The sequence below is a fragment of the Microbacterium sp. EB106-03-03-XG65 genome, from assembly GCF_058791955.1.
Genome location: NZ_JBYTEB010000001.1, coordinates 86,656 through 142,550 on the forward strand (window position 1 = coordinate 86,656; position 55,895 = coordinate 142,550).

Annotated in this window: 55 protein-coding genes and 1 riboswitch (1 of these 56 running past the window's edge); of the genes, 25 read left to right on the forward strand and 30 right to left on the reverse strand. The window is 69.0% G+C overall.

Going from position 1 to position 55,895, the window contains the following annotated elements; all coding sequences use genetic code 11:
- From AC3WS6_RS00365 to AC3WS6_RS00380, 4 genes are all read left to right on the forward strand, one after another.
- Nucleotides 1-581, forward strand: the 3' portion of a protein-coding gene (locus AC3WS6_RS00365; protein WP_492499088.1) for a carbohydrate ABC transporter permease. It extends 325 nt beyond the left edge of the window; the window shows 581 of its 906 coding nt (coding positions 326-906); its start codon lies off the left edge, out of view; its stop codon occupies nt 579-581.
- A gap of 38 nt (nt 582-619) precedes the next feature.
- Complete coding sequence (locus tag AC3WS6_RS00370; protein WP_492499089.1) at nt 620-1,942, forward strand: extracellular solute-binding protein; 1,323 nt, start codon at nt 620-622, stop codon at nt 1,940-1,942.
- A 53-nt stretch (nt 1,943-1,995) separates the two neighbouring features.
- Nucleotides 1,996-4,248, forward strand: a complete 2,253-nt coding sequence (locus AC3WS6_RS00375; protein ID WP_492499090.1) for an FAD-dependent oxidoreductase — start codon at nt 1,996-1,998, stop codon at nt 4,246-4,248.
- A 68-nt stretch (nt 4,249-4,316) separates the two neighbouring features.
- Complete coding sequence (locus AC3WS6_RS00380) at nt 4,317-5,207, forward strand: LacI family DNA-binding transcriptional regulator (protein WP_492499091.1); 891 nt, start codon at nt 4,317-4,319, stop codon at nt 5,205-5,207.
- Nucleotides 5,208-5,218: 11 nt separating this feature from the next.
- On the opposite strand, the gene AC3WS6_RS00385 is transcribed toward AC3WS6_RS00380, so the two are convergent.
- A complete protein-coding gene (locus tag AC3WS6_RS00385) occupies nt 5,219-6,013 on the reverse strand; it encodes a DeoR/GlpR family DNA-binding transcription regulator (RefSeq protein WP_492499092.1) in 795 nt (264 codons plus the stop codon).
- A gap of 101 nt (nt 6,014-6,114) precedes the next feature.
- On the opposite strand from AC3WS6_RS00385, the gene AC3WS6_RS00390 reads away from it, so the two are divergent.
- Entirely contained in the window at nt 6,115-7,089 is a 975-nt protein-coding gene (locus AC3WS6_RS00390; RefSeq protein ID WP_492499093.1) for an acetylxylan esterase, read from the forward strand.
- A gap of 43 nt (nt 7,090-7,132) precedes the next feature.
- Here the strand turns inward: AC3WS6_RS00390 and AC3WS6_RS00395 are convergent, their stop codons facing one another.
- A complete protein-coding gene (locus AC3WS6_RS00395) occupies nt 7,133-8,119 on the reverse strand; it encodes an aldo/keto reductase (protein ID WP_492501428.1) in 987 nt (328 codons plus the stop codon).
- Nucleotides 8,106-9,401, reverse strand: coding sequence for an L-fuconate dehydratase (locus AC3WS6_RS00400; RefSeq protein WP_492499094.1), 1,296 nt, complete (start codon nt 9,399-9,401; stop codon nt 8,106-8,108). Before AC3WS6_RS00400 ends, AC3WS6_RS00395 begins: the two co-directional genes overlap by 14 nt.
- 134 nt (nt 9,402-9,535) lie before the next feature.
- Between AC3WS6_RS00400 and AC3WS6_RS00405 the strand changes: the two genes are divergently transcribed.
- Together AC3WS6_RS00405 and AC3WS6_RS00410 are read left to right on the forward strand one after the other, a co-directional pair.
- Complete coding sequence (locus AC3WS6_RS00405) at nt 9,536-10,396, forward strand: fumarylacetoacetate hydrolase family protein (protein WP_492499095.1); 861 nt, start codon at nt 9,536-9,538, stop codon at nt 10,394-10,396.
- Nucleotides 10,378-11,148, forward strand: a complete 771-nt coding sequence (locus AC3WS6_RS00410) for an SDR family NAD(P)-dependent oxidoreductase (RefSeq protein ID WP_492499096.1) — start codon at nt 10,378-10,380, stop codon at nt 11,146-11,148. Before AC3WS6_RS00405 ends, AC3WS6_RS00410 begins: the two co-directional genes overlap by 19 nt.
- Before the next feature lie 175 nt (nt 11,149-11,323).
- Here the strand turns inward: AC3WS6_RS00410 and AC3WS6_RS00415 are convergent, their stop codons facing one another.
- Complete coding sequence (locus AC3WS6_RS00415; protein ID WP_492499097.1) at nt 11,324-12,304, reverse strand: amidohydrolase family protein; 981 nt, start codon at nt 12,302-12,304, stop codon at nt 11,324-11,326.
- A 46-nt stretch (nt 12,305-12,350) separates the two neighbouring features.
- Between AC3WS6_RS00415 and AC3WS6_RS00420 the strand changes: the two genes are divergently transcribed.
- The 3 genes from AC3WS6_RS00420 to AC3WS6_RS00430 are packed head-to-tail and all read left to right on the forward strand — an operon-like array spanning nt 12,351 to nt 15,103.
- The gene (locus AC3WS6_RS00420) at nt 12,351-13,076 is read left to right on the forward strand and encodes a FadR/GntR family transcriptional regulator (RefSeq protein ID WP_492499098.1); all 726 of its coding nucleotides are present in this window, start codon (nt 12,351-12,353) and stop codon (nt 13,074-13,076) included.
- Between the two features lie 48 nt (nt 13,077-13,124).
- A complete protein-coding gene (locus AC3WS6_RS00425; protein ID WP_492499099.1) occupies nt 13,125-14,024 on the forward strand; it encodes a hypothetical protein in 900 nt (299 codons plus the stop codon).
- A 20-nt stretch (nt 14,025-14,044) separates the two neighbouring features.
- Complete coding sequence (locus AC3WS6_RS00430) at nt 14,045-15,103, forward strand: PLP-dependent cysteine synthase family protein (protein ID WP_492499100.1); 1,059 nt, start codon at nt 14,045-14,047, stop codon at nt 15,101-15,103.
- Nucleotides 15,104-15,110: 7 nt separating this feature from the next.
- On the opposite strand, the gene AC3WS6_RS00435 is transcribed toward AC3WS6_RS00430, so the two are convergent.
- A complete protein-coding gene (locus tag AC3WS6_RS00435) occupies nt 15,111-15,518 on the reverse strand; it encodes a hypothetical protein (RefSeq protein WP_492499101.1) in 408 nt (135 codons plus the stop codon).
- Nucleotides 15,519-15,691: 173 nt separating this feature from the next.
- Here AC3WS6_RS00435 and AC3WS6_RS00440 point away from each other — a divergent pair, with 173 nt between their 5' ends.
- Nucleotides 15,692-16,207 (forward strand): glycine cleavage system transcriptional repressor, encoded by a 516-nt coding sequence (locus AC3WS6_RS00440; protein ID WP_492499102.1) that lies wholly within the window; start codon nt 15,692-15,694, stop codon nt 16,205-16,207.
- Between the two features lie 131 nt (nt 16,208-16,338).
- Complete coding sequence (locus AC3WS6_RS00445; RefSeq protein WP_492499103.1) at nt 16,339-16,473, forward strand: hypothetical protein; 135 nt, start codon at nt 16,339-16,341, stop codon at nt 16,471-16,473.
- 22 nt (nt 16,474-16,495) lie between these two features.
- On the opposite strand, the gene AC3WS6_RS00450 is transcribed toward AC3WS6_RS00445, so the two are convergent.
- Nucleotides 16,496-17,185, reverse strand: a complete 690-nt coding sequence (locus tag AC3WS6_RS00450) for a FadR/GntR family transcriptional regulator (RefSeq protein WP_492499105.1) — start codon at nt 17,183-17,185, stop codon at nt 16,496-16,498.
- 178 nt (nt 17,186-17,363) lie between these two features.
- Between AC3WS6_RS00450 and AC3WS6_RS00455 the strand changes: the two genes are divergently transcribed.
- The 4 genes from AC3WS6_RS00455 to AC3WS6_RS00470 all read left to right on the forward strand — a co-directional run bounded on the left by AC3WS6_RS00455 (nt 17,364) and on the right by AC3WS6_RS00470 (nt 21,832).
- Complete coding sequence (locus tag AC3WS6_RS00455; RefSeq protein ID WP_492499106.1) at nt 17,364-18,599, forward strand: aminotransferase class V-fold PLP-dependent enzyme; 1,236 nt, start codon at nt 17,364-17,366, stop codon at nt 18,597-18,599.
- 63 nt (nt 18,600-18,662) lie between these two features.
- Nucleotides 18,663-19,976, forward strand: a complete 1,314-nt coding sequence (locus AC3WS6_RS00460; RefSeq protein WP_492499108.1) for an ABC transporter substrate-binding protein — start codon at nt 18,663-18,665, stop codon at nt 19,974-19,976.
- 3 nt (nt 19,977-19,979) lie between these two features.
- Nucleotides 19,980-20,930, forward strand: coding sequence for a carbohydrate ABC transporter permease (locus AC3WS6_RS00465; RefSeq protein ID WP_492499109.1), 951 nt, complete (start codon nt 19,980-19,982; stop codon nt 20,928-20,930).
- Nucleotides 20,927-21,832 (forward strand): carbohydrate ABC transporter permease, encoded by a 906-nt coding sequence (locus tag AC3WS6_RS00470; protein ID WP_492499110.1) that lies wholly within the window; start codon nt 20,927-20,929, stop codon nt 21,830-21,832. The genes AC3WS6_RS00465 and AC3WS6_RS00470 overlap by 4 nt, the downstream gene beginning before the upstream one ends.
- Before the next feature lie 126 nt (nt 21,833-21,958).
- On the opposite strand, the gene AC3WS6_RS00475 is transcribed toward AC3WS6_RS00470, so the two are convergent.
- The 3 genes from AC3WS6_RS00475 to AC3WS6_RS00485 form a co-directional block, all read right to left on the reverse strand.
- Nucleotides 21,959-22,972 carry an aldo/keto reductase family protein gene (locus AC3WS6_RS00475; protein ID WP_492499111.1) on the reverse strand — a complete coding sequence of 338 codons (1,014 nt, stop codon included), beginning with the start codon at nt 22,970-22,972 and terminating at the stop codon, nt 21,959-21,961.
- 80 nt (nt 22,973-23,052) lie between these two features.
- Entirely contained in the window at nt 23,053-24,687 is a 1,635-nt protein-coding gene (locus AC3WS6_RS00480) for a DUF4407 domain-containing protein (protein ID WP_492499112.1), read from the reverse strand.
- A 77-nt stretch (nt 24,688-24,764) separates the two neighbouring features.
- Complete coding sequence (locus AC3WS6_RS00485) at nt 24,765-25,331, reverse strand: TetR/AcrR family transcriptional regulator (protein ID WP_492499113.1); 567 nt, start codon at nt 25,329-25,331, stop codon at nt 24,765-24,767.
- 66 nt (nt 25,332-25,397) lie between these two features.
- Here AC3WS6_RS00485 and AC3WS6_RS00490 point away from each other — a divergent pair, with 66 nt between their 5' ends.
- On the forward strand, nt 25,398-26,036 hold the full coding sequence (locus tag AC3WS6_RS00490; protein ID WP_492499114.1) for an NAD(P)H-dependent oxidoreductase: 639 nt from the start codon (nt 25,398-25,400) through the stop codon (nt 26,034-26,036).
- Here the strand turns inward: AC3WS6_RS00490 and rlmN are convergent.
- Nucleotides 25,985-27,274, reverse strand: coding sequence for a dual-specificity RNA methyltransferase RlmN (rlmN, locus tag AC3WS6_RS00495; protein ID WP_492499115.1), 1,290 nt, complete (start codon nt 27,272-27,274; stop codon nt 25,985-25,987). The two genes, AC3WS6_RS00490 and rlmN, sit on opposite strands and share 52 nt — an antisense overlap.
- Before the next feature lie 71 nt (nt 27,275-27,345).
- On the opposite strand from rlmN, the gene AC3WS6_RS00500 reads away from it, so the two are divergent.
- From AC3WS6_RS00500 to AC3WS6_RS00510, 3 genes are read left to right on the forward strand one after another with little or no spacing between them, the layout of a single operon-like run.
- Nucleotides 27,346-27,897 carry a ribosomal protein L7/L12 gene (locus AC3WS6_RS00500; RefSeq protein WP_492499117.1) on the forward strand — a complete coding sequence of 184 codons (552 nt, stop codon included), beginning with the start codon at nt 27,346-27,348 and terminating at the stop codon, nt 27,895-27,897.
- 56 nt (nt 27,898-27,953) lie between these two features.
- The gene (locus tag AC3WS6_RS00505) at nt 27,954-28,604 is read left to right on the forward strand and encodes a bifunctional 4-hydroxy-2-oxoglutarate aldolase/2-dehydro-3-deoxy-phosphogluconate aldolase (RefSeq protein ID WP_492499118.1); all 651 of its coding nucleotides are present in this window, start codon (nt 27,954-27,956) and stop codon (nt 28,602-28,604) included.
- Nucleotides 28,601-29,350: a sulfite exporter TauE/SafE family protein gene (locus tag AC3WS6_RS00510; RefSeq protein WP_492499119.1), complete on the forward strand. Its 750-nt coding sequence runs from the start codon at nt 28,601-28,603 to the stop codon at nt 29,348-29,350. Before AC3WS6_RS00505 ends, AC3WS6_RS00510 begins: the two co-directional genes overlap by 4 nt.
- 16 nt (nt 29,351-29,366) lie before the next feature.
- Here AC3WS6_RS00510 and AC3WS6_RS00515 read toward each other — a convergent pair whose 3' ends face one another.
- From AC3WS6_RS00515 to AC3WS6_RS00525, 3 genes are all read right to left on the reverse strand, one after another.
- The gene (locus AC3WS6_RS00515; protein WP_492499120.1) at nt 29,367-30,200 is read right to left on the reverse strand and encodes an SDR family oxidoreductase; all 834 of its coding nucleotides are present in this window, start codon (nt 30,198-30,200) and stop codon (nt 29,367-29,369) included.
- A gap of 85 nt (nt 30,201-30,285) precedes the next feature.
- Nucleotides 30,286-31,047, reverse strand: coding sequence for an SDR family NAD(P)-dependent oxidoreductase (locus tag AC3WS6_RS00520; protein WP_492499121.1), 762 nt, complete (start codon nt 31,045-31,047; stop codon nt 30,286-30,288).
- Between the two features lie 199 nt (nt 31,048-31,246).
- Nucleotides 31,247-31,813, reverse strand: a complete 567-nt coding sequence (locus AC3WS6_RS00525) for a hypothetical protein (RefSeq protein ID WP_492499122.1) — start codon at nt 31,811-31,813, stop codon at nt 31,247-31,249.
- A 139-nt stretch (nt 31,814-31,952) separates the two neighbouring features.
- On the opposite strand from AC3WS6_RS00525, the gene AC3WS6_RS00530 reads away from it, so the two are divergent.
- A complete protein-coding gene (locus AC3WS6_RS00530) occupies nt 31,953-32,693 on the forward strand; it encodes a phosphotransferase (RefSeq protein WP_492499124.1) in 741 nt (246 codons plus the stop codon).
- 9 nt (nt 32,694-32,702) lie between these two features.
- Here AC3WS6_RS00530 and AC3WS6_RS00535 read toward each other — a convergent pair whose 3' ends face one another.
- The 5 genes from AC3WS6_RS00535 to AC3WS6_RS00555 all read right to left on the reverse strand — a co-directional run bounded on the left by AC3WS6_RS00535 (nt 32,703) and on the right by AC3WS6_RS00555 (nt 38,250).
- On the reverse strand, nt 32,703-34,001 hold the full coding sequence (locus AC3WS6_RS00535; RefSeq protein WP_492499126.1) for a hemolysin family protein: 1,299 nt from the start codon (nt 33,999-34,001) through the stop codon (nt 32,703-32,705).
- A gap of 94 nt (nt 34,002-34,095) precedes the next feature.
- Complete coding sequence (locus tag AC3WS6_RS00540) at nt 34,096-35,127, reverse strand: TerC family protein (protein WP_492499128.1); 1,032 nt, start codon at nt 35,125-35,127, stop codon at nt 34,096-34,098.
- Between the two features lie 200 nt (nt 35,128-35,327).
- Complete coding sequence (locus tag AC3WS6_RS00545) at nt 35,328-36,125, reverse strand: energy-coupling factor transporter transmembrane component T family protein (protein ID WP_492499130.1); 798 nt, start codon at nt 36,123-36,125, stop codon at nt 35,328-35,330.
- A complete protein-coding gene (locus AC3WS6_RS00550) occupies nt 36,122-37,504 on the reverse strand; it encodes an ABC transporter ATP-binding protein (protein WP_492501429.1) in 1,383 nt (460 codons plus the stop codon). Before AC3WS6_RS00550 ends, AC3WS6_RS00545 begins: the two co-directional genes overlap by 4 nt.
- A gap of 74 nt (nt 37,505-37,578) precedes the next feature.
- The gene (locus AC3WS6_RS00555; protein WP_492499131.1) at nt 37,579-38,250 is read right to left on the reverse strand and encodes an ECF transporter S component; all 672 of its coding nucleotides are present in this window, start codon (nt 38,248-38,250) and stop codon (nt 37,579-37,581) included.
- A riboswitch (TPP riboswitch) is annotated at nt 38,244-38,353 on the reverse strand. Its footprint overlaps the gene before it by 7 nt.
- An 82-nt stretch (nt 38,354-38,435) precedes the next feature.
- On the opposite strand from AC3WS6_RS00555, the gene AC3WS6_RS00560 reads away from it, so the two are divergent.
- The gene (locus AC3WS6_RS00560; RefSeq protein WP_492499132.1) at nt 38,436-40,016 is read left to right on the forward strand and encodes a D-alanyl-D-alanine carboxypeptidase family protein; all 1,581 of its coding nucleotides are present in this window, start codon (nt 38,436-38,438) and stop codon (nt 40,014-40,016) included.
- Nucleotides 40,017-40,124: 108 nt separating this feature from the next.
- On the opposite strand, the gene AC3WS6_RS00565 is transcribed toward AC3WS6_RS00560, so the two are convergent.
- The gene (locus AC3WS6_RS00565; protein ID WP_492499133.1) at nt 40,125-42,362 is read right to left on the reverse strand and encodes an ABC transporter ATP-binding protein; all 2,238 of its coding nucleotides are present in this window, start codon (nt 42,360-42,362) and stop codon (nt 40,125-40,127) included.
- A complete protein-coding gene (locus tag AC3WS6_RS00570; protein ID WP_492499134.1) occupies nt 42,359-44,086 on the reverse strand; it encodes an ABC transporter ATP-binding protein in 1,728 nt (575 codons plus the stop codon). Before AC3WS6_RS00570 ends, AC3WS6_RS00565 begins: the two co-directional genes overlap by 4 nt.
- Nucleotides 44,087-44,360: 274 nt before the next feature.
- Between AC3WS6_RS00570 and AC3WS6_RS00575 the strand changes: the two genes are divergently transcribed.
- Together AC3WS6_RS00575 and AC3WS6_RS00580 are read left to right on the forward strand one after the other, a co-directional pair.
- Entirely contained in the window at nt 44,361-45,410 is a 1,050-nt protein-coding gene (locus tag AC3WS6_RS00575; protein WP_492499135.1) for a hypothetical protein, read from the forward strand.
- Entirely contained in the window at nt 45,407-45,808 is a 402-nt protein-coding gene (locus AC3WS6_RS00580) for a GntR family transcriptional regulator (protein WP_492499136.1), read from the forward strand. The genes AC3WS6_RS00575 and AC3WS6_RS00580 overlap by 4 nt, the downstream gene beginning before the upstream one ends.
- Nucleotides 45,809-45,847: 39 nt before the next feature.
- Here AC3WS6_RS00580 and AC3WS6_RS00585 read toward each other — a convergent pair whose 3' ends face one another.
- Nucleotides 45,848-46,909 (reverse strand): enoyl-CoA hydratase/isomerase family protein, encoded by a 1,062-nt coding sequence (locus AC3WS6_RS00585; RefSeq protein ID WP_492499138.1) that lies wholly within the window; start codon nt 46,907-46,909, stop codon nt 45,848-45,850.
- Between the two features lie 123 nt (nt 46,910-47,032).
- Between AC3WS6_RS00585 and AC3WS6_RS00590 the strand changes: the two genes are divergently transcribed.
- Nucleotides 47,033-48,661, forward strand: coding sequence for an ATP-binding cassette domain-containing protein (locus AC3WS6_RS00590; protein WP_492499140.1), 1,629 nt, complete (start codon nt 47,033-47,035; stop codon nt 48,659-48,661).
- Between the two features lie 79 nt (nt 48,662-48,740).
- Here AC3WS6_RS00590 and AC3WS6_RS00595 read toward each other — a convergent pair whose 3' ends face one another.
- The 9 genes from AC3WS6_RS00595 to AC3WS6_RS00635 all read right to left on the reverse strand — a co-directional run bounded on the left by AC3WS6_RS00595 (nt 48,741) and on the right by AC3WS6_RS00635 (nt 55,864).
- The gene (locus tag AC3WS6_RS00595) at nt 48,741-49,190 is read right to left on the reverse strand and encodes a hypothetical protein (RefSeq protein WP_492499141.1); all 450 of its coding nucleotides are present in this window, start codon (nt 49,188-49,190) and stop codon (nt 48,741-48,743) included.
- Between the two features lie 606 nt (nt 49,191-49,796).
- Entirely contained in the window at nt 49,797-51,122 is a 1,326-nt protein-coding gene (hemL, locus tag AC3WS6_RS00600) for a glutamate-1-semialdehyde 2,1-aminomutase (RefSeq protein WP_492499142.1), read from the reverse strand.
- Nucleotides 51,123-51,154: 32 nt separating this feature from the next.
- The gene (hemB, locus tag AC3WS6_RS00605; RefSeq protein WP_492499143.1) at nt 51,155-52,132 is read right to left on the reverse strand and encodes a porphobilinogen synthase; all 978 of its coding nucleotides are present in this window, start codon (nt 52,130-52,132) and stop codon (nt 51,155-51,157) included.
- On the reverse strand, nt 52,129-52,923 hold the full coding sequence (locus AC3WS6_RS00610; protein WP_492499144.1) for a uroporphyrinogen-III synthase: 795 nt from the start codon (nt 52,921-52,923) through the stop codon (nt 52,129-52,131). Before AC3WS6_RS00610 ends, hemB begins: the two co-directional genes overlap by 4 nt.
- Nucleotides 52,920-53,933 (reverse strand): hydroxymethylbilane synthase, encoded by a 1,014-nt coding sequence (gene hemC, locus AC3WS6_RS00615; protein ID WP_492499146.1) that lies wholly within the window; start codon nt 53,931-53,933, stop codon nt 52,920-52,922. The genes AC3WS6_RS00610 and hemC overlap by 4 nt, the downstream gene beginning before the upstream one ends.
- An 8-nt stretch (nt 53,934-53,941) precedes the next feature.
- Nucleotides 53,942-54,619, reverse strand: a complete 678-nt coding sequence (gene hemQ, locus AC3WS6_RS00620; protein ID WP_492499148.1) for a hydrogen peroxide-dependent heme synthase — start codon at nt 54,617-54,619, stop codon at nt 53,942-53,944.
- A 91-nt stretch (nt 54,620-54,710) separates the two neighbouring features.
- Nucleotides 54,711-55,016, reverse strand: coding sequence for a hypothetical protein (locus AC3WS6_RS00625; protein WP_492499150.1), 306 nt, complete (start codon nt 55,014-55,016; stop codon nt 54,711-54,713).
- Complete coding sequence (locus tag AC3WS6_RS00630) at nt 55,003-55,410, reverse strand: phage holin family protein (RefSeq protein WP_492499152.1); 408 nt, start codon at nt 55,408-55,410, stop codon at nt 55,003-55,005. The genes AC3WS6_RS00625 and AC3WS6_RS00630 overlap by 14 nt, the downstream gene beginning before the upstream one ends.
- A 1-nt stretch (nt 55,411) precedes the next feature.
- On the reverse strand, nt 55,412-55,864 hold the full coding sequence (locus tag AC3WS6_RS00635) for a hypothetical protein (RefSeq protein ID WP_492499154.1): 453 nt from the start codon (nt 55,862-55,864) through the stop codon (nt 55,412-55,414).
- Nucleotides 55,865-55,895: the final 31 nt, after the last annotated feature.

Genomic DNA, 55,895 nt, shown 5'->3' on the forward strand with positions numbered 1-55,895 from the left:
CGGTGGTCGTGTCGGCGTACATGGGGTACGCGTTCTCGAAGTTCCGCTACCGCGGACGCCGCAGCCTGATGTACTTCGTGCTCGCCTCGCAGATGTTCCCGCAGGCGCTGCTGCTCATCACGCTGTACGCGGTGTTCTCGGCCTACGGTCTCCTCAACACGTACACGGCGCTGGTGCTGTCGTTCACGACGTTCACCCTGCCTCTGTGCGTGTGGATGCTGAAGGGCTTCTTCGACACCATCCCCGACGAGCTCATCGAGGCGGCACGAGTCGACGGCGCATCCCGGATGCGCATCATCCACTCGATCGTGATGCCGCTCGCAGGACCGGGACTCATCGCCGCCGGTCTGTTCGCGTTCGTGCGCGGATGGAACGACTTCATCTTCGCCCTCACGCTCGCAGGCCCCGACAAGCAGACACTGCCTCCGGGACTCGTCAACACGTTCATCGGCGAGGCCTCCACAGCATGGCCCGAGCTGATGGCGGCATCCCTCGCGGTGTCGCTGCCGGTGGCCATCGCCTTCATCGCCCTGCAGCGCTTCCTCGTCGGCGGTCTCACCGCCGGTGCGGTCAAGGGCTGAATCCCCCCGATAGTCCCTCGAAGAAGAGAGAGCACACCATGTCCGAGAACTCCGTCTCCGTCTCCCGCCGTCAGCTGCTGCAGTTCGCCGGTCTCGGCGCCGCCGGCCTGCTGTTGACGGCCTGCATGCCGTCGGGCGGCGGCACCGCGAGCCCCTCCAGCTCCCCGGGCGGGGGGCTGTCAGCGGGCGACTTCCCCGCCGCCGACTTCTCCTTCGCGAGTTGGTCGCTCACCGAAGAGGCCGCCGCACCCGCGATCCGCGCGCTGCTCGACGGCTACAAGAAGAAGAACGACGTCGGCATCACCGAGGTCTCGTTCCCGTACAACGAATACTTCAAGCAGCTCATGCTGCAGGTGCGGGGCGGACAGTTCTCGGGTGCCGCGCACGTCGATGTCGCGTGGTTGGCATCGCTCGCGGCCCTCGGCAAGCTCGAGGACGTCTCGGCTCTCACGAAGGGTCGCGGCTACACCGCATCCGCGCTCGAGGCGGCGCAGCTGGGCGGAGTGCAGTACGCGTTCCCGTGGACGATCGGCGCGATCGGGCTGGTCACCAACTCCGAGATCATGGACAAGGCCGGAGTCTCGGAGTTCCCCACCACGGTCGACGACTTCGAGAAGGCGCTCAAGAAGGTCAAGGGGCTCGGCAACGGACTCATCCCCTACGCCGCGTCGACCAAGGCGGCCCAGCTCAAGGACGTCCTCATCTGGATGCAGACCTTCGGCTGCGACCTCGTCAAGAACGACAAGGTGACGATCGGCGACGACGCGAGCATCGAGGCCGTCACCTGGTACAAGTCGCTCTACGACCAGGGCCTGATCGCCGCCGACGTCGACCGCTTCGACGCCCGGTCGCTGTTCGCGCAGGGGCGCACCGCCATGTACGACGACGCTCCCGTCGGTCGCACCTCGGTGACCAAGGACTCCCCCGATCCCGAGCTCGACTCCAAGCTGCTGCCCCAGTCGCGTCCGGTGCTGAAGAAGGGCGACACCCCCCGCGCGCTCGTCTGGGGTGGAGCGATCGTGATCGTCGGCGGCGGCGACGGCACGCGCACGGCCGCGGACTTCGCCCAGTGGTCGACGAGCGACATCGACGCCGTGACCGCCGACTACGAGCTGCGCGGCCTGCCGCCGGTCACCGAGAAGGCTCAGGCGTCGTCGGCGGTCGCAGCGGATGCCTTCGGCTCGCGCTTCGCCGAGAAGATCACCGCCACGGCCACGACGAACCCGTTCTGGCAGTACCCCGAGTACGCCCAGATCGAGACCACGATCGCCGACCGCGTGCAGGCCGTGCTCGTGGGCCAGCAGAGCGCGAAGGACGCGATGTCGCAGGCGGGCGAAGAGGCGCAGAAGCTCCTCGCCTGACCCCGCCGCCGCACTCGCACCTGCACTCGCACTCCCCTTCTGGAAGGACCCCCATGCGCACCCAGACCGTCGAAGCCGACATCATCGTCGTCGGCGGCGGCCTCGCCGGGGTGAGCGCCGCCGTCGCGGCCGCTCGCCTCGGTCGTCGTACCGTGCTGATCAACAACCGACCGGTGCTGGGCGGCAACTCGTCGTCGGAGGTGCGGGTGTGGGTGTGCGGGGCGACCGCGCACGGCAACCAGCGATGGGCCCGAGAGACCGGCATCATCGGCGAGCTCTATCGGGAGAATCAGTTCCGGAACCCCGAGGGCAATCCGATCTACTGGGACGACGTGGTGCTCGACACGGTGCGACGTGAACCGAACCTGACCCTGTTCCTCAACACCGAGGTGATCGAGGCGGCCGCCGACGGTCCCGACGATGCTCGCCGCATCCGCTCGGTGACCGGCTGGACCATGGGGTCGGAGATCCGCACGGAGTTCCGCGCACCGATCTTCCTCGACTGCACGGGCGACGGACTGGTCGGCGCATTGGTCGGGGCACGGCACCGGCTCGGCAAGGAGGGGCGCGACGAGTTCGGCGAGGACTGGGCCCCCGAGGAGCCGATCCGGGAGTTCCTCGGCTCGACGCTGCTGTTCTACACGAAGGATCTCGGACACCCGGTCAAGTTCGTGGCTCCCGAGAGCGCCAAGGACATCACGACCACCCCGATTCCGGCATCCCGCATCATCCGCAGCGGAGACAGCGGTGCGCACTACTGGTGGATCGAGTGGGGCGGCCAGCTCGACATCGTCGACGACAACGAGCAGATCCGCGACGAGCTGCGCTCGGTGATCCTCGGCATCTGGGACCACATCAAGAACTCGGGCGAGTTCGACGCCGACAACCTCACGCTCGAGTGGATCGGCAACATCCCCGGCAAGCGCGAGTACCGGCGGTTCGTCGGCGATCACACGCTGCGGCAGCAGGACATCATCGAGCAGACCTCGTTCGACGACGGAGTGGCGTTCGGCGGATGGTCGATCGACCTGCATCCGGCCGAGGGCATGTACTCCACGGGCGCCGGAGCCGTGCAGCGGTTCTCGGACGGGGTCTTCGAGATCCCGTTCCGCTCGCTCTACTCCGCCAACGTCGAGAACCTCCTGATGGCGGGGCGCAACGTCTCGGCCACCCACATCGCGTTCGGAGCGGCGCGAGTCATGGCCACGTGTGCGGCGATGGGCGAGGCCGCCGGCACCGCCGCCGCGCTCTGCCTCACCCACGATGCGAGCCCGAGAGAGCTGTACGAGCATCACCGCGCGGACCTGCGGCAGACGCTGCTGCGCGCCGACGCCTCACTCGTCGGTGTCGCCAACGACGACGCCGACGATCTCGCCCGCGTCGCCACGGCGAGTGCATCGAGCTCTCTGCGCACGATCGGCGCGTGGGCATCCGATGCCGAGAGCCATCGCCTGGTCGAAGACCTCGGCATCGTCATACCGGTCCACCCCGCTCTCGAGACCACAGAGCTGCTCGTCTCCGCCACGGCCGCGACGACCCTGACCGTCGAAGTGTGGTCCACCGGAAAGCGGCAGAACGTCGTGCCGTTCCGTCTCGAGCACGAGGCCGTCGTCGATGTTCCCGCCGGTGACCGGGAGTGGGTGCGCGTCGCGACCCCCTTCGCTCCGGATGCTCCGCAGAACGCGATCGTCGTCGTGCGCGCCAATCCGGAGGTGAGCGTGCACCTGACCTCCCCGCTGCCGCCCGGCGTCCTGACCCTGGTGCACCGCGTCGACAACGACGACCAGAACGTCGAGGTCGATCGCGACGGCCTGTTGGTGCGGTGGCCCACCAAACCGCTGCGCGGTCGGAGCGTGGTGTTCCGCACGACCCCCGAATCCGAGGCCCTCGCCCCCGAGCGCGCGATCTCGGGCTACAACCGCCCCCACGGCGGGCCGCACATGTGGGCGTCGGATCCGCGGGCGTCGGGCGAGCCCTGGCTGCGCCTGGACTGGCAGACGCCGATCACGGCATCCGAGATCAGGCTCGTGTTCGATGACGACCTCGACCTCGAGCTCAACACGCTGCATCACCACCGCAGCCCCGACGAGGTGCTGCCCCAGCTCGTGCGCGACTACCGCGTCGAGGTGCTCGCCCCCGGGTCGGCGCAGTGGCGAGTCGTCGCGCACGAGACCGACAACCGCCACCGCCTGCGCGTGCATGCGCTGCCCGACGACCTCGGTGCGTTCACCGGGGCCCGCCTGACCGTCGAGCGCACCAATGGAGCCCCCGAGACGCGGGTCGTCGCGTTCCGGGTGCAATCATGACCGGGGGCGCTAACGTGAAGGGGACTCGTCGGCCCGCCGGCGATCACCGTCCCACCAGGAGGCCGCAGGTGACCACCCCGTCGACAGGCCGTGCCGTGCCGGTCGCCCGGGCCACGCGCACAGGGCTCATCGCGCTGGCGGTCCCGCACCTCGAAGAGCCCTACTTCGCCGAGCTCGGGTCACGACTCGTGCGCGGGGCCGACGAGCGCGGGCTCGCGGTGCTGATCGTGCAGACCGAGGGCGATCACGGCCGCGAGATCGATGTGGCGAACGGTGTCGGTCTTCCCCCGATCGACGGGCTCATCCACATCCCGCGGTCGCTGACGGTGGCCGATCTCACACGCCGCACGGCACCTGGCCCGCTGGTGCTGCTCGGCGAACACATCCAGGTCAGTCCGTTCACGCACATCACGATCGACAACCGGGCAGCGGCGCGCACCGCGACCGAGCATCTCGTCGAGGTCGGATGTCGCCGCATCGCGTACGTCGGCCGACGCGACTCACGCCCGTCGGATGCGGCCGACCGCCGCCACGTCGGCTACGTCGAGGCGCTCACCGCGGCGGGCGACGCGCCCGATCCTGCCCTGACCGCGCAGGTCGACGCATTCACCGCGGACGAGGGCGAGCGCGCCACCGCGGCGATCCTCGCCACGGCCCCCGATCTCGACGGCATCGTGTGCTCGAACGACTCGCTGGCGTTGGGCGCCCTGGCGGCGCTGTCGGCGTCGGGGCGGCGTGTGCCCGACGATGTGGCGGTGATCGGCATCGACGACATCCGCGCCACGCGCTTCTCGGTGCCTGCGCTCAGCACCATCGCTCCCGATCACGAGAAGCTCGTCGACGCGGCCTTCACCGAGCTGCAGCGACAGCTGACCTCTCCCCCGGGCGCCGACCTGCCGGTGCGCCACGTCACGATCCCGGCCGCGCTCGTGCGCCGCGCGAGCACCGCGAGGCGATGACGCTGCAGCTGTCAGGCGTCCGTCGCCGTCGTCTCGTCGGCGAGCTGCGCCACGAGCAGGGTGCCGACGTGCGTCGCGAGCTGCTCACGAGCGTCGACGTCGAGACCGTCATCCGTGACGAGTCGATCGATGTCGGCGAGATCTGCGATCGTCGTGAGCCCGACCACGCCCCAGCGGGTGTGATCGGCGAGCACGACCACCTCGCGTGCCGCCGCCATGAAGGCGCGGTTCGTCTCGGCCTCGAGCAGGTTCATGGTGGTGATGCCGGCCTGCACGTCGAGCCCGTGCACATCGAGGAAGACCAGGTCGCAGTGCAGATGCTCGAGCGCGCGCACCGCCACCGGGCCGACGAGCGACTGCGCAGGCGTGCGCACACCGCCGGTGAGGACCACGGTCTGCGAGTAGGGCGCGTCGGCGCGCTCGGGGGGCGAGAAGAGATCGGCCACCGTCAGCGAGTTCGTGACGACTGTGAGGTCGGCGACATCACGCATCGCGCGTGCGAGCGCGAGCCCGGTCGCCCCGCCCGAGATGCCGACCGCCATCCCGGGTTCGACCAGCGCGGCCGCCGTCTGCGCGATCGCCTGCCGCTCGGGCGACACGGCCGATGCCGCACTCGGGCGGTGGCCGGCGAGCACTCGCATCCCGCCGCGGACCCGTTCGACGATCCCGTCGTCCGCGAGCTGGTCGATGTCTCGGCGCACCGTCATCTCGCTGACCTGCAGCGCAGCGGCGAGTTCGGGGATCGAGGCCGTACCGCGGTCGCGCGCTGCTGCGAGGATGCGTTCTCGTCGCTCGGTGACCAGCACGCGCGCTCCTTTCGGTGGGGCCTCCAGTCTGCCATGGGGCCGCCCTGCGCCTCGCCCCTGACTCACTCCCGATCGACCCCTCTCTCAGGACTCCCCCGCTCATGACGCTCCCTCCTCCGTACGACACCTGGTTCGCCGACGCTCCGTTCGACGGCAGCTATGGCCACACCCTCGACACGCTGCGCACGATCTCGCCGATCGATCCTCCCGAGGGGTTCGCGGCGAGGTGGACGCGGTGGCGGGACGAGGCCCGGACGGTGGATGCTGCCCCCGTGGTGCTCTCCTCCGAGGTCGTGCGCGGCCGGCGCGTGTCGGTCGTCGAGCATGCGGGGGTCGACGGCATCCGTCTGCGTGCCTGGTTCGTCGAGCCGTCGTCGGGTGCGGCGCGCGTCGGCGTGGTGCACAGCCACGGATACGCCGGCCGCGACGCGATCGACCTCGCTCGGGTTCCCGCCGATGCGGCCGCGATCTTCCCGGTGGGGAGGGGCCTGCCGGCGCTGAACGCCGGGGTGGGTGCTCCCGAGCCGAGGGACGAGCACGTGCTCACCGGCATCGACGATCCCGACCGCTACGTGCTGGGGCTGTGCGCACGAGACCTGTGGCTCGCGGCCGACGCACTCGTCGCGCTGACGGGGGATCTTCCGCTCTACTACGTGGGCGAGAGCTTCGGCGGTGGGATCGGCGCGCTCGCGCTCCCGTGGGACGACCGCTATGTCGGCGCGACGCTGATCGTGCCGAGCTTCGGTCAGTACGACGAACGGCTCGCCGTGCCCTGTCTCGGCAGCGGAGAGGCCGTGCGCGCGTACGTGGCCTCGCATCCCGAAGCCCGCGACGTGCTGCGCTGGTTCGATGCGTCGAGTTCGATGACCCTCGCCCGGGTGCCGGTGCGTGTCGAGGCCGCACTGTGGGACCAGTACGTGCCGCCGCAGGGACAGTTCGCGGTGGCGAACGCCGTGACCACGCTCGAGCTCGAGGTGCTCCCCGCCGGGCACGCGGAGTATCCCGGATCGGATGCCGTCACGGCCGCCGCGATCCGAGGCGGCCACGCGCACCTCGACCGCGTGCTGGCGCGCTGACGCGTACTCGCGCATCGACCGGGAGTCGCGCCTCGTCGACGCGTCAGGCGGGGATCAGCGCCTCTGCGGCGAGCGCGTCCCACAGCCGAGCAGGAACCGTGGCGCTCGCCCACTCGGCGTTCTGCCGCAGCTGCTCAGGTCGGCTGCCACCCACGACGACCGAACGGACGACATCGGACCGCAGGGGGAAGTGCAGCGCCGCAGCCGGCAACGGCACCTCGTGCTCGGCGCACACGCGAGCGATGCGCACGAGCCGCTCCCAGAGCTCGTCGGGCAGGTGCCCGTACTCGTAGCGACCGTCTCGGCTCGGCTCGTTCGACGCGAGCAGGCCGGAATTGAAGACGGATGCGGCGACGATCCCCGTCCCGGTCTCGCGGCAGGCCGGCAGCACGTCGGCGGCCGCAGGCTGCTCGAGCAGCGTGTATCGCCCCGCGACCATGATCAGGTCGAGATCGGCGGACCGCACCGAGGCGGCGAGGGCATCCGACACCATGGATCCGATGCCGATCGCGGCGACCTGTCGGTCCGACCGCAGCTGCTCGAGTGCGGGCAGCGCCTCGGCGAGCGCGAGCTCGAGGTCGTGTCGTTCGGGGTCGTGCAAGTACAGCAGGTCGATGCGCTCGATGCCGAGGCGGTCGCGTGAGTCGGCGAGGCTGCGGTGGATGCCGTCGGCCGAGAAGTCCCAGACGCGCCGCAGGTCGTCCGGCACGTGGAAGTCGTTGGCGGTGTCGAGCCCGCCGGCGTGGTGCGGGTTGGGTCGCAGCACGCGCCCGACCTTGGTCGACAGCACGTACTCTTCGCGAGGCTTCGTCTGCAGGAACGCCCCGAGCCGGCGTTCCGAGAGCCCCAGCCCGTAGTGCGGAGCGGTGTCGAAGTACCGGATGCCGCTATTCCACGCCGCGTCGAGGATCGCCCACGACTCGTCGTCCGTGAGCGGGCGGAACAGGTTGCCGAGGTTCGCGGCACCGTAGCCCAGAGCGGGGACGCTCAGTCCGGGGGCGAGGCGGTCCTCGATGTCACGCGAAGACATGCTCACCCGCCCATTCGTAGGTCGCGATGCTGTCGGCCTTCATCTGCATCCCGGCGCCCGGTGCGGTCGGCGCCATGTACGACCCGCCCTCGATGTCGGTGGGCACGACGAAGTGCTCGTGCAGGTGGTCGACGAACTCGATCAGGCGGCCCTCGCGCGTGCCGGTGACGGCGACGAAGTCGAACATCGACAGGTGCTGCACGGCCTCGCACAGACCGACGCCGCCCGCATGCGGGCACACCGGGATGCGGAACTTGGCGGCCAGCAGCAGGTTGGCGATGTTCTCGTTGACGCCCGCGACGCGCACCGCGTCGATCTGCATGACCGAGATCGCCTCGGCCTGCAGCAACTGCTTGAAGATCACCCGGTTCTGGGCGTGCTCGCCGGTGGCGACGCGGATGGGCGCCACTCCCCTGGCGATCGCGGCGTGGCCGAGCACGTCGTCGGGGCTCGTGGGCTCTTCGATCCACGCGGGGCGGAACTCGGCCAGCGCGTTCACCCACTCGATCGCCTCCGAGACCTCCCAGCGCTGGTTCGCGTCGATCGCGATGGGGAAGTCGGGCCCGCAGACCTCACGGGCCTTGCGGAATCGGCGGATGTCGTCATCGAGGTCGGCGCCCACCTTGAGCTTGATCTGCGTGAAGCCGTCGGCCATCGCCTCGCGGGCCAGGCGCTCGAGCTTCTCGTCGGAGTATCCCAGCCAACCGGGGCTCGTCGTATAGGCGGGGTATCCGGTGGCCAGCAGTTCTCGTTCGCGCTCGACGCGTCCGGGTTCCGCCGCGCGCAGGATCTCGAGGGCATCCTCGGGAGTCAGCGCATTCGTGAGGTAGCGGAAGTCGACGAGGTCAACCAGCTCCTCCGGGGTCATCCGCGCGAGCAGCTGCCAGAGCGGGAGCCCGGCCCGCTTGGCCTTGATGTCCCACAGCGCGTTGATGACAGCGCCGATCGCCATGTGCATGACGCCCTTCTCGGGGCCGAGCCAGCGCAGCTGCGAGTCGCCGATGATGTCGCGGAACGTCGTGCCCATGTCGTCGAGCAGCGGTTCGATCTCGCGGCCGACGAGGTGTCCGGCGAGCGCGTCGATCGCGGCGACCTGCACGTCATTGCCGCGACCGATCGTGAAGACGAACGCGTGGCCGTCGATGCCGTCCTCCGCATCCGTGCGCACGATCACGTACGCCGCCGAGTAGTCGGGGTCGGGGTTCATGGCATCCGATCCGTCCAGACTCAGCGATGTCGGGAAGCGGATGTCGGTCGTGTCGAGGGCGACGATGCGGCTCACGGGTTCCTCTCGGGCGCAGGACGGACGTCCGTGCAGATCACTTGGAGTGTAAACATCGGATGTCTATACTGTCAACGAGACGAGGCGCAGCGACGTGTCCCGCCACCATCGAACCCTCACTGAGCAGGAGAGATATGAAGTTCGCACGGCTAGGCGCCCCCGGCGCCGAGATCCCCGTTCTCGTCGAGGGCGACCGCTACCGGGATCTGCGCTCCGTGACATCCGATGTCAACGGTGATTTTCTCGCCGCTGACTTCCGGGCGCGCGTCGAGGCGGCCCGCGTCGCCGACGCGCTCCCTGTGCTCGACCAAGCCGCCGCGATGCGGATCGGCGCGCCGATCGCCCGCCCCAGCGCCGTGATCTGCATCGGCCAGAACTACGCCGCGCACGCCCGTGAGTCGGGTGCGGAGCCGCCGACCGTGCCGATCATGTTCCTCAAGACACCGAACACCGTGGTCGGCCCGAACGACGCGGTCACGATCCCCCGCGGCAGCGAGAAGACCGACTGGGAGGTCGAGCTCGGCATCGTGATCGGCGCGCGCGCCGCCTACCTCGATTCACCCGACGAGGCGGAGGCGCACATCGCGGGCTACGTCGTGGCGAACGACGTCTCGGAGCGCGCCTTCCAGATGGAGGTCTCGGGCGGGCAGTGGTCGAAGGGCAAGATCGCCCCCGGCTTCAACCCGACCGGCCCGTGGCTGGTCACACCCGACGAAGTCGACGTCGACCACCTGCGGCTGCGCAGCTGGGTCAACGGCGAGCGCCGTCAGGACTCGAACACCGACGACATGATCTTCGACGTGCGCGTGATCGTGCACCACCTGTCGCAGTACGTCACCCTCGAGCCCGGCGACCTGATCCTCACGGGCACCCCGCAGGGCGTCGCCTTCGGCGGCAGGTTCCCGTATCTGAGGGCGGGTGACGTGGTCGAGATCGAGATCGAAGGACTCGGGCATCAGCGCCAGGAGTTCGTGGCATGGGAGGCACGGAGATGAGCGGCGCACTCGACGGACTCGTCGCGGTCGTCACCGGCGGAGCATCCGGCATCGGCGCGGCCGTCGCTGCCCGCCTGCACGCCGACGGCGCGCAGATCGCGGTGCTCGACCGCGACACCTCGGGGGCGGATGCCACGTTCGCGGCCTTCACCGCTGATGTGTCGGACCGCGCGTCGGTGGATGCCGCGGTCGATGCTGTCGCCGAGCGGTTCGGCCGCATCGACATCGTGGTGAACAACGCCGGGGTGGGGGCGCAGGGAGACATCAGCGCGAACGACGACGACGAGTGGGCTCGCGTGCTCTCGATCAACGTCACCGGCATCGCCCGCGTCACCTCGGCGGCATTGCCCTGGCTCAAGGAGTCGCCGAGCGCGGCGGTCTGCAACACGGCATCCATCGCCTCGACCACCGGCCTGCCGGAGCGAGCTCTCTACAGCGCGTCGAAGGGCGCCGTCTCGGCCCTGACCCGCGCCATGGCGGCGGACCACCTGCGCGACGGCATCCGCGTCAACGCCGTCAACCCGGGCACCGCCGACACCCCGTGGGTCGGCCGACTGCTCGATGCGGCCGACGACCCCGCCGCCGAGCGCGCCGCCCTCGAGGCCCGTCAGCCGCACGGCCGTCTGGTCTCACCCGAGGAGGTCGCCGCCGCAGTCGCCTACCTGGTTTCGCCGGCGGCCGGCTCGACCACGGGCACGTTCATCGAGGTCGACGGCGGCATGGCGCAGCTGCGTCTGCGTTCCGTCGGCTGACACCCACCCCTGACCCGGACTCCCGTCCTCGGACTCGGACCCGGCACCGGCACCGGTCCCGGTCCCGGGCAGCACACGGCGCCCCGGTTGGCCCATGACCCTCGGCAGATCCTGTGCAGATCGGGGCGCTGTGTGCGATCCGGGACGAGCGACCCCCCGACGGACGAGCGACTCCCTACGGACGGGGTCCGCGCAGCCGACCCAGGAGGCGGCGACGAGGGCGCTCCTTCCGAGCGTCCGTGTGTGTCGGTCGCTGGCCGACCCGATAGAACTCCGCGGCATTCGACCAGAAGAGGGCCTCGACATCGTGCCCCCGGCGGTCCGCCCAGTCGGCCACGGCATCCGCCCACCGACTCCGCGCCGTCGGCTGATACGTCGGCGAACCGTCTTCCGAAACGTGCGGGTCGCCCTGTTCCGCGGGGCCGATCGCGGAGACGGGCCAGTCACTCCCCCACATCAGCTTCTCGGTGCCGAACGCATCGGCAGCGGCGTCGAGGAACGGCTCGAGCTGTTGCGCAGACCAGTCACCGTCTGCTTCGCCCGGCAGGCCCGACAGCTTGCACCACACGCGCGGATGCCGCGCCAGATCGTCGAGATCACGCACCCACTCCATCGTCGGTGCGACCGGAGCAGCGGCCGTGCCGACCTCGGGCTTGCCGAGATGATCGAGCACCATCGGCAACTCCGGCACGGCCCCCGCGAGGCGCGCGATCTCGGGCAGCTGCGAGGCGCGTACGCACGCGTCGAACGTCCACCCTCGAGCGGCGACCTCCCGCGCGCCGGTCACGAAGGCCGCCGACACTGCGAGTCCGTCGGGTTCGCCCTGCAGGTTGTGCCGCACCCCGACCACGAGCGGTTCGGCCGCGAGTCCCTCGAGGTGAGTCGTCGTGTCGGTGCCCCGATCGAGGCGCGCGCCGGCGACGATCGCGACGACGCCGGCGCCCTCCGCCTGCGCCGCGACCCAGCGCACCTCGGCGAGGAAGTCCTCTTCGACGGTCTCGGCCTGCACGAACACGGCCTTCTCGACTGCAGCCCGATCGATCCGCGAGTTTCCGATCTCGAGGGCCGCGAACTCCGCGGCGAGCGGACCTTCGAGCCAGGTGTACGCGAGAGCGTCGGGCGACCAGAGGTGCAAGTGCGAATCGAGTACGCGCATGCCCTCATCCTGCCGTAGACATCCGACCAATCGCTAGGATGTCCGAATGGCAGTGACCGACGAAGCGATCGCGAAGATCAAGGCGATGATCGTCTCGGGAGAGCTGTCGCCCGGCGACCGGCTTCCGCCCGAGAAGGAGCTCTCCGCGAGGCTCGGCCTCTCGCGCAACTCGATGCGCGAGGCGGTCAAGGCACTCGAGGTCATCCGCGTGCTCGACGTGCGGCGCGGCGACGGCACCTACGTCACAAGCCTCGAACCACACCTTCTGCTCGAAGCGATCTCGTTCGTGGTCGACATGCACGACGACGATTCGATGCTCGAGATCTTCGCCGTGCGACGGATGCTCGAGTCGCAGGCCACCGGCCTCGCAGCCACCCTCGGCAGCAAAGAGGCGATCGCCGCGCTGGCGGCCGAGGTCTCCTCCGTCGGGGCCGCCGCCTCGACCGTCGAGGAGATCGTCGAGCACGACATCCGGTTCCACCGCGAGATCGCGGCGATGTCGGGCAACGCGTACCTCGCGAGCCTGATCGAGCACCTCAGCAGCCAGACGGTGCGAGCGCGCGTCTGGCGCGGCCTCACCGAGGCCGGCGCCACCGAGCGCACGCTCGCCGAGCACCGCGGCATCGCCGACGCGATCGCGCGCCGAGACCCCGCGCTCGCGACCTCGCTCACCACCGCGCACATCGCCGGTGTCGAGCAGTGGCTGCGCCAGGCGGCATCGCGTCGACCGAGTGCTGGCGCGCTGACGCGTGCTGTCGGCGAGCCCGACTAACCTTTGTCGAAGGCGCACGAGGCGCCGCGCACCGGGGGGAGAGCGTCGATGACGAACGATCAGGATGCTGCAGGGCAGCCGGAACACGTCATTCCACCCGAGCCTGTCGTGCCGCCGGCGCCCGCCGACGCGGCGGCCCAGGCGTCGCCACCCGCTGTCCCGCTCGCTCCTTCGCTGAGCGCACCGGCCGCGCCTCCGCCACCATGGCCGGGATCACCCGCACCCGACGGCCATGCCGCTGCGCTGCCTCCGTATGCGAGCCCGCAACCCGCGTACCCCCAGCCCTCGAGCCCGCCGCCCGGCTACCCGCAGCCCGGCTACCCGCAGCCCGGCTACCCCCAGCCCGGAGCATACGGCGCAGCGTCGTACCCGCTCACGTCCTCAGCGCCGCCCTCCGCGCGATCGCACGGTCGCGCTCTGCCCGTGATCCTCGGCATCGTCGGCGGCATGGTCGTGCTCGTGGTGGTCGCCGTCGCCCTCGTGGTCGGCGTGATCCTGGGCGCGAATCCGTCGACGCCGATCGCGGTGCCGAGCCCGAGCGCCGTCGCGCCCGAGCCTCAGCCCTCCGCGCCGTCCGCCGACCCCGACGACGGCACGTCCGACCCCGCCGACCCCGAGGCGGGTGCGGCCATCGCCGACCGACTCGAGCAGAAGATCGACGAGTACAAGCGGCTCCGCGATTCCGGCGAGCTGTGGCAGAGCATCCCCGACACCGAGTTCAACCGCACCGCGGTCAGCGCCTTCCTCTACTTCCTCACCGACATGAAGGTCGCGACGATCTGGGGCGTCGATGCCGCCACCGCCGACGAGTACGAGCAGCGCATGACGATGCTCGAAGAGCGCCTTCTCGCGCAGCAGCCGCTCGGTGACGACATCCAGATCACCCTCGAAGACAAGGTCTTCACCTACGACGGCGAGACGGGCGAGGGCGGCTACACCGACAAGTAGACGGGCGTTACGCTCGAAGGATGAGCGACTGGACCAGCACCGCGATCGCCCTGCTGGAAGCCGACGCGAACCGCAGTGCCGATACGCACCTGCACCTCTTCCCGTTGCCGCCCGAGTGGGGCATCGATCTGTACCTCAAAGACGAGTCCGTGCACCCGACGGGGTCGCTCAAGCATCGACTCGCTCGCTCGCTGATCCTCTACGGACTCGTGAACGGCCGCATCACCGAGCATTCGACCCTCGTCGAATCGTCGAGCGGGTCGACGGCTGTCTCCGAGGCATACTTCGCCCGGATGCTGGGGCTGCTGTTCGTGACGGTCGTGCCGCGCTCGACGAGCCAGGAGAAGATCGACCTCATCGAGTTCTACGGCGGACGCTGCCACTTCGTCGATCGCACGGAGGACATGTCTCCCGAGGCGCAGCGCCTGGCCTCCGAGTGCCACGGCCACTACCTCGATCAGTTCACCTACGCCGAGCGCGCGACCGACTGGCGCGGCAACAACAACATCGCCGAGAGCGTGTTCAGCCAGCTGTCGCAGGAGCGGCATCCGGTCCCGCGCTGGATCGTCGTGGGAGCCGGCACCGGCGGCACCAGCGCGACATTCGGCCGCTACGTGAAGTATCGGCGCCACGAGACCCAGATCGCGGTCGTCGACCCCGAGGGTTCGGCGTTCTACGACGGATGGGCGGGCACGGTCGATCCGCCGGCCGGCCGCCCGAGCCGGATCGAGGGGATCGGCCGGCCGCGGGTCGAGGCGTCGTTCGTGCCGAGCGTGATCGACGAGATGATCCGGGTGCCGGATGCCGGTTCGATCGCCGCGATCCGCATGCTGCGCGAGCGCACCCTGCACTGGGCCGGAGGGTCGACCGGCACCAACCTCTATGGGGCCTTCCAGCTGATCGCCCGCATGCGGGCCGCAGGCGAGACCGGCAGCATCGTCACGCTCATCTGCGACAGCGGCATCCGCTATGCGGGCACGTACTTCTCGGACGAGTGGGTCGCGGCGCAGGGGTGGGACCTCGCCCCGCACCGCGCCCGGCTCGATCACTTCCTCGAGACCGGCGACTGGGTCGAGTGACCGGCTCTCAGGCGGTGACGTAACCGCCCGAGGAGCTGTCGCCGCTGAGCACGTACGAGGGGGTGCTTCCCATTCCGCGCGTGCGGTGCCATACGCGCGCCGCCCTCTTCTGCCCGGCGTCGGCAGGGCCGTACTCGAGAACGAGCGCATCCGGGATGCTCTCGCCCGCGGCGTCGATCTCGACGAAGCTCGGACGACCGAGACCGCCTGATTCGAGCCGGCCGACGACGCGGGAGCGGTCGGTGGTGCGGGGAGGCCTCGAGAGCAGGTCCGACTCGGCGAGGTGCTGCACGGCGCGCTCTCGGCCGAGGAGTTCGTGTGGCTCGCGGGGGACGCGCTCGCGCGCCACACGCCCCATCGGCTGGTTCATCGGCAGCGATCGGGATGGGTTATCTTGGGCGTGTTCGTGACTCATGCGAGCCTCCTCTGTCGGGGATGGTGGTGCTTCACGGACAGTGGTGCCGGGGCTGCAACCCCGGCACCACGTTGTCCCCCCATCGTACCCTGTTTTGAATGACTCAAAACAACCCGGCATCATCGTGGCATCCGACCGGCGGGTGCGTACGGGGTGACGGCTACGCTGGCCGCATGACTACTCTCATCCTCACTGTCGCGGGTGCCGATCGCCCCGGTCTTGTCGCAGCGGTCGCAGACGTCGTCGATGCTCACGGCGGCAACTGGGAGAACAGCTCGCTCGCCGAGCTCGCCGGAACCTTCGCGGGCGTGATCGAGGTCTCGGTCGCCCCCGAACACTCGGTCGCACTGCAGGGTGCGCTCCGGGAGCTCCAGGGGCAGGGACTCCTGACGCTCGCCGTGCTCACCGGCGCCCCCGCTCAGCCGAGCGAGGAGGAGCGGACGCTCGAGATCAGCGTGCTCGGCAACGACCGCTCGGGCATCGTGCGGGAGGTGTCGTCCGTGCTGAACGCGCATGAGCTCAGCATCGAAGAGCTGGCGACCGAGACCCGCGACGCCGCGATGGCCGGTGGCAGGCTGTTCGAGGCGTCCGTGATCGCGCGGGTTCCGGCATCCGTCGACCTCGATGCCCTGCGCCGCGATCTCGAGCGCATCGCGAGCGAGATCCAGGTCGACATCACGCTCGCCTGACCCTCGGACTGGAGCGTACGACCTGATCACCTTCGTCGCCTCGCTCCACCACATGCCGCTGCACACTGCTGCCGAACCCGCTCGCGGGCCTCGTGCGTCACCCGAGGCGCGCGACCGGACAACCCGCACACATGCAGGCGCCCGCCACCGAGGCCACCCAGTCCTTCGAGCAGATCCGCACGATCGCGAACGACATCCTCCCCGGCATCCGGATGCGACGCCGCCTGTTCTGGCGGTACACGGCGACGTGGGTGGCGCCGCGCTGACAGAGTCTCTGCAGCGGCCCGATCAGCCGACGTCGTTCGTGTCGGTGTAGCGCCGCACCCAGTACTCGGTCTGCGCGACGTGCGCGGACGCGGCGGCCGACGCCGCGACCGGGTCGGCCGCCGCGAGGCCGCGGAGGATCGCCCGGTGCCCCGCATCGGAGTGCAGTTTGAGCTCGGCCGCATCGTCGGCATCCGGAATCCGGTAGGCGCGTGACCGCGAGCGCAGCACGTCGATCAGGCTCGTGAGGGCATCGTTGCCGGCGACTCGCGAGATGGTCATGTGAAAGGCGTGGTCGAGCTGCGAGTGGGCTTCGAGGTCATCGCTGCCCTCGATCTCGTCGAGGATCCGCTCGAGCGCGTCGACGGTCTCCTCATCGATGCGCGCGGCGGCGAGCGCTGCGGCGTGCGGTTCGAGCACACGGCGCAGCTCGGTGAGCTCCAGCACGCCGGCCATCGGCAGCAATCCCACGGTCAACGACAGACTGCCGATCAGGTCGGCGGCACGCAGCTCGCTCACGTAGCTGCCCGAGCCGTGTCGGGTCTCGAGCACACCGAGCGCGGCGAGCATCCGGATCGCCTCCCGCAGCGACCCCCGTGACACACCGAGCGTCTCGCAGAGCTCGCCCTCGCTGGGCAGCCGGTCGCCCGGGCGCAGCGCGCCGTCTGCGATCAGAGTGCGCAGCCCGTGCAGTGCCGTATCCAGAGCGCTCATCGTGATCCTCCCGGCCGCCGACTCTCGGCGAGTTCGGCCCCTCTGCGAGTTTGGCGGAAAGAGCTTTCGCGTCAAATTCGTATGACAACTATGTTTCCAGTTCCCCATTCTCGTAGCCATTTCCTCAGTGCTGTGGCAAAGTTGTGCAACAACTCGCCCGATGATCCGATGAGGACCGATGCCCGCACCGCTGTTCCCCGCTCCGCTCACGCTGAACTCCGGCATCCGGGCCCGCGATGCGTGGCCGCTCGATCCCGAGGTGATCCACCTGAACCACGGCTCGTTCGGCGCGGTTCCCACGGCCGTCGTCGAGCAGCAGGATGCGCTCCGCCGCCGCGCCGACCTCAGCCCCGTCGAGTGGTTTCCCCGCATCGCCGAGCGAGTGCGCGACGCTCGCGAGCGCACGGCTCCGTTCCTCGGCGCCCGCTCCGAAGACAGCGTCTTCGTTCCCAATGCCTCGGCCGCCGCCACCGTGGTCTACAACTCCCAGCACTTCGAGCGCGGCGACGAGATCCTCGTCACCGACCAGGGCTACGGCGCGATCACGATGGGCGCGCAGCGCCTAGCCCGCCGCTTCGGAGCATCCGTCCGTGCCGTCGAACTGCCGCTGCTCGCCTCCGACGACGAGGTCGTGCAGCGCTTCGCCGACGCGCTGACCCCGGCGACGCGCCTGATCGTCGTCGACCAGATCACCTCTCCCACCGCCCGGATGCTGCCGACCCGCCGTATCGCCGAGCTCGCCGCCGAGCACGGCATCCGCACCCTGGTCGACGGCGCTCATGCTCCCGGCCTCGTCGCGGATGCCGCGGCCGTCGCCGGTGGCGACTGGTGGTTCGGCAACCTGCACAAGTGGCCGTGCGCCCCGCGCGGCTCGGCGCTGCTCGTCACGAACGCCCCCGACCGCGACGACCTGTGGCCGCTCATCGACTCGTGGGCCGCGAACGAGCCCTACCCCGAGCGTTTCGACACGCAGGGCACGATCGACGCGACGACCTACCTCGCCACCCCCGCATCGATCGAGTTCATCGAGTCCGAGTTCGGGTGGCACAACGCCCGCCAGGCGATGGCGCAGATCGCGGATGCCGGGGCCGAGATCATCGCCGAGGGCTTCCGTCCGTTCGCCGACGTCGACCCCCTGACTCCCCTGCCGTCTCCCGTGCCGTCGATGCGGCTCGTGCGCCTGCCGCTCGGACTCGGGTCGACCCGGGAAGAAGCCGACGCACTGCGGATGGACCTGCTCGACGAGACCGGAGTCGAGACCGCGTTCACCAGCTTCCGCGGGGTCGGCTACTTCCGCCTCTCCGCGCACCTCTACACCGACGCATCCGACTTCGAGGCCTTCGTCGAACGCTGCATCCCGCAGATCCTCCGCCGTGCCGGCATCCGCACCGCCGACTCCCTCATCGTTCCCTGACCCGACCCGATCCACCACCCGGCACCACCCGACACACACCCATCACCAACTGAGAGGCACCTCGTGAAGAAGAACAGAATCTTGACGACCGCCGCGGGAATCGGCACCGTCGCCGCACTCGCGCTCACCGGCTGTTCCACAGGCGGCGGCGAGTCCGCCGACGGCTCCGTCACCCTGCAGATGGTCGAGAGCCTGACCAACCCGGCACGCACCGACCTGATCCGCGGCCTGCTCGACGAGTTCGAGAAGGAGAACCCCGACATCACCGTCAAGCTGGTCTCGCCGCCCACCGAGCAGGCCGACGCGAAGATCCAGCAGATGCTGCAGTCGGGCAAGGGCGTCGACGTGCTCGAGGTCCGCGACATCACCGTCGGACCGTTCGCGAACAACGGCTGGCTGCACGACATCTCGGGCGACCTCGAGAAGTGGGACGGCTGGGACGCCCTGACCGACAACGCGCAGTCCGCCTCGGTGGCCGCAGACGGCAAGAGCTACTTCGTGCCCTACGGCTTCTACGGCCTGTCCCTCTTCTATCGCACCGATCTGGTCGAGGAGGCGGGCTTCGACGGCCCGCCGCACAGCTGGAAGGACCTGCTCGAGCAGGCCAGCGCCATCCAGGACCCCGCGAACAACATCTACGGCTACGCGTTCCGCGGTGGTGCGAACGCGAACAGCAACGTGGTCGCCGCGATCGAGGCGTACACGATCGACGGCCTCGACACCGAAGACGCGTTCCTGATGGAAGACGGATCGACCATCTTCGCCGCCCCCGAGGCGCAGGAGGCCGTCGACGACTACTTCGACCTCTTCAAGAAGGCCTCCCCGCCGTCTGCCGTCTCGTGGGGTTACCCCGAGATGGTCGCCGGGTTCACGAACGGCACCACCGCGTTCCTGCTGCAGGACCCCGAGGTCATCGCCACGGTGCAGGACTCGTCGCTGACCGAGGACCAGTGGGACACCGCCCCGCTGCTCGTCGGCCCGTCGGGCAAGGCCGCGCAGCCGCTGGCCGTCGCCGGCTGGGGCGTCGCGGAGAACAGCGAGCACCAGGATGCCGCGGTCAAGCTCGTCGAGTTCCTCTCGTCGGCCGAGCCCGCGACCGAGTTCGCCCAGGCCAACAGCCTCGTGCCGATCATCACCGAGGCCGCGGACGACGAGTTCTACTCGACGGGCCCGTGGACGAGCTACGTCACGATGACCGAAGACCCCGAGACGTACGTCAACGTGCGTCAGCCGCGTGGGGTCAGCTGGTGGACCGAGTGGATCCAGAAGTCCGACCAGGACGTGCAGAACGTGCTCCTGGGCAACATGAGCACCGCGGAGCTGCTCGAGTCGTGGGACGCCTTCTGGACCGAGAAGTACGCCGCGGAAAAGGGCTGATCCTTGTCCCGGACCACTCTCGAAAGGGGCTCCGTCGGCACCGCCGGCGGGGCCTCCCCGGCATCCCGCCGGCGCCGCCCCTTCCGTGGCCGCCACGCGCTGACGCTGCTGGCCTTCATGGCGCCGGCGATCGTGTTCGTGTGCTGGTTCACCTATTGGCCCATGCTGCAGGGCGCACGCATGGCCTTCCACGACTGGAACCTGTGGGATCTCACGTCGACACCCTGGGTGGGCTTCGACAACTTCGTCACGGTCTTCCAGGACCCCGCCTTCCCGATCGTCGCGTGGAACTCGGTGCTGTGGGTCGTCGGCTCACTCGTGCCGCAGCTCGTGATCGGCTTCCTGATCGCTCTCGCGCTGCGCAAGAGGTTCCGCTTCCGCGGTCTCTACCAGGCGCTCGTGTTCTTCCCGTGGGCGGTCTCCGGCTTCCTGATCGGCATGCTGTTCCGCTGGATGTTCAACGCCGAGTTCGGCGTCGTGAACGACCTGCTCATGAAGGCCGGTCTGATCGACGCCCCGCTGCCCTGGCTGGCCGACCCGAAGCTCGCGATGTTCGCGGTCATCGTGGCCAACATCTGGTACGGCGTGACCTTCTTCGCGATCATGATCCTCGCAGCTCTCCAGTCGGTGCCCGATGAGATGCTCGAGGCCGCGAGCCTCGACGGCGCCGGCAAGGTGCGTCAGCTGTTCTCGATCATCATCCCGTACATCTCGATGACGCTGCTGCTGACGATCCTGCTGCGCATCATCTGGATCTTCAACTTCCCCGACATCATCTACGCGATGACCAACGGCGGGCCGGCGAACCAGACCCACATCATCACGACGTGGATGATCAACTACACGCAGCAGGGCAATTACGGCATCGCGAGCGCGATCGGACTCATCGTCGTCGCGTTCCTGTTCGTGTTCTGCGCGTTCTATCTCATGGCGATGCGGAGGGTCCAGCGATGACCATCACCGGAACCACGGTCACCGAGACCCGGCGTCTCACGGTCCCCGACATCGCGAAGGCACCGCGTCCTGCGCGGAAGGTCTCGGTCGGCGGCGTCGTGCGCGTCGTCGGTCTCGCCCTCTGGCTCGTCATCACGCTGTTCCCGCTGTACTGGATCGCGCTGACGTCGTTCAAGTCGCCGGGCACGATCAACTCGTTCCCGATCGAGTACTGGCCCAGCGAGCCGTCGATGGACAACTACGTGAGCCTGTTCGAGCAGAGCTCGTTCGGGGTCTTCCTCGCGAACTCCGCTCTGGTGGCGACGATCGCGGGGGCGGTGGCGACGCTGATCGCGCTGCTCAGCGCCTACGTGATCGCACGCTTCGAGTTCCGCGGCAAGGGCACGGTGCTGGTCGCCTTCCTGCTGACGCAGATGATCCCCGCGTTCATCGCGCTCGGACCCCTGTACTCGATGATGACCGATCTCGGACTCGTCGACACCAAGCCGGGGCTGATCCTCGTGTACATCGCAGTCTGCATCCCGTTCTCCACCGTCATGCTGCGCGGATTCTTCGAGAACGTCCCCGACGCGCTCGAGGAGGCGGCGATGATCGACGGATGCTCGCGCTTCGGCGCCCTGTTCCGGGTGCTCGTGCCCGTGATGACCCCCGGCATCATCGCGGCGTTCATCTTCAACTTCGTCAACTGCTGGAACGAGCTGTTCCTGTCGGTCGTGCTGATGAACACCGACGAGAACCGCACCGTGCCGTCGGCGCTGAACGGCTTCATCTCGACGTTCAACATCGACTGGGGCTCCATGAGCGCCGCCGCCGTGCTGACGATCCTGCCGACCATGGTGATGTTCGCACTCGCGAGCCGCTGGATCGTGCAGGGCCTGACCGCCGGAGCCGTCAAGGAATAGCCGTTCGAATCGCGCACTGTGCAGATTCCGGACTCCGGAATCTGCACAGTGCGCGATTCGAAACCACCCCCGGGACCCGACGAAAAGGCCGCCGCCCCTCAGGGACGGCGGCCTTCGTCGTGCGCGTCAGACCAGGCGGGCCTTCGGCGAGACCGAGTACGTGGCCTCTGCATCGCGGTTGACCGTGTCGCCCAGTGCGGCGTCGATCGCGGCGAGCGTGTCGGCGTCGAGCGTCACGCCCGAAGCCTTGACCGTGTCGGCGAGCTGCTCGGGGCGCGAGGCTCCGACGAGGGCTGCGGCGACGTTGGGGTTCTGCAGCACCCACGCGATCGCGAGCTGCGGCATCGACAGACCGGCCTGCTCGGCGATCGGCTTGAGCTTCTGCACCGCGGTGAGGATGTCGTCCTTGAGGAAGCTCTTGATGAACTCCGAGCCGCTGTGCGGGTCGGTCGCGCGCGAGCCGTCAGGAACCGGCTGACCGGGGAGGTACTTGCCCGACAGCACGCCCTGCGCCATCGGCGACCAGACGATCTGCGAGATGCCGAGCTCCTCGGAGGCGGGCACGACCTTGCCCTCGATCACGCGGTGCAGCATCGAGTACTGCGGCTGGTTCGAGATCAGCTGCACGCCGAGCTGCTTCGCGAGCGCGTGCCCCTCGCGCAGCTGCTCCGCCGTCCACTCCGAGACGCCGATGTAGAGCGCCTTGCCCTGGCGGACGACGTCGGCGAACGCCTGGAACGTCTCTTCCAGCGGGGTCTCGTAGTCGAACCGGTGTGCCTGGTAGAGGTCGACGTAGTCGGTGCCGAGGCGCTTCAGGGAGCCGTTGATCGACTCGAGGATGTGCTTGCGGCTCAGTCCGGTGTCGTTCGGGCCCTTGGCGCCGGTCGGGAAGTAGACCTTCGTGAAGATCTCGAGACCCTCGCGACGCTGACCCTCGAGCGCCGTGCCGAGCACGACCTCTGCGGCGGTGTTGGCGTAGGTGTCGGCCGTGTCGAATGTGGTGATGCCGGCGTCGAGCGCCGCGTGCACCGTCTTGACGGCGGCGTCGTCGCCGACCTGCGAAGCGTGCGTGACCCAGTTGCCGTAGGTGATCTCAGAGACCTTGAGACCGCTGTTGCCGAGATAGCGATAGTTGACCATGATGCAACGCTACCGGCCGCGTCGGACAGTCGGGCCGGATCGCCGTGACCGGTCTCAGCACGGGAGACGCCCGAGCGGGGTCAGACGCGCGGTTCGACCAGCTGCTCCTGCTCCTCGAGCGTCTGAGCCTGCGCCCGCTTCTCGGCGAGCTCACGCTCCTGGGCCGCTTCACGCTCCTCCGCGGCCTGGGCCGCCTCCTTGCGCTCGGCGCGTGTCTGAGGTTCGCTCGGACCGGCATCCGCTTGTATCCCCTGCGACTGCACGGTCACGATCGCCGCGCGGTCGCGGAATCCCTCGGCCGTGACCTTGTCGAGCGCGACCTGCTTGCGGATCGCTGCGGCCTTCTCGTAGAGCGACGGGTCGCCGTACGACGTGAGCACCTTCACGAGCACCGGCAGCAGTTCGATCATGAAGAACAGCGCGGCGATCAGGATGTGCGCCCACAGGATCGTCGGCTCCTTCTCACTCAGCCGGTTCAGTCCGCTGATCTGGCTGAGGAGTCCGATCGCCCCGGCGTTGCCCGAGGCCACGGATTCCGCCCGCGCGTTGTACGCGGCGAGCGCGGTGTCGTAGCTGTCGCGCGCGGCAGGCAGCTGCGACTGCGCCTCTTCTCGGTTCTGCGCCTCCGACGTGCTGGTGTTCTCCTTGGCGGCGGTGCCGGCCTCGGCGAGCTCTTCGTTGGCGGTGCGCAGCTGTGCGGCCAGCGCGTCGTAGGTCTGCTGAGCCTCGGCGAGCTGTGCCTGGGCGGCATCCGAGCTCGCGCCTTCGCCGTTCACACCGGTGCACCCGGGAACCGTGCCCGCACCATCGCCCGTGAGCTCGCACTGATACAGCACCCGAGCCTGGTCGATGACCGCCTGCTGCGCCGTCATCTTGGCGGTGAGGTCGTCGACCGTGGCCTGCGCTGCCGACTCACTCGCCGACGACGAGTCGGTACCCGCGACGATGCCGGTCGCGGCCTGGTTCTCGAGCTCGGCGACGCGGTCGGATGCCGCATCCAGCGCCTTCTTCTCGGGACCCGTCTCGAGCGCATCCTGATCGGCCTGCGCCTGCGTGATGTTCGTCGAGGCGACCTCGCGCGCGATGTCGTTGTGGAAGATCTGCAGCACCAGAGGCTCGGCGACGACGAAGCCGATGATCGCGGCCATCACCACACGGGGGATCGCGAGTCCGATGAGCTTCCACACATTGCGCGTCGACGTCATGGTCGACGTGAGGAAGCGGTCGAGGTTGAAGATGATCAGCGCCCACACCACAGCCAGCGGCACGGCGACCCAGATCGCGGCCTGCACACCCGTGGTCAGCGCGAACAGCATCGAGATCGCCGAGACCAGGGCGGTGCCGGCGAGCACGAAGAACATCTGCACGAACCGAGGGGTCTCGCCGGGCACCCGGTCGAGAATCTCGCCTTCGGCCCCACCGAGGATCGCGAGCGTGCGAAGTCGCGAGCCCGGCACGCGTGGCTTGCGTTCGCGGGGCTGACGTCGAGGCTTCGGCTCTCGCACCGGCGCGGGAACGGTGGATGCCGTGGCATCCTGCTCCGGCCTTCCTGCCGCTCGCCCGGCGTCGACTCGCTCGGACGCCTCGGGGTCGGCACCGGTCGGCTCGTACTCGCGGAGGAAGTCGAGATCATCCGTGTCAGCGTTCGGATCGCTGTCGAGGATGATCCGACCCTGCGAATCGAACCGTCCAGGGCGGTGGGCAGAATATTGCATCCGGATAATCTACGAAACGTCGCCTGTGGAAAACGTGGACGAACCCTGTGCTTCCGCCTCTCCGGCCCCGTCGACGGTCAGCGCGGCAGCATGCGGACGAGCGCATCGGCGCTGGCGGCGAGCGCGTCGTCGAGCGAGAAATGGCCGGCGGCGCACAGCGTTCCGAGTCCGTGCACGAGACCCCACACGCCGGTGACGCTCTGCTCGTCGAGGCCGGCGGAGACGGACGCCGCAGACAGCAGCTGCTCGAGCTCGTCGATCAGGGGGGCCATGGTCTCGCTCGGCTCGCCAGGGATGCACACGGTCGGGTCGTAGATCACGTCGAAGCCGTGCGGATGCTCGACCGCGTAGCGGATGTACGCGGCACCGCCCTCGATCACGGCCGCTGTAGGGTCGGGCGCCTCCTCGATCGCGACGCGCACCGCGGCCACGAGGTCGGCCATGCTGCCCTCGGCGAGCACCTTGAGCAGACCGCGCCGGTCGGAGAAGTGGTGGTACGGAGCATTGTGGCTCACATCTGCGGCGCGCGCGACCTCTCGCAGGCTGATCTCTCCCGCGGGCTTCTCGGCGAGCAGCTGCATCGCCGCGGCCTCGAGGGCGTGGGCGAGGTCGCCGTGGTGGTAGCCGGATCGGGAACTTGACACAAGCAACATTGTTGCCTATCTTGACAGTGTCCACCAGTACTTGACACTGTCAACATAGGAGCGCACATGTCTTCCGCACTGATCATCGACGGCCACCCCGACGGTCGATCCCTCACCGCCGAACTCGCCCGGCGCTATGCGGCAGCGCACGGCGACGCCCGTGTCCTCGCGCTGCGCGACCTCGACTTCGATCCGTCGCTGCGCTTCGGATATCGCGAGCGCATGCAGCTCGAACCCGACCTCGTCGACGCCAAACGCGCACTGGCCGAGGCGGCGACCGTCGTCGTCTTCACACCCCTCTGGTGGGGGTCGGTGCCCGCGCTGCTGAAGGGCTTCTTCGATCGTGCGCTGCTCCCCCAGCAGGAGTACCGGTACTCCAAACTCGGAATGCCCGAGGGCCTGCTCACGGCGGCGAACGGTCGCCTGTTCCTGCTCGCAGACACGCCGTGGTTCCTCACGCCGTTCACCGGCCTCCCCGCACAGACGCACGTCGCCCGGGGAACCCTGCGCTTCTGCGGCATCCGCTCGGTGCGCACCACCCGCATGCTGGGCGTCAAAGACGCGAGCCCCGAGCGCATCGCATCGTGGCTGTCTCGCGCCGAGACCCTCGGCCGCCGAGACGGCATCCGTGATCGCGGCCGCGACTCGGGGACTCAGGCCATCGCGGCCGAGGCGGCCTCGTCTTCGGTCGTCGCGACGAGCTGACCGCACGCGCCGTCGATCTCCTTGCCGCGGGTGTCGCGGAGGGTCGTCGGGATGCCGGCGTCATTGAGCCGGCGCACGAACTCGTTCTGTACCGAGGGCTCCGACGACGTCCAGATCGAACCGGGCGTCGGGTTCAGCGGAATCGGGTTGACGTGCACCCAGCCGCGGCCGCGCTCGTTGAGCTTGTCGGCGAGCAGATCGGCGCGCCAGGCGTGATCGTTCATGTCCTTGATCAGGGCGTACTCGATCGAGACACGGCGGCCGGTCTTGGCGTAGTAGTCGTAGGCGGCGTCGAGCGCCTCGTCGACCTTCCAGCGGGAGTTCACCGGAATGAGCTCGTCGCGCAGGTGGTCGTCGGGGGCGTGCAGCGACAGCGCGAAGGTGACGGGGATGCCCTCGTCGGCGAGCTTCTTGATCGCCGGCACGAGTCCGACGGTCGACACCGTGATACCGCGGGCGCTCATGCCCAGGCCGTCGGGCTGCGGCGCGACCATCGAACGCACCGCGTCCATCACGCGCTTGTAGTTCGCGAGCGGCTCGCCCATGCCCATGAAGACGATGTTCGACACGCGCTCCATCGAGTGGTCGTCGGCCTTCTTGCCGCCGAGGCCGCCGTCGGCGATCAGGCGGTTGGCGCGGACGATCTGCTCGATGATCTCGGCCGTCGACATGTTGCGAGTGAGACCCGCCTGGCCGGTGGCGCAGAACGGGCAGTTCATGCCGCATCCGGCCTGCGACGACACGCAGAGGGTGATACGACCCGGGTAGCGCATGAGCACGGACTCGACCAGCGCGCCGTCGTGCAGACGCCACAGGAACTTGATCGTGTCCCCGCGGTCGGTCTCGAGGCGACGCACCTCGGTGAGCAGGGGCGGCAGCATGCCCGCGACGAGCTGCTCGCGGGTGTCGGCGGGCAGGTCGGTCATCTCGGCCGCATCCGACGTGTAGTGACGGAAGTAGTGGGTCGAGAGCTGCTTCGCACGGAAGCCCGGCAGGCCGAGCTCCTTGACCTTCTCGACGCGCTCGGCGGGGGTGAGGTCGGCGAGATGCACGGGCGGCTTGCCGCGCTTGGGGCTGGCGAACTGCAGCAGCGGCCGCCCTTCGGCATCCTTCTGCTGCGTCCAGCCCTCGGTCGCGGGGCGAACCTGCGCCGGGCCGGTGGAGCGGACGGCTCCCGTGCGGGACGACGCGGATGCTGCCTGGGGGCGCGTCTCGCGCATGCGGGGAGTCTCGGTCATACCCTCCAGGGTACGCGGTGCCGGGTGGGAGACGGCTGGGGCGCCGAGGACACGGTCCATAGACTCGACCCATGGAGATCGTCCTCTGGATCGGAATCGTCGTCGTGGTCATCGCGGTCGGCGCGGTGATCATCGCCGCGGCGCTCCGGGGCATGCGCCCCCAGGTGCCGGATGCCGAGGACTACCGCCCGTCTCCGGAACGCCAGAGGTCGGCGGCCGCGACCACGACGATCAGCCCGGCATCCGGCCTCACACCCGAGGTGATCGCCGAGATCGACCGACTCGTCACGGCCGAACAGAAGATCCGCGCGATCAAGGTCTACCGCGAGCACACGGGTGTGCGGCTGCAGGAGGCGAAGGACCGCATCGACCACTGGTCTGTCAGCACGACGGCCCCGCATGCCGCGGCCGTCTCGAACGCCTCGGTCGCCCATTCCTCGATCACGGCGACGGCGGCCTCGGTGCGCGCAGGCCTCCCCGCCCCCGTCGCGGCCGAGATCGACGGACTCGTCGCGGCCGACCAGATGATCCATGCCATCAAACTTGTCCGCGAGCAGACCGGCTTCGGGTTGAAGCAGTCGAAGGAGATCGTCGAGTCCTGGCCGCATCCGCGCCACATGTGATCGCGGTCGCCGGGAGTCGGGAAGAATGAGGGCATCCCCCCGATGAAGGAGCCCCGATGCCCGACCGTCTCGACCGCGCCCGCCGCACCGGAGTGCTCGCTGTGCTGCGCGCCCCGTCACCCGAGCTCGCACTCGAGGCGTCGGAGGCGATCATCCGCGGCGGGGTGACCGGAATCGAGGTCACGTTCTCGACTCCCGACGCGCCCGCCGTGATCCGCGAGCTCATCGCGCGCCACGGAGACGCGGCATACGTCGGCGCCGGCACGGTCACGACGCCGCAGCAGGCAGCAGCCGCGGCGGATGCCGGTGCCGAGTTCCTCGTGAGCCCCGGAACCCTGCCCGCGCTCACCCGCACCATGCTCGACACCGGCCGCGTCGTCATGACCGGCGCGATGACGCCCACCGAGGTCATGGGTGCGCTCGAACTCGGCGTCGACGTGGTCAAGATCTTCCCCGCCTCCCTCGGCGGTCCGTCGTACCTCGGCGCGCTGCGCGGCCCCTTCCCGGATGCTCCGCTCATGCCGACCGGGGGCGTGACCCCCGACAACCTCGCCGACTGGTTCCGCGCGGGTGCCGTCGCGGCCGGAGCCGGCGGCGACCTCGCCAACGGCGCATCGATCACCGCCTCCGACTGGCCCGACATCGAGCAGCGCTCGGCGCGGTTCGCCGCCGCACTGGCTGCGACGCGCGCCGACGCCCCTCGGTGATCGCGCTCGAGCCGTGGGCCTGGGCGGCGCTCGCACTCGCCGCCGTCACGATCGGCATCTCGAAGACCGCGCTGCCCGGCGGCAGCATCCTGGCGATCGCCCTCTTCGCGACCGTGCTGCCCGCCCGCACGTCGACCGCGGCGATGCTGCTGCTGCTCATCGTCGGTGACGTCTTCGCGCTGATCACGTACCGACGTCACGCGCATTGGCCCACGCTGCTGCGACTCGCCCCCGCGGTCGTCGCCGGGCTGCTCGCCGGCTTCGCGTTCCTCGCGCTCGCGGGCGACGGCATCGTGCGCCGCGCGATCGGCGTGATCCTGCTCGTCATGATCGCCGTCACACTGTGGCGGCGATGGAGACAGAGCCGGGCGGATGCTGCCGCGCACGAGCCGGGCGGCCTGCTGCTGTCGGGCGTCTACGGCACGCTCGGAGGATTCACGACCATGGTCGCGAACGCCGGCGGACCGGTCATGTCGATGTACTTCCTCGCCACGCGCACCCCGGTGCAGGTGTTCCTCGGCACTTCGGCGTGGTTCTTCGCGATCATCAATCTCGTGAAGATCCCGTTCTTGGCAGGTCTCGGCCTGTTCGAGGGGCACGTGCTGCTGATGGATGCCGTGCTCGCCCCCCTCGTCGTGCTCGGCGCTCTCGCCGGCATCCGACTGGCGCAGCGCATGGACCAGCGCCTGTTCGACCGCATCGTGATCGTTTTGACGGTCGCCGGCGCCGTGTACCTGCTGTTCTGACCTCCGCTGCGCCCGGTCAGTCGAGGAAGATGTCGGGGAAGAGGCGGTCGTCGGGGGTGCCGGGCACCGCGGCGTAGCGTGAGAAGTCGGTCACGCCGTCGGCCTCGAGCACGTCTTCGACGATGAGCGACTGTCCGGTGTACTCGGCAGCGGGCTTGAGCAGCACGGCGTACGCGGCGTCGGCATAGATGTCGGGTGTGCGACTCGCCGCCATCACCTTGTCGCCGCCGAGCAGGTTCTGCACCGCGGCCGTGGCGATCGTGGTGCGCGGCCACAGGGTGTTGGCGGCGATCCCGTCGCGGGCGAACTCGGCGGCGAGGCCGAGCGTGACCATCGTCATGCCGAACTTCGCGAGCGTGTAGCCGGTGTGCGCGCCGAGCCACTTCGGCGTGGGGTTGAGCGGTGGCGACAGCGAGAGGATGTGCGGGTTCTCCGCATCCTTGAGCATCGGCACGGCCGCGCGAGAGAGCATGAACGTGCCGCGCACATTGACGTCCTGCATCAGGTCGTACTTCTTGGCCCCCAGCTCGAGCGAGCGAGACAGGTCGATGACACTGGCGTTGTTGATCACGATGTCGATGCTGCCGAACTCGCCCTGCGTCTTCAGCACGGCCTCGGTGATGTCGTCGTCATCGCGCACATCCCCGACGATCGGCAGCGCCTGACCACCGGCCGCGCGGATCTGCTCAGCGGCCGAGTGCACCGTGCCCTCGAGCTTGGGATGCGGGGTGTCGGTCTTGGCGAGCATCGCGACGTTCGCGCCGTCAGCGGCAGCCCGCAGTGCGATCGCGAGGCCGATGCCGCGGCTGCCGCCGGACATGAGGATGGTCTTTCCTGCCAGTGTGCTCATCAGTCACCTTCTCGTTCGAATCGCGTACTTTGCGATTTTCCGGCTCGAATCGTGCCAGGTGCGCGATTCGAAAGCCGGAGCGGGTCTACTTCGGGGCCATGCGGATCGCGCCGTCGAGACGGATCGTCTCGCCGTTGAGATACCCGTTCTCGATGATCTGCTGCACGAGCGACGCGTATTCCTCGGGGCGTCCGAGTCGCGAGGGGTACGGCACCTGCTGGCCGAGCGAATCCTGCGCGGCCTGCGGCAGGCCCATCAGCATGGGGGTCTCCATGATTCCGGGAGCGATCGTGCAGACCCGGATGCCGTGCCGGGCGAGCTCGCGGGCGACCGGCAGCGTCATCGCGTGCACGCCGCCCTTCGAGGCCGAGTACGCGGGCTGACCGATCTGCCCGTCGAAAGCAGCGACGCTGGCGGTGTTGACGATGACGCCGCGGTCGCCGCTCTCGGTCGGATCGTTCGTCGCCATCACGGCCGACGCCTGTGAGAGCACGTTGAACGTGCCGACGAGGTTGATCCTCACGACGCGCTCGAAATCGGCGAGTACCGCGGGGTGGCCGTCGCGATCGAGCACCTTCGCGGGCGGCGCGATGCCCGCGCAGTTCACCACGATGCGCAGCGGTGCCTTCGCCTGCGCCGCGGCGACCGCTGCAGCCGCGTCATCTGCGCTCGTCACGTCTCCTGCACAGAAGATCCCGCCCAGCTCGGCGGCGATCTCGGCGCCCGGCGACGACGGCAGGTCGAGGATCGCGACGACGGCCCCCGCCTCGGCGAGAGCACGGGCGGTGGCGAGGCCCAGCCCTGACGCTCCTCCGGTGATGAGCGCACTCGAGCCCTGGATCTGCATGCGGTTCTCCTTCGAACGTGCGACTCAGTGTCAGCCTAACTGATCCGCAGTCCCACCCGAGATGCGGAGGGCGGAGGCTGGAGATCGCCACCGAGCCTACGCGGACTCGATCCCGGGCGCACCGAGGGGGAAGGTCCCCCACGGACCTTCCCCCTCGATTCGGCGCATCGCGAGACGACGCGCCGCCCCAGTAGACCGATCAGACTTCGATCTGTCCCGCGATCGCCTTGAGCTTGTGCCGGGCCAGCGCGAGATTCGCCGAGGTCTTGTTGAGCACCAGGTAGATGAAGAGCCCGCTGGCGCTCGTCGTGTTGAGCACGTTGATGAGGTGGTACTGCGAGGTGAGCGTGATGAGGATGTCATCGATCTCGTCGGTGACGCCCAGGTCGCGCATCGTGACGAGCTTGGCCCGCACGACGTTCGAGTTGCCGGCCGCCGCGACGCCCAGGTCGAACGAGGGGTTCCCGCCCTGCGCCAGAGCCATGCCGCTCGCATAGTCGACGATGGCGGCGCCGGTGGCGCCCTCGATGGAGAGCAGCTGCTGCAGCGCGTCGTCCAGTGAGCTCATGTTCGGGTACTCCTCTGTGGTCAGGATGGTCTCGGGGTGCGCAGACTCGCGCGGGATCGTGGGAGCACTGGCGTCGGCCTGTATCCACTGCACGAACTGGTCGAGATCCTGTTCGCCGGCGATCACGGGAGTGGACGACGGTTCGTCGGCGTCGCCGCCGCTGCGTCGCCACCACTGGGACCGGGACGAAATGCGCACGGAGACCTCTGGTGTGTGATTGGTGTGGTGCGGCCGCAGAGCGCGACCCCGACAGACACTAATCGAAGGTCAGGGGCGAAATCCGGGAGTATTCACGTATTCCGATATACGTTCCGATGCTCGCTGGCAGGATGGAGATGTGAACCTTCCGCTGGCATCCGTCCCCTCTGCATCGACCCCGGTGCCTGACGTCGTTCGACACCTCGCGGGAGGAGCCCTCCTCGAGCCGATCTGGCTGAACGGCATCGGCGGGCTCACGTTCCGCACCGACGACGGACGCTTCATCAAGTGGGGTCCGCACGACCTCGAGGCCACCATGAGCGACGAGGCCGAGCGGATGCGCTGGGCGCGACGCTGGATCACCGTGCCCCGCGTGCTCGATCAGGGTTCCGACGCGGATCAGGAATGGCTCGTGACGGCGGCGTTGCCCGGCCGCAGCGCGATCGACGCGCGATGGCGGGACTCCCCCGAGGTGGCGGTGCGCGCCGTCGGATCCGCGCTGCGGGCGCTGCATGATGCGCTGCCGGTCGACGAGTGCCCGTGGACCTGGGACCCGGCATCGCGCATCGCCAACGCCCATGCACGCGGAGTCACCGTGCCCGCGGATCTGACCGACCCGCCGCCGATCGACCGTCTCGTCGTCTGCCACGGCGACGCCTGCATGCCGAACACGCTGCTCGACGACGACGGCCGACCCCTCGCACACGTCGACCTCGCGACCCTCGGAGTCGCGGACCGATGGGCAGACATCGCGGTCGCCTCGATGAGCACCGGGTGGAACTACGGCCCCGGCTGGGAGGACGTGCTCATCGAGGCGTACGGCGTCGAGCCCGATCCGGCGCGGCTGGAGTACTACCGCCGCCTCTGGAACGAGACCTGAGTCGGTCGATCAGTCGCGCTGCGCCTCCGCGGCATCCGGCTCCTCGCGGAGCGCCACCCGGATCTCGGCGATGCGTCGCCGATCGACCGCCGTCACCCGGAGGGTCGCTCCCGGCACCTCCACCGAATCGCCGACCACCGCCAGGCGTCCGAGCATCTCGGTGACGAACCCCGCGACGGTGTCGGAGGCACCGCGGGGCAGGGCGATCCCCGTGATCTCGGCGAAGTCCTGCAGGTTGAGGCGCCCGTCGAGCGCGCCGCCGGCAGCCGGCATCCGGTCTTCTCCGGTGTCGTACTCGTCGAAGATCTCGCCGACGACCTCTTCGACGAGGTCTTCGAGGGTCACGATGCCGTCGGTGCCGCCGTACTCGTCGACGACGACCGCGATGTGCTGCGATCCGCTGCGCATACGCGTCAGGGTCGGCAGCACACCGGCGGTGGACGGCACGTATTCGACCGGGCGCATGAGTCCGTGCACCGCACGCTCGGCATCGGTCGACGCCGCCTCGAAGAGGTCGCGCACGTGCACGAACCCCACGATGTCGTCGAGCGACGCGTCGATCACGGGGTACCGCGAGAACGGCAGCTCCCTGACCTGCGCGACGGCCTCGGCCAGCGTGGCAGCCCCGTCGAGCGCGACGACCTCGGGGCGGGGCCGCATGACCTCGCTGACCTGGCGACCGCGCAGCGACAGCACGTCGTCGAGGATGCGCCGCTCTTCGTCGGGCAGGCTCTGGTGGGTCGCCACGATGTCACGCAGTTCTTCGTCGCTGAGTTCGTCGGCCGCCTTGTTCGGGTCGCCGCCGAGCAGGCGCACGACCGCGTTCGTCGACACCGAGAGCAGCCAGATGACGGGTCGCATGACGGTGGCGAAGCCGTCGAGCACCGGCGCCACGGCATACGCGAACTGCGCGTTGCGCTGGATCGCCAGGCGCTTGGGCACGAGCTCGCCGAGCACGAGCGACAGGTAGGCGATCACGAGCGTCAGCAGCACGGTCGCGGTCGTCATCGCCAGAGCCTCGGGCATGCCCCAGGCCTCGAGCAGCGGCGCGACCGACGGGGCGATCGAGGTCGCACCGTAGGCGGCCGAGGCGAATCCGGCGACCGTGACGCCGATCTGCACGGCGGAGAGGAACGTGTTGGGGTTCCTCGCCAGGCCCGCGACCTTCTCGCCGCGCTTTCCGCGAGCGGCGATCGCGTTGAGCTGGCTCTCTCGCAGCGTGACGAGGGCCATCTCGGTCGCGGCGAACACACCGCCGACGAGGACGAAGACGAACACCAGAGCGATGTTCAGCGCGAGATCACCCATCAGCGGATCACCTCGCGGCAAGTGGGGGCGCCCGAGGTCATTCGGGCGCCGGGTCTGTCGGGGTCTGCGGACGCGTCTGAACGGCGCGACTGATTCACGAGTGATCCTTCTGGTCGGTGGTGAGGGGTGCAGAGGTGGAGGGGGAGTCGAGCGCGTCGCGCTTGTCGTCGCGGCGCGTCTTCATGAGGCTCGCCACTGTGGCGACAGCGATGGTCGCGCCGATGAACACGAGCGAGAACCAGATCGGGATCTCCGGGGCCCACAGCATCGGCTCGCCGCCGTTGATGAACGGCAGCTCGTTGACGTGCATCGCGTGCAGCACGAGCTTGACGCCGATGAAGGCGAGGATGACCGCGAGGCCCTGCGCCAGGTACACGAGGCGCTGCAGCAGACCGCCGATGAGGAAGTACAGCTGGCGCAGACCCATGAGGGCGAAGGCGTTGGCCGTGAAGACGATGTAGGCCTCTTCAGTCAGACCGTAGATCGCGGGGATCGAGTCGACCGCGAAGATCAGGTCGACGAAGCCGATCGCGATGATCACGAGGAACATCGGCGTGAAGAAGCGCTTGCCGTCCCGCTGCACCGTGAGGCGGTCGCCGTTGTACTCGTCGCTCACCGGCAGGATGCGGCGCACGAAGCGCATGAAGCGACCGTTCGCCGGGTTGTGGTCGCCCTGCGCGAAGGCCTGGCGGTAGGCGAGGAAGAGCAGCAGAGCGCCGAACAGGTAGAAGATCCAGGAGAAGTTCTCGATCAGCGTCGCGCCGAGGGCGATGAAGCCACCCCGCATGATGAGCGCGATGACGATGCCGATCATCAGCACCTTCTGCTGGTAGATGCGCGGCACCGCGAACCCGGTCATCACGATGAGGAAGACGAAGAGGTTGTCGATCGACAGCGCCTTCTCGGTCAGGTACCCGGCGAAGTACTCGCCGCCGTACGTCCAGCCCGAGACCGTGCCGATGCCGACGCCGAACAGCAGCGCGAGGCCGATGTAGAAGGCCGACCAGCGGGCGGATTCGCCGATGGTGGGCTCGTGGGGCTTGCGGACGTGCGCGAAGAACTCGTACACGAAGAAGGCGATCGTGACGGCGATCGTGATGATCCACACGAGGGGGGTGATGTTCAAGGGGGCTCCAGAGACGAGGCGTGACGATGTCGACGCCAAGGTCTTCTCCATTCTCGCGAGCGAGAACCGGGGACCCGGGATGCAGGGACATCCGTAATGACGAGCCGCCCGTGGTGGAGTACTCCCCTTGGGTTCAGTCGATGCTACCGAATACATCGGCATTCCAGCTATGAGAAAGCTGAGTATGGACCGAGGGTCGCTCAGGTCGTCGGACCCAGGATGAAGTTCCAGGCTCCCGACATCACCGCCGCCGTGATCGCGATCGTGGGGATCACCGCCGCGACGATGACGAGCAGCGTGTCCCGACGATCCCACGTCGACTCCCGGGCCCAGGACCTCGGCTCGGTTCCACCGAACCCGCGCGCCTCCATCGCGGTCGCGAGCGACGAACCGCGACGGATCGCGAGCACGAAGAGCGCGAACGCCATTCCCAGCACACGTCGGATCCGTCCTTGGTCGGCCACGCCCCGCGCGCGTCGGGCCAGTGCCAACGCGCGCCAGTCCTCAGTGAGCAGGCCCAGCATCCGCATTCCGGCGAGTGCGCCGATCACGAACCGGGCGGGCAGCCGCACGCGCTGCGCCAAACCGTCGGCCAGATCCGTCGGGTCGACCGTGACGAAGAGCACGACAGCCGGAAGACCGATCGCGAGCACGCGCACCGCGGTCGCCGCGGCGAGAGCGAGGGATCCGTCACTGATGCGCACGACGAACCATTCGACATGGATCGTTCCGCTCGTCGCGCCGTACAGCGCGATCGTGACGGCGCCGAGCGGCGCCGCGATCCACAGCACCGCGGTGCGAGTCCAGAACTCCCTGGCACCCAGCCCCGCGAGCAGCAGCAGCGGGATCTCGAGGAGCAGGGCGACGGATGCCGAGACGACGTCGATCGACAGCACGAGCGGAAGTGCGATGAGCAGCGCCGCGGCCAGCTTCGCCAGCGCCGAGCGCGGCGCGACGGGCCCGCGGCGATCGGTACGGGCGGTGAGCGGATCGATCATCGGCGCACCTCGATGCGTCGCGCATGCAGCGCCTCGAGCACGGCCTCGTCGTGACTGATCGCGACGACGGCGGTGCCCTCGTCGCGAAGTCGCGCGATCAGGCCGACCAGCTCGGCCCAGGTCGTGGCGTCCTGCCCGAACGTGGGTTCGTCGAGCACCAGCATCCGGGGACGCGTGGCAAGGGCCGACGCGACGGTGAGACGTCGCTTCTCGCCGCCCGAGAGCGTATAGGGGTTCGCCTCGGCGAGCGCGGTGAGCCGCAGCCGTTCGAGCAGGTCGTCGACCCGCGCGGTGATCTCGGCGTCCGGCAGCGTGAGCGCGCGCGGGCCGACCGACAGCTCCTCGCGCACGGTCTTCGCGAGCAGCTGGTGCTCGGGCGTCTGCAGCACCGTGGCGATGCGGGTGAGCAGCGACCGCGACGACCAGCGGAACGGATCGGCCTTCTCCCCCGCCGCGAGCTCGGGGCGCGCCGCCACCGCACCGTCCTCAGCCGGGATGAGCCCCGCGAGCGTGAGTCCGAGCGTCGACTTGCCCGCCCCGTTCTCACCGGTGATGCCGAGCGCTTCGCCCGCCCGCACCTCGAGGTCGAAGGGGCCCGCGACGGCGAGGCCGCGACGCCGCGCCACCGTGAGACCGTGTGCCTCGAGGAGCACCCCTCCCGGCCGCTGAGCGGGAGGGGCCGGGTACACGGGCGGATGCCCCGGAACCCACACACCGGATGCCGCGAGCTCGGCGCCGCGCGCGCCGAGAACCTGCTCGGGCGTGCCGTCGGCCAGCACGATCGTGCCCCCGGGGTCAGCACCCAGCACGACCACGCGCGTGACGAGCGGCAGCCAGACGTCGATCCTGTGCTCGATCACGACCAGGGTGGCGCCGGTCGCATCGAGGGCCGCGGCCACCGCATCCCGCACGTCCGCCACTCCCTGCGGGTCGAGGTTGGCCGTGGGCTCGTCGAGCAGGATCGCCCCCGGCTGCATCGCGAGAACTCCGGCGAGCGCGAGCCGCTGCTTCTGTCCGCCCGAGAGGGCGGTCGTCGACCGGTCGAGGGCGACGTCGAGCTGCACGGCATCCAGAGCCCCGCGCACCCGCCGCCAGATCTCGTCGCGCGGAACGCCGAGGTTCTCACACCCGAACGCCACGTCGTCGCCGACCCGCGCGAGGATCGTCTGCGTGTCCGGGTCCTGCAACACCATGCCCACACGTCCGCGCGCGTCGGTCGGGGGAACGCCGTCGACCAGCAGCGCTCCGTGGGTCTCGCCCTCGTCAGCCCCGCCCAGCACTCCGCCGAATCCCTGCAGCAGGGTCGACTTGCCCGCCCCTGACGCTCCGAGAAGGAGGACCCGCTCGCCCGGATCGATCCGCAGATCGACCTCGCGCACCGCCCATCGCAGCCGCGTGGCATAGCGCCACCCCCAGCCGCGCGCTTCGAGCGCGGCCGGCCTGAGGGGCGAGGTCACACCCGTGCGGAGACCTCGCGGCCGGCGGCGAACCGACTCAGGGCTCCCGTCGCAGCGAGGCCCCGAGCGATCAGCCATGCGCCCAGCCCGGCGATCACCGCACCGGAGATGGTGGTCGAGACGATGTAGACGGTGGTGAACAGCGTGTCAGCGCCCGCGTACCAGAGGATGCGGTCATTGATGCCGCACGCGAGGCCCGCCCCGGCCCCCGCCAGCATCGCGACCGGCAACCGCCAGACGCCATACAGGAAGACGAGGAAGATCAGCTCTGCGCCGAGGCCCTGCACCAGACCCGAGACGATCGTGAGCGGCCCCCAGGCGTTGCCGACCAGCGCGGAGATGATCGCAGCGACCAGCTCGGTGTAGAGCGCCGCGCCGGGCTTGCGGATGATGAGACCGCCCAGCACGCCGGCGATGAGCCAAGGACCGGCGAGCAGACCCTGCACGCCGGGAAGGAGCGGGGTGAGGAAGGTGCTCGGAACCTCGTAACCGACGTTCCAGAGCAGGAAGATCACGGCACAGGCCACCGCGATGACGCTCGCCACGACGATGTCGACGACCCGCCAGCGCCACAGCCCGGGCCGACCGAGCCCCTTCGGCGCGCGAGCTCCGGTGGCTGCTGCTGCGGATGCCGATCCCGTGCTGGATCCGGACGTGGATGTGCTCATTGAATGCTCCTCCCTGCGCTGGCATTACCCAGATCAGGTTCGACGGTCGAAGCGCGATTCGCTCCCTCTCAGCCCGGCTCGCCGGACTCCCGTGGTTGTGCTGTCGATCATACCCAGTGCCGACACTCGCGTCTTCTCCTGTTGCGGCGCCCGGGATCGGGGCTCTGATTCGGTACCGTGAGGAGGTGACCGCTCCAGACTCCGCCGAGGCCACCCCCGACGCGCCCGCTTCGGCCGCTGACGCCGCCCATCGGGACGATGACGTCGATGCGGCGCTCGGCACCGGATCCGACACCCCCTCCGCAAAGGAGCCGGACGCAGAGGAGCCGGACGCAGAGGAGCCGGACGCTGAGGAGCCGGACGCTGAGGAGCCGGACTCTGGTGAGCCGGACGCGCAGTGGGCTGAAGCCGGACGAGGAGCCACCGCTCTCACCTGGATCGATCCGGTGGCGATCGGCCAGCGGTCGGCCACTGCCGCGCTCGACGATGACACCGATCGAGCAGTGGGTGGAGCAGCGCTGCTGCGCGATGCGCACCTGCGGCCTCGCATCGCCACTGCCGGAATCCTCGTCCCGCTGACCCTCGTGGTGGGCCTCGTCGGCGCGTATGCGGGATCGACGCTGCTGTGGCCGCTGCATGAGGTCGCTCCGACCGTGCAGTCGACGCAGCCGACACCTCTCGCCGCGGCGCCGGCCGAGGTGCTGTGGCCCGCGCAGGGAAGCGCGGCAGTGGGCATCACCGGCCTCGGGACCACGTCGTCGACCGCCGATCCCGCGGCGATCGCCAGCATCACGAAGGTCGTCTCGAGCCTCATGGTGCTCGAACGCATGCCGCTCGCGGTCGGCGAGCAGGGCCCGGAGTTCGGATTCACGCGTGCTGACAACCTCGAGTACTGGGACTATCGACGACTCGACCAGTCAGCCCTCGACGTGCCGGTGGGTGGCGTGCTGACCGAGTTCCAGCTGCTGCAGGGCACCCTGCTCGGCTCGGCGAACAACTACATCGACCGACTCGCGCAGGAGATCTGGGGATCGAACGCGGCCTTCGCGGATGCCGCAGCGACCTGGCTCAGTGATCGCGGGCTCGACGACGTCACGATCGTGACGCCCTCAGGCTTCGACGACCGCAACACCGCGACTCCGCAGTCGCTCATCGCGGTGGCCGAGATCGCCATGCAGAACCCGGTCTTCGCCGGAATCGTCGCGACCCCGTCGGTCGATCTGCCCGGCGCGGGCACAGTGGTGAACACGAACGGGATGCTGGCGGATGCCGGCGTCGTCGGCGTCAAGACCGGCACGCTCGGCGACAGCTGGAACCTGCTGACCGCGAAGGACATCACGGTCGACGACACGACGGTGCACGTCTTCGCGAGCGTGCTCGGTCAGGGCGACGACGAACAGCGTCTCGCCGAGACCCGCGCCCTGCTCGCCCAGGTGGAGACGGCGCTCGACGCGCAGGAGCCGGTGCTCGCGAAGGGCACGACGGTCGGCACCGTGTCGACCATCTGGGGCGAGCCCGTCGACATCGTGACCGACGAGGATGCCGACGTGGTGCTGTGGAACGGCGTCGCCGCCGAAGTGACCCCGTCGTTCGAGCTGGGCGAGGAACGCGAGTCGGGCGGCAACGTCGGAACGCTCACGAGCGTGGGTCCGCTCAACACCACCACGACGCCTCTCGTCCTCGCCGAGGATGTCGACGGGCCCAGCCCGTGGTGGCGTCTGACGCATCCCCTCGAGCTCTTCGGCATCTCCGGCCCCCAGCGCTGACAGCGGTGCCGCGGTGCCGCCCCACCGCCCCGCACGCAGAACGACGCCGCTCCCGGTGAGAGGAGCGGCGTCGTTCTGCGTGCGGGTGTGCGGCACCCGGCCTGTCGGTTACGAACCCTCTGACTGCGGACGTTCGACCACGGCCTGCGCTTCGGCCGCTGCTGCGGCGGGCGCAGAAGCGCCGACCGTCGCGCCGATCTGAGCCGCGGTCGCCGCCTCCTCCGCATCGCCGCTGACCACCACAGGGGTCGACCCCGTGAGCGCATCCTCGGCATCGATGTCTGCCGCCGCCTGCTCGAACTGCGACTGGTACAGACGCCAGTACGCGCCCTGCGCGGCGATCAGCTCGTCGTGCGTGCCCTTCTCGACGATGTCGCCGTGCTCCATCACGAGGATGAGGTCGGCGTCGCGGATCGTCGACAGACGGTGCGCGATCACGAACGAGGTGCGTCCCTGGCGCAGCGCCGCCATGGCGTGCTGCAGCAGCACCTCTGTGCGGGTGTCGACGGCCGAGGTCGCCTCGTCGAGGATGAGGATCGACGGCTGGGCCACGAACGCTCGCGCGATCGTGATCAGCTGGCGCTCGCCCGCCGAGACGTTCGACGCATCTTCGTCGAGCACGGTGTCGTAGCCGTCGGGCAGCGAATGCACGAAGCGGTCGACGTACGTCGCCTTCGCGGCCTCGAGGATCTCGTCGTCGCTCGCTGTGGAGCGTCCGTACCGGATGTTCTCGCGGATGCTCCCGGCGAAGAGCCACGGATCCTGCAGCACCATGCCGGTGCGCGAACGCAGCTCGTCGCGCGTGATCTTCGAGATGTCCTGACCGTCGAGCAGGATGCGCCCTCCGTTCAGCTCGTAGAACCGCATGATCAGGTTGACGAGTGTGGTCTTTCCCGCGCCCGTCGGGCCCACGATCGCGACCGTCTGCCCCGGTTCGACCTGGAAGGAGAGGTCGGTGATGAGCGGACGCTCCGGCGTGTAGCTGAACGCGACGTTCTGGAACTCGACGACACCCTGACCACCGGCCAGCTTCGGAGCGTCAGCGGCATCCGCCTCCTGCTCCTCGGTGTCGAGCAGCTCGAAGACCCGCTCGGCCGACGCCGTGCCCGACTGCACGACCGCGGCCATGCCCCCCAGCTCCGACAGCGGCTGCGTGAACTGCTGCGAGTACTGGATGAACGCCTGCACGTCGCCGAGACGCAGCTGGCCGCTGGCCACCATGAGACCGCCGAGCACGGCGATGCCCACATAGGTCAGGCTTCCGACGAAGGTCATCGCCGGCATGATGATGCCGGACAGGAACTGCGCCTTGAAGCTCGCCTGGAACAGCTCCTCGTTCTCGTCCTTGAACTTGTCGAGTGCGTCCTGCTCGCGGCCGAACACCTTGACCAGCGCGTGACCCGAGAAGGCCTCTTCGACGCGGGCGTTCAGTCGGCCGACCTTGCGCCACTGCATCCCGAAGGCCTTCTGCGACCGCGGACCGATGACGCCGAAGATCACGCCCATGAGCGGCAGTGCGACGAGGGCCACGAGGGCCAGCTGCCACGAGATGGAGAACATGAGCACCAGCACGCCCACGACCGTGAGCACGGCGGTGATCGCGCCGGACAGCGACTGCTGCATGGTCTGCGTGATGTTGTCGATGTCGTTGGTCACGCGCGAGATCAAATCGCCGCGCTGCACCTTGTCGAAGTACGACAGCGGCAGGCGGTTGATCTTCGCCTCGACCGACTCGCGCAGACGCCACATGGTGCGCACCATGATGACGTTGATGACGTAGCCCTGGATCCAGCTCAGGAACGCGGCGGCGATGTAGATCGCGAGCACCGCGATGATGACCCACCGCAGCGCCTCGAAATCGACCCCGTCGCCGACCCGGAAGCTGCCCAGCGCCGCGACCTGGTTCGCGAAGTCATCCTGCCCGCCCTGGCGGAGTGCGGCGACCACGTCGTCCTGCGAGGTGCCGTCCGGGAAGCCGGGGAAATCGCCGTTCGCCTGCGCGAGCTGCACCGAGATGAAGCCCTTGTAGATGAGGTTGGTGGCCTCGCCGAGCACCTTCGGGGCCGCGACCGTGAGCACGACGCCGACCGCGCCGGCGATCGACACCAGGATGAACCACACGGCCGACGGCTTGAGCAGTCCGATCATGCGGCTGAAGCTCTTGCCGAAGTTGTCTGCCTTGCCCGGCGCGACGCTGTCCCAGCCGCCGCCGTCCTGGCGGGCCTTCTCGGCGAGCTCGGCCTCGTACTTCTCCTCGTCGGTCAGCACGGGCTCGACCGTCGCAGTGGCCGACGCCGCCTTGGCTGCGCGGCCTCGTCGTGTCTTGGGCTCGTTCTGCTCGCTCATGCGTCGACCCCCAGCTGCGATTCGACGATCTCTCGATAGGTCGTGCTCGTCTCGAGGAGTTCCTCGTGGGTGCCGACGCCGACCATGGTGCCCCCTTCGAGCACGACGATGCGATCCGCATCGGTGATGGACGAGACGCGCTGCGCGACCACGATCTTGGTCACATGCGGAAGCTCACGCCACAGCGCCTGTCTCAGGTGCGCGTCCGTGGTGAGGTCGAGAGCGGAGAACGAGTCGTCAAAGACGAGGATCTGCGGCTGACGGACGATCGCGCGGGCGATCGCGAGGCGCTGACGCTGTCCGCCCGACACGTTCGTACCGCCCTGCGTGATGCGCGACTCCAGCCCCTGGGGCATCTCTTCGACGAAGTCGCGCCCCTGGGCGATCTCGAGCGCCTGCCAGAGCTCGTCGTCCGTGGCGTCTTCGCGTCCGTATCGCAGGTTCGACGCGACGGTTCCCGTGAAGAGGAACGGACGCTGCGGCACGAGGCCAATGGTCGCCCACAGCGCCTCGACGTCGGCGTCGCGCACGTCGGTTCCCCCGACGAACACCGCACCGCCCGTGGCGTCGAAGAGGCGCGGGATCAGCGAGACCAGCGTGGTCTTGCCCGCGCCCGTCGATCCCACGATCGCCACGGTCTCGCCGGGCTCGGCGGCGAAGCTGATCCCCGTGAGCACGGGCGAATCCGCGCCGGGATAGGTGAACTCGACGTCGTCGAACGCGACCGCTCCCGGGGCCGGGAACTCTGTGATGCCGTTCGCCGGACGCTCCATGCTCGACGTCGTCTCGAGGACCTCGCCGATGCGCTCTGCCGAGACGGCGGCGCGCGGGATCATGATCGCCATGAAGCTCGCCATGATGACGCCGCCCATGATCTGACCGATGTACTGCATGAAGGCGAAGATGGTGCCGACCTGCACGGTGCCGCTGTTGACCTCGATGCCGCCGAACCACACGACAGCCACGACCGTGACGTTGAGGATCAGCATGAACAGCGGGAACAGCAGCACGAACAGGGATCCGACCTTGCGCCCGACGACCATGATGTCGGTGTTCGCGTCGCGGAACCGCTCTTCTTCGATGCGCTCGCGCACGAACGCCCGCACGACGCGCACGCCGGTCAGCTGCTCGCGCATGACCCGGTTCACGGTGTCGAGCTTGCCCTGATAGCTGCGGAAGAGCGGCACCATGCGGCTGACGACCAGACCGGCGACGATCAGCAGCAGCGGCACGGAGACCGCGATCAGCCAACTCAGGCCGATGTTGGTCTGCACGGCGAAGATGATCCCGCCGATCGCGAGGAGCGGCGCGGTGACGAGCATGGTGGCGCCCATCATCGCGAGCATCTGCACCTGCTGCACGTCGTTCGTGTTGCGGGTGATGAGAGACCCGGCCCCGAACTGCGAGACCTCGCGCTCGGAGAACCCGCTCACCTTGCCGAAGACGTCGGCACGGATGTCGCGGCCGGCGCCCATCGATGCACGGGCGGCGAAGTAGGTGGCGACGACCGAGGCGACGATCTGGCCGAGCGAGACCGCGAGCATGAACAGGCCGGTACGCCAGATGTAGTCGGTATCGGACTGCGCGACGCCCTTGTTGATGATGTCTTCGTTGAGACGCGGAAGGTACAGAGTCGCGATCGCGCTGGCGAACTGGAAGACCAGCACAGCAACGAGCAGCCACTTATACCGAGTGAGATAGCGGACGAGTATTTTTCCCAGCACAGGCGGACTTTCTAGGAAGGATGAAGTGGGAGATCTCCCGGCGAGCGGACGCGGGCCGACGATCGCGCACATGCAAGGGTGGCACGAACCACGGACTTTCGGATCCCCCTGTAGGCGGACCTTCGCTCACAGCGAACCATTACGCGCCCTGATCGGCAATTTCTGCCCTTCGTCCAGAAGCTCGGATGCGACCTCACACTTGCGCTTGTATCGCTGTCGAGGTACAACTTGTGTCAGACATCAGGTACAAAATCTGACTCGGGGGACGATGACCATGGACAGACTGATCGCGCTGCTCACCGCCGACCCGGCGCAGCTCTTCGGAGTGCTGCTCTCGCAGCCGCTCTTCTCGCTCGCGATCGCCGGCGCCGCCGCCGCTGTCTGGCTGGTGGTGCGTCGACGCCGCGGCAGCGCAAGCGGCGTCGCGACGACCTCCGCCGAACTCGACGACGTGATCCGCACCCGATACCGACCCGAGCGTGTCGCGCTGCGGATCGCAGCAGTCACGGTCATCGTCGCGCTCGGTGTCGAGAACCTCACGGCCACCGTGCTGCCTCCCGACGGCGACACCGTCTCGTGGTGGAGATACGCCGGGCCCGCCCTCGCCGGTGCGATCACGCTGGTCGCGCTCCTTCTCGTGATCACGCTGCGGGGCTCCGCCGCACCACGACGCCCCGTGCCGCTCGCCGGCCACCGCACCTGGGCGAGCTTCGGAACCCGCGGCGATCTGTACGGCGCCGCCCTCGCGACTCTCGCGCTCGCCCTCACGACGATCGCGGCCGGGCTGCTGTCGTCCCCCGACCCGAAGGGCCGCTACGTCTGGCTCGAGGTCCCCATCCTGAACACCTCGGTCGATCCGCTGCGCCCCTGGTTCTTCGGCTGGGCCTATGGAGTGCCCGTTCTGCTCAGCGCGGCAGCACTGCTCGTCATCACCGTCGCAGCGCTCCGATGCAACGCGATGCGTCCCTTCGTCGCACCCGAGACGCTCCGCCTCGAACGACTCCAGCGATCGACCGTGGCATCCGGCATCCTTCGCATCTCGACCGCGTCGGTGCTGCTGTCTCTCGCCGCCGCCTGGCGCTTCATCGCGGAATCCGGAACGACGACCGGTCTGTCGATCGAGGGCGTCGGCACCTACGAGGTCGCCTGGAGGTACGCCGAGCTCGCGGCCGCTGCGGGGTGGGCGGCCCCCCTCATCGAGGTGGTGGCGTTCCTTCTGCTGTTCTTCTGCACCGGCATCCGTGCACCCCGCCGACGGACGTCCGAGCCGGGACGCGACGAGGTCGGCGAACCGCTGCTCGTGCTCTCCGAGGCCGACCGGTGAGCGACCGCGTCGGGGAGACCTCTGCCCCCGCGCCCGCCTCGCTCGACGACACGAGCCCGGCCGTCGACATCTACCGCCAGTTCCGGGGCCTCATCGTGTCGGGTCAGCTCGGCGCGGGCGAGCGCCTGCCCACCGTGCGCCAGACCGCCAGCGACCTGGGCGTCGCCGCGGGCACGGCGGCACGTGCCTACCGACTGCTCGAACGCGATGGGCTGGTGGTGACGCGCACCGCCGCCGGCACGCGTGTATCGGACTCTGCAGGCGTCGTGCCGCACGCCGTCATCAGACAGATCAGAGAGCTGGTCGCGGCCGCGGAAGAATCCGGGAGCCCGATCGACGACGTGATCGACGTCCTGCGCGTGGTCGCCCGCTCGTCGTCAGCCTCCGAGCCGCACTGACGCTCGGCCTGACTCCGGCTCGGCGCCGCGCGTTCCGGCTCAGAACAGCGGATGCTCCGGCACGTAGTCGCGCGCGGGAGCGCCCGCGTCCGCGCCGAGTGCATCGAGCGTCGGCGGATCCCACCGCGGATTCCGATCCTTGTCGACCAGCTGCGCGCGAATGCCCTCGACGAGGTCGGGGTGCTGCGTCACGAACCACATGACCCGTCGGTACTCCCCCTCCAGAGCCGCGCGCAGTCCGGGCAGCGCTCGCGCCTCGCGCACGGCGTCGAGGGTCACCGCGAGGCCCGTCGGTCCGAGGCTCTCCAGCAGGTCTGCGGCGGCCGCGGCATCCGTCTCGTCGCGTGCGCGCAGACGCGAGACGATGTCGACGACGGAGTCGGCCGAGAACGCCGCGTCGATCCAGTCGCGCGACGCGGACAGAGCCGACGGCTCCGGCGTCTCGTCGAAGAGCAGCACGATCTCGGCCGGTCCGGTCGGATCCGCGCGATACGCGAGCGCCTCTCGCAGAGCCTCGAGTCGGTCAGACGGCACGACATGGTCGGCGAAGCCGAGCAGAACCGCATCGGCGCCGTTCATCGTCGAGCCGGTGAGGCCGAAGTATTCGCCGTAGCGGCCGGGAGCGCGACCCAACAGCCAGGTGCCTCCGACATCCGGAGTGAAGCCGATGCGCGTCTCGGGCATCGCGAGCTTCGAGCGTTCCGTGACGATGCGGATGGACGCGTGGCCGGACAGCCCGACGCCCCCTCCCATCGTGATGCCGTCGGCGACCGAGACGACGGGCTTGGGGTACTCCGCGATCATCGCGTTGAGCGCGTACTCGGCGCGGAAGAACTCGGCGGTCTGCTCGGCGCGTCCCTCCAAGATCTGCTCTCGCAGGGCCCGGACGTCACCGCCCGCGCACATGCCGCGCTCGCCCTCGCCGTCGATGAGCACGATCTGCACGTCGCTGTCGGTGCGCCAGCGATCGAGCGCATCGGCGAGCAGGCGGATCATCTCGATGTCGAGGGCGTTGATCGCCTCGGGGCGGTTGAGGGTGAGTCGTCCCAGCGCGCCTTCCGTACGGACGAGGACGCGGGGCACCGCGGTGGAATCGGTCACGGGTGTCAGGCTACCCGCTCGATCGGGTCTTGCGATGAGGCCGAATGATGAGGTAAATGCGCGATCCGAGCGCTTTTCCGGCAGGATAGACGGAACTGCCCATTTTTCAAGGAGAGGTCGCGGATGCCCGACGGACAGGTGCTCGAGTTCACGCGCGTGACGAAACGCTTCAATGAGGTGACGGCGGTCTCCGACTTCTCCGCGCGGATCGAGCCCGGTGCGGTCACGGCCTTCCTCGGCCCCAACGGTGCGGGCAAGACCACGAGCCTGCGCATCCTTCTCGGCCAGGTGCGCGCGACCAGCGGCACCGCCACGATCGGCGGGGCCGCATACTCGGAGCTGCGCAACCCTCTGCGCACGATCGGCTCCGTGCTCGAGGAGACGGTCTATCGGCCACGCCGCTCGGCCGCACGCCAGCTCACGATCGCGGCCAAGGCCAACGGCATCCCGCTCTCTCGCGTCGACGAGGTGCTGTCTCTCGTGGGCCTCGAGAACGAGGCGGACGGGCGCATCGGCAGCTTCTCGCTGGGCATGCGTCAGCGACTGAGCGTCGCCCACGCTCTGCTGGGAGACCCCGGAGCGCTCGTCTTCGACGAGCCGGCGAACGGACTCGACCCCGAAGGCATCCGGTGGATGCGGCTCCTGATGCGGCGTCTCGCCGACGAGGGTCGCACTGTGCTCGTCTCGTCGCATGTGCTGAGCGAGGTCGAGCAGGTCGCGGACAACGTGCTCGTGCTCTCGCGCGGTCAGCTGATGCTCTCCAGCGGTATCGAGACGCTCGCCGACCCGTCGTCCGGCGCCGTCGTGGTCGACGCCGCCGATCGCGCCGCTCTCACCGCCGCGCTGTCTGCAGGCGGCTTCGAGGTCGAGGTGCTGCGCTCCGGCCTCACCGTGCGCGGCGGCGACGCCGGCACGGTGGGTGCGATCGCGGCCGACGCCGGCATCGCGCTGACCACGCTCGTGCAGCGGGGCCCCACGCTCGAGGACATCTTCATCGAGCTGGTCCGCGGCGGCAAGCACGCGCCCCGCGAGATCGCCACACCGGCGATCGTCATTCCGCCGGTGACGGGAGATGACGCTGCGCCGGAGGCTGAGGCTGAGGCTGAAGAGGCCGCTCCGGAGCAGGCTGCAGACGAGCCCGCAGCGGAGACGGCTGTCAATGCGTCTGCGACTGAAGTGCACTCCGAGATCCCTTCGGATGACGTATCGCCCAAGCCTTCCGAGAACGCTGACACAGATGCAGACGCCGACGCTGAGGCGAGTGCGGGCGATGAGGTCGCCGACACCTCTGCCCAGCCTTCGTTCGACGACATCCTGTTCGGCACCGGGAGCGAGCACACGGCGACCGCGACGGAATCGGAGCACTCCGAAGCGGACGACGCCGAGCACTCGGGCCTCGAGACCTTCGCCGACCTGCACAGCGAGACTCCCGCGCCGGAGGATGCGGAGGACGACGCCGAGACGCACTCCGAAGCGGGGCGCGCCGGTGATGAAGAGAACGACGACCCGCGGTCCGAAGCCGTCAGCTCGATGCTGGCTGCCGCCGCGCGTGCGTACTACCAGGACGAGCCGAAGCAGTACCCGTTCGCAGGCGGTGACGGCGAGTCCGGTGCCGAAGACGGATCCGGGGCCGACGACGCGCCCGCCGACGGGGACGACGGCGAGAGCAACGAGGGCGAGCAGGGCGAGCACCACGAGGGCCACGAGGGCGAGCACCACGAGCACCACGAGGGCGAGCAGCACGAGAGCTGATCGCCCCTTCCTTTCACGACGAACGCCCTCCGCACCGACAGGTGGCGGAGGGCGTTTCGCGTGACGGCCCTCTGGATGATCAGGCCGGTCGCGGCCTGATCACAGGACGTCGACGCCCCTTCGAGGTCGTGGACGGCGCGGTGGCGACGATCTCCTCGACGTCGGCGGGCTCGTGCGAGACGTCGAGCCGCAGCGCCTGCGTGAGCGCCAGGCCGTGGCTGGTCGTGAGGATCAGTCTCCGGTACTGCTCATCGCCGTCGAGATCGATCACGACGCTCGGACGGCGGCGACGGATCAGGACGAAGTCGACACTGCCGGCGGCCTTCCACGTGCCCGAGGCGAGGACACCCGGAATGTGGGTGCCGGGGTTCGGCACGCCCCGCAGCCAGGTCCAGGCGTCGTCGATGAGCTGCACCTTGGTGATGGTGCTGCGCGCGATGCGCAGATTGTCACGGTGGAAGCTCGCCGCACGCTCGATCGGCGAGAGCACGATCTCGAGTTGCGTCTGGTCAAGCAGCAACGTCACCATGCGACAAGTCTGCCAGCGGTGCCCTGCGAGTTGTCTGCTTCTTGCTCACAGGACGGCAACGATCCGTTGTCCGTTCTCTCCATGGCGCGCTCTCCCATTCCGATGTTCCGCTCTGTTATTCGAACAAATCTACTAGCCTCGGAGCATGCCCACCGCCACCGAGTTCAGCATCGAGCACCGCGCCGAGCTGCTCGACGCGTGGGTCGAGCAGCTCCGGCAGATCGCGTGTCTCGAGTTTCGAGGCTTCTGATCTTCGGACTGAGCGCCTTCGGCTCGATCGAGCCGAAGGCGACGGGCATCCCTATCACCGCGACGCCGGGTTCCTCGACACCCGCCACCCGCTTGTGCACGAGGCGTTTCGACGCGGTGCCATCACGGCGGCGCACGTCCGGGAGATCGTGCGAGCGGTAGGAATCGTGCGCGAGGCCGTGAGCGACGTGCGAGCGGATGCCGAAGCGCTGCAGCGCCATGGCGTCGGCGCCGTGACGATCATCGACCGTCTCACCCAGCTCGCACAGAGGTGGAAGAACCGAGATCCACAATCCGGCTCACCTCTGCGGAAGCCATCACGTTCGGAAGCATCCCGACTGCAGCAGCCGGCCCAGGTCAGAGCGTCGTGGCAGCCGCTGCGGCCGCAGCAGCGAAGGGCAGTGCCGCCTCGATGCGCTGCAACTCTTCTTCGCCGTGAGCGGCCGTGAGGAACCATGCCTCGAACACGCTCGGCGGCAGTGCCACACCCCGCTCGCGCATGGCGTGGAAGAACGGCGCATAGCGGAACGACTCCTGGGCCTGCGCCTCGGTGTAGTCCCGTGGGGCGGTCGCCCGGAAAGACGGGTTGAACAGACTGCCGGCGTTCGCGACCGAATGCGTCACACCGGCGTCTGCCAGTGCCGCAGTCAACGCCGAGGCCACCCGAGACGCCGCGGCATCGATCGTCGCGTAGACCTCGGGGGTCGCGAGACGCAGTGTCGCCAGACCTGCGGCCACCGACAGCGGGTTACCCGACAGGGTGCCCGCCTGATACACGGGCCCGACTGGCGCCAGCATGTCCATGACCTCGGCCCGCCCACCGAGAGCGGCGAGCGGCATCCCCCCGCCGACGACCTTGCCGAACGTGAAGATGTCTGGCACGTAGTCCTCGCCCGCGGCGGCCTGGAGACCCCAGAAGCCTGCGGGGTGCACGCGGAAACCCGTGAGCACCTCGTCGATGATCATCAGAGCGCCATGCGCATGCGCAGTGTCGGCGATGAAGCGGTTGAAGCCGGGCAGGGGTGCGACGACGCCCATGTTCGCCGCCGATGCTTCGACGATCACTGCGGCGATCCGCGGGCCGTGCTCGGCGAACACCGCTTCGAGAGCATCGCGGTCGTTGTAGTCGATCACCAGGGTCTGCGCGGCGATCGGAGCGGGCACCCCGGCCGAACCGGGCAGCGCGAGCGTCGCGACGCCCGATCCCGCCGCCGCGAGAAGTCCGTCGGAATGGCCGTGGTAGTGACCCGCGAACTTCACCAGCAGGTCGCGTCCGGTCGCGCCCCGCGCGAGGCGGATGGCGGTCATGGTGGCCTCGGTGCCGGTCGACACGAGGCGCACACGGTCGATCGGACGCACCTCGCCGAACCGCACCCGATCCGCGATCAGCGAAGCCAGCTCCACCTCGCCTTCCGTCGGTGCTCCGAATGACAGCCCACGACTCGCCGCCTCCTGCACCGCGGCCACGATCTCGGGGTGGGCATGGCCGAGAAGCGCGGGCCCCCACGACGCCACGAGGTCGACGTACTCGGCGCCTGCGGCATCCGTCACCGTCGCACCGCTCGCCGAGGAGAGGAAACGCGGCGTGCCGCCGACGGAGCCGTATGCGCGCACCGGAGAGTTCACCCCACCGGGGATCACCGCGCGGGCAGCGGAGAACAGGTCGTCATTGCGGTCGGTCATGGGGTCCCTCCAGAACAACGGCAGGCGGCGGGTCAGCCGCGCAGCCAGCGGGCGGCTTCGGTCGCCCAGTAGGTGAGCACGGCGTCGGCGCCTGCGCGGCGGATCGACAGCAGTGACTCCAGGATCGATGCGCGGCGATCGATCCAGCCGTTCGCCGCGGCCGCCTCGATCATCGCGTACTCCCCCGACACCTGGTAGGCCCAGACCGGGATGTCGACGGTGTCGCGCACCTCACGCAGCACGTCGAGGAACGCCATCGCCGGCTTGACCATGACGATGTCGGCGCCCTCCTGCTCGTCGACGACGGCTTCACGCACGCCCTCGCGGCGGTTGCCCGGGTCGAGCTGATACGTGCGCCGATCGCCCTTCAGCTGAGAATCGACGGCCTCACGGAACGGCCCGTAGAAAGCGCTCGCGTACTTGGCCGCATAGGCGAGCAGCAGAGTGTCGGTGAAACCCTCGGCGTCGAGCGCGGCGCGGATCACCGCGACCTGACCGTCCATCATTCCCGAGAGACCGAGCAGTTGCGACCCCGCACGCGCCTGCGCGAGCGCCATCGACGCGTACCGCACGAGGGTGGCATCATTGTCGACCGAGCCGTCGGCGGCGAGGACACCGCAGTGCCCGTGATCGGTGAACTCGTCGAGGCACAGGTCCGTCTGCACGACCAGGGCGTCGCCGACCTCGGCCGCGAGAACCTCGGTCGCGATGTTCAGGATGCCCTTCGGATCGTCGGCACCCGAGCCCTGCGCGTCACGCACGGCCGGCACTCCGAACAGCATCACGCCGCCCACGCCCGCCTCCGCGGCGTCGACCGCGGCAGCTCGCAGCGAATCGAGCGAATGCTGCGAGACACCGGGCATCGAGCCGATCGGCACCGCCTCCGACAGGCCTTCGCGGACGAAGAGCGGGAGAACGAGATTGCGGGGCTCGAGAGACGTCTCGCGCACCAGGCCGCGGACCGCGGGAGACTGGCGCAACCGGCGCAGTCGCACGTCGGGGAAGCTCACTGTGCCAGCTCGTCCGACGAGTGGGGGAGGGTGAAGCTCGACACCGCATCGATCAGCGCATCCACCGTCTGCCGGTCGGCGACCACGGTGATCGGAAGGCCCGCCCGGTCGGCGTCCTTCGCCGTGCGAGGGCCGATCGCGGCCAGCAAGGTCTCGTCGGGAATGTGCGGGAACTGCTCGCGAACCTGTTCGGCCACGGATCCGCTCGTGATGAGGATCGCGTTGATGCGACCGTTCTCGACGTCGCGCTTGATGCGATCCGTCACCGGCACACCCACTGTGCGGTAGGCCACGACGCTGTCGACGTCGTGCCCGGCCTCCTGCAGCAGCACGCTCAGCACCGGCTTGGCGATCTCGCTGCGGAGGGCGAGGATGCGGCGACGTTCCTGTGTCTCGAGCGCGATGAGCTGCTCGGCCATGCCTGCCGCCGAGTTGTCTTCTTCGGGCACCAGAGCGACCTCGTAGCCCACTGCCTGCAGCGCGGCCGCGGTCGTCTCGCCGACGGCGGCGATCCGGGTCGAGCGAGGAACGATCGCACGGTGCGCGAACATCACGTCGACCGTGGTCGCACTCGTGACGGTCAGCCAGTCGTACTCGCCGCCCGCCAGTCGCCGCAACGCGGTGTCGAGCGCCGCCTGATCGGTGGTGGGCGCGAAGTTGATCAGCGGCGCCACGACGGGCACCGCTCCACGGTCGCGGAGGCTCGCAGCCACCCCGTCACCCCACGGGCCACCGCGGGGTACCAGGATCCGCCAGCCGTCCAACGGCCGGTCCTGCTTCGAATTCGTCATGAGGAATGCTCTCGGGAAACAAGGTCAGCTGCCCCTTGATCGAGCAGCCGACGGGCAACACTCAACCCGAGCTCGCGAGCCGCGTGCATCGGGACTGCACCATCGGCAGCATCCGCTCCATTGCCACTGCCGTTCCGATGAATATACTCCCCGTTCAGCACCTCTGTGACGTCGAGGCCGATCCGCCGACCCCCGTCAGGGGCGTACACGACCGTCCTGACGCGGATCTCGTCGCCTTCGAAAGAGGCATGAGCGGCCATCGGTGCCTGGCACCCCGCGTCGAGTCCTTCGAGCACCGCGCGCTCGACCGTGACAGCAAGCCGCGTGTCGGCATGATCCAGCTCGGCGAGCGCTGCACGCAGCTCGTCCGAGGCGTCTTCGCGGGTCTCTACAGCCAGCGATCCCTGCCCCGGGGCCGTCGGCCATTCCGCGAGGCCCAGCTCTTCGCGATGCATCGGGAAGTCCGCTCCGAGACGCGACAGACCGGCCGCTGCGAGGATCACCGCGTCGAGTTCTCCGGTCGCCACGCGCTGCAGCCTCGAGTCGACGTTGCCGCGGATGTCGACGACCTCGGCATGGGGCGCGCGACGGCGGACCTGCGCGATGCGCCGCGGCGAGCCTGTGCCGACGGTGCTGCCGGTGCCCAGCTCGTGCAGTGGAGTGCCGTCGCGGGTGATCACGACATCGCGGGCATCCTCCCGCGTCGGCGTCGCCGCGATGACGAGTCCCGCCGGGATCGCGGTCGGGAGATCCTTAAGCGAGTGCACGAGGAAGTCGCACTCGCCCGCCAGCAGCGCCTCTCGCAAGCGGGTCGCGAAGATGCCCTGGCCGCCGATCTCCGACAGCGAAGCCCGGTTGGTGTCGCCCTCGCTCGTGATCGGTACGAGCTCGACGCGGCGACCCGACACCTTCTCGAGCGCGGCGGCGACATGGCCCGACTGGGCCTGAGCGAGCGCACTGCGCCGCGTGCCCAGCCGGATCGGCGCAGACGTGTTCATCGGAATCGTCATGGCGCGGCCTACTGCAGCACGTCCGCGATCTCGTCGAAGCGCAGGCGACGCCCCGTGTAGAAGGGGATCTCCTCCTTCACGAACAGACGCGCGTCGGTGTAGCGCAGATCGCGCATCAGGTCGACGAGCTCGGTGACGTCGTCGGCCTCGAGAGGAAGCAGCCACTCGTAGTCGCCCAGTGCGAACGACGCGACCGTGTTCGCGATGACCCCTGTGAAGGCGGCACCCTTGCGTCCGTGGTCGGCGAGCATCTTGCGACGCTCCTCTTCGGGCGCGAGGTACCATTCGGGCGTGCGCACGAACGGGTACAGGCAGAGCCAGTCCTTCGGCTCGACGCCTCGCAGGAATCCGGGCACATGTGCACGGTTGAACTCGGCATCGCGGTGCACGCCCATCGCGTTCCAGACCGGAAGCAGAGAGCGCAGCAGCTCGGTGCGACGCAGACGACGCAGCGCCTTCTGCAGTTCTTCCGCCGTGTCGCCGTGCAGCCAGACCATGAGGTCGGCGTCGGCCTTCAGGCCGGAGACGTCGTAGAAGCCGCGGACCGAGACACCCGAGTCCTCGATGTAGGAGACGATCGTCTCGAGCTCGGTCGAGTCGGACTCGGTGACCGGAACGTCGGGGTTTCGTCGCCACACGGCCCACAGGGTGAAGCCGGACGGGTTCTCTTCGCGTTCATCGGACATGGATCCAGTCTGCCCCCTTTGCCCAGCCGTGGCCAATTGCCGGCGCTCGCTTGACAGACCCCGCGAGGGGGTACTCCGTGGCGAACGGGATTCAGCGCGAGAGCGCGCGTGCCACGACCCACACCGCGCCGCCGACGGCGGCGGCGATCGCGACCGCCGCGGCGATCGCGGCAACCGGGTTGCGGTCGGCGAACACCCGAGCCTTCGCCGCTGCGCGCTTGGACGCCTTGTCGAGACGGCGCGGCACGTTGCCCTTGACCTCGATCGCCGCGAGCGCTGCCTTCAGCTCGGCGCGGGCCGAGGCGACAGGATCGGTGATGCCGGCCGGCACCGCCGTCTTGGGCAGCGCCGTGAGACCCGATGTCTTCTGCAGGGGTGTCAGGTCAGAGTTCGTCATCGCCGGCTTCCTTCACGAGTCGGATGTCTTCGCCGACCGCCTGGGCGGGGTTCTGCCGACGGAGCACCTTGCGGAACTTCACGATGCCGAGCAGCGCGAACAGCAGCACGGCGATGATCAGGATGCCGAGCACGGCGAGCGCCGAGAGCCAGACCGGCCACCACGACGACAGCCCGGCGATGGCGAACACGAGGATGACCGGCACGGCCCAGAACAGGAAGAACAGGGCGACGAGGAACCAGACGGAACCGATGCCCGCGTCCTTCGCGGTCCTGGAGACCCAGGTCTTCGCCGCGTCGATCTCGGCCTTGACGAGGTTGCCGATGAGCTCGGGCAGATCGCCGATGAGCGACAGCAGGCTGTCTTCGGCGCGATCGCGGTATCCGCGGGGCATCTCAGTCTCCGGACTTCGCGGCGGTCGAACCCGCAGACGGCGCGCTCTTGGCCGTCGACTTCTTCGCCGCAGGCTTGGCAGCGGCAGGCTTGGTCGCAGAGTCCTTCTTGGCGGCGTCCTTGGCTTCTTCGACCGCGTCGTCCGTCGCCTCGACGATGTCTTCAGCGGCCTTGCGTCCCGCGGCCACGGCGGAGTCCAGGCGCTGGCCTGCGGTCTTGTCTCCGCCGCCCGCCGACTTCACGACCTTCTGCACACCGGTCCAGATCGCACCCGGAACGGCTGCGGCCTTGTCGCCGACATAGCCCTTCACCTTGTCGACCTGGTCCTGCACCGGATCGAGGTTCCAGACCTTGAGCCACTGCGTCTTGATCTGCTCGTAGCGCTCGCGTCCTGCGCGCGATCCGAGGACATATCCCACGCCGATTCCTACGACGAGTCCGATCTTCCCCTTCATGGGGTCTCCTCACGTTGTTCCGGTGTGAACG

Bases quoted from the DNA above. Each gene is read 5' to 3' on its own strand.
- AC3WS6_RS00370 (WP_492499089.1), top strand. From the start codon at position 620: ATGTCCGAGAACTCCGTCTCCGTCTCCCGCCGTCAGCTGCTGCAGTTC.
- AC3WS6_RS00375 (WP_492499090.1), top strand. From the start codon at position 1,996: ATGCGCACCCAGACCGTCGAAGCCGACATCATCGTCGTCGGCGGCGGC.
- AC3WS6_RS00390 (WP_492499093.1), top strand. From the start codon at position 6,115: ATGACGCTCCCTCCTCCGTACGACACCTGGTTCGCCGACGCTCCGTTC.
- AC3WS6_RS00395 (WP_492501428.1), bottom strand. From the start codon at position 8,119: ATGTCTTCGCGTGACATCGAGGACCGCCTCGCCCCCGGACTGAGCGTC.
- AC3WS6_RS00405 (WP_492499095.1), top strand. From the start codon at position 9,536: ATGAAGTTCGCACGGCTAGGCGCCCCCGGCGCCGAGATCCCCGTTCTC.
- AC3WS6_RS00410 (WP_492499096.1), top strand. From the start codon at position 10,378: ATGGGAGGCACGGAGATGAGCGGCGCACTCGACGGACTCGTCGCGGTC.
- AC3WS6_RS00415 (WP_492499097.1), bottom strand. From the start codon at position 12,304: ATGCGCGTACTCGATTCGCACTTGCACCTCTGGTCGCCCGACGCTCTC.
- AC3WS6_RS00420 (WP_492499098.1), top strand. From the start codon at position 12,351: ATGGCAGTGACCGACGAAGCGATCGCGAAGATCAAGGCGATGATCGTC.
- AC3WS6_RS00425 (WP_492499099.1), top strand. From the start codon at position 13,125: ATGACGAACGATCAGGATGCTGCAGGGCAGCCGGAACACGTCATTCCA.
- AC3WS6_RS00430 (WP_492499100.1), top strand. From the start codon at position 14,045: ATGAGCGACTGGACCAGCACCGCGATCGCCCTGCTGGAAGCCGACGCG.
- AC3WS6_RS00435 (WP_492499101.1), bottom strand. From the start codon at position 15,518: ATGAGTCACGAACACGCCCAAGATAACCCATCCCGATCGCTGCCGATG.
- AC3WS6_RS00440 (WP_492499102.1), top strand. From the start codon at position 15,692: ATGACTACTCTCATCCTCACTGTCGCGGGTGCCGATCGCCCCGGTCTT.
- AC3WS6_RS00445 (WP_492499103.1), top strand. From the start codon at position 16,339: ATGCAGGCGCCCGCCACCGAGGCCACCCAGTCCTTCGAGCAGATCCGC.
- AC3WS6_RS00450 (WP_492499105.1), bottom strand. From the start codon at position 17,185: ATGAGCGCTCTGGATACGGCACTGCACGGGCTGCGCACTCTGATCGCA.
- AC3WS6_RS00455 (WP_492499106.1), top strand. From the start codon at position 17,364: ATGCCCGCACCGCTGTTCCCCGCTCCGCTCACGCTGAACTCCGGCATC.
- AC3WS6_RS00470 (WP_492499110.1), top strand. From the start codon at position 20,927: ATGACCATCACCGGAACCACGGTCACCGAGACCCGGCGTCTCACGGTC.
- AC3WS6_RS00475 (WP_492499111.1), bottom strand. From the start codon at position 22,972: ATGGTCAACTATCGCTATCTCGGCAACAGCGGTCTCAAGGTCTCTGAG.
- AC3WS6_RS00480 (WP_492499112.1), bottom strand. From the start codon at position 24,687: ATGCAATATTCTGCCCACCGCCCTGGACGGTTCGATTCGCAGGGTCGG.
- AC3WS6_RS00490 (WP_492499114.1), top strand. From the start codon at position 25,398: ATGTCTTCCGCACTGATCATCGACGGCCACCCCGACGGTCGATCCCTC.
- rlmN (WP_492499115.1), bottom strand. From the start codon at position 27,274: ATGACCGAGACTCCCCGCATGCGCGAGACGCGCCCCCAGGCAGCATCC.
- AC3WS6_RS00500 (WP_492499117.1), top strand. From the start codon at position 27,346: ATGGAGATCGTCCTCTGGATCGGAATCGTCGTCGTGGTCATCGCGGTC.
- AC3WS6_RS00505 (WP_492499118.1), top strand. From the start codon at position 27,954: ATGCCCGACCGTCTCGACCGCGCCCGCCGCACCGGAGTGCTCGCTGTG.
- AC3WS6_RS00515 (WP_492499120.1), bottom strand. From the start codon at position 30,200: ATGAGCACACTGGCAGGAAAGACCATCCTCATGTCCGGCGGCAGCCGC.
- AC3WS6_RS00520 (WP_492499121.1), bottom strand. From the start codon at position 31,047: ATGCAGATCCAGGGCTCGAGTGCGCTCATCACCGGAGGAGCGTCAGGG.
- AC3WS6_RS00535 (WP_492499126.1), bottom strand. From the start codon at position 34,001: ATGGGTGATCTCGCGCTGAACATCGCTCTGGTGTTCGTCTTCGTCCTC.
- AC3WS6_RS00545 (WP_492499130.1), bottom strand. From the start codon at position 36,125: ATGATCGATCCGCTCACCGCCCGTACCGATCGCCGCGGGCCCGTCGCG.
- AC3WS6_RS00555 (WP_492499131.1), bottom strand. From the start codon at position 38,250: ATGAGCACATCCACGTCCGGATCCAGCACGGGATCGGCATCCGCAGCA.
- AC3WS6_RS00565 (WP_492499133.1), bottom strand. From the start codon at position 42,362: ATGAGCGAGCAGAACGAGCCCAAGACACGACGAGGCCGCGCAGCCAAG.
- AC3WS6_RS00575 (WP_492499135.1), top strand. From the start codon at position 44,361: ATGGACAGACTGATCGCGCTGCTCACCGCCGACCCGGCGCAGCTCTTC.
- AC3WS6_RS00590 (WP_492499140.1), top strand. From the start codon at position 47,033: ATGCCCGACGGACAGGTGCTCGAGTTCACGCGCGTGACGAAACGCTTC.
- AC3WS6_RS00595 (WP_492499141.1), bottom strand. From the start codon at position 49,190: ATGGTGACGTTGCTGCTTGACCAGACGCAACTCGAGATCGTGCTCTCG.
- hemL (WP_492499142.1), bottom strand. From the start codon at position 51,122: ATGACCGACCGCAATGACGACCTGTTCTCCGCTGCCCGCGCGGTGATC.
- AC3WS6_RS00610 (WP_492499144.1), bottom strand. From the start codon at position 52,923: ATGACGAATTCGAAGCAGGACCGGCCGTTGGACGGCTGGCGGATCCTG.
- hemC (WP_492499146.1), bottom strand. From the start codon at position 53,933: ATGACGATTCCGATGAACACGTCTGCGCCGATCCGGCTGGGCACGCGG.
- hemQ (WP_492499148.1), bottom strand. From the start codon at position 54,619: ATGTCCGATGAACGCGAAGAGAACCCGTCCGGCTTCACCCTGTGGGCC.
- AC3WS6_RS00625 (WP_492499150.1), bottom strand. From the start codon at position 55,016: ATGACGAACTCTGACCTGACACCCCTGCAGAAGACATCGGGTCTCACG.
- AC3WS6_RS00630 (WP_492499152.1), bottom strand. From the start codon at position 55,410: ATGCCCCGCGGATACCGCGATCGCGCCGAAGACAGCCTGCTGTCGCTC.
- AC3WS6_RS00635 (WP_492499154.1), bottom strand. From the start codon at position 55,864: ATGAAGGGGAAGATCGGACTCGTCGTAGGAATCGGCGTGGGATATGTC.